Consider the following 54,704-nt stretch of genomic DNA (forward strand, 5'->3'; position numbering starts at 1 on the left):
TCCGGCTTCTCGTAGTCTTGGTGTTGCAGTGCGGGGCGCCGGCGGGGGGGGGCCACCCGGCCCCCGGGCCCCCGCCCGCGGCGTTCCCGGTGGTCGACGGCCCGTCACCTTGTCACCGTCCGGTTCCGAAGCGGTCGTGGGAAGGACAAGACCCGGCGGGCGCGCACCCCGCGCCACTAGCGTCGGCGGGCGTCGGGCCGAGCAGCCCGAGCCCTCCACCCACCCGGGAGACACCGTGCCGAGCATCGGACCACGCACCGCCCGCACCCTCCTCGCCGCCGGCACCCTGGTCGCCGCACTCGCCCTCACCGCCTGCGACCCCGAGGCCGACCCCGGCACCGACGCCGCACCGGCCGCCACCCCCACCGCCGCCGCGACCACCTCCGCACCGAGCAGCCCCGCGCCCGCCGCCACCTCCGCCACCGCCAAGGCCGGCGGCAAGCCCTCGGGCGGCAAGCGCACCGTGATCTCCACCCAGCACGCTGCCGGCCTCACCAAGTCCAGCGGCGACGGCACGATCAGCGACGTCCCCGTCGACCCGGGCGAGATGCGCGACGGCATGAACCTCGTGGTGGAGAACTACGACCGGGCCGGCCAGACCTCCGGCCGGCGGATCCTCTTCGTCGGCGTCGACAACGTCCCCGAGGACACCGGCAAGCGCCGCGAGCACCTCTGGCGCGGCCTGATCGACTACGCCGCCGGCAACGGCTCCACCGGCACCCCGGGCACCGGCACCCCCTACGCCCCCGGCCCGTTCGGCGGCAGCCTGGAGTGCCTGCCGTACGGCGCCGACGCCCTGTGCGGCTGGGCCGACTCCTCGACCGCCGCCGTCGCGCTCTTCCCGCAGTCCTCCCCGGCCTCGGCCGCCAAGCTGTTCGCCTCCATGCGGGCCGACCTGGAGCAGTAGCCGCCCGGCACGGCGCCCGACCGGGAGCGGGAAACGGAGCGGTGGCGGCCGACCCCCCGACCGGGTCGACCGCCACCGCCGCCGTTCACCTCGGACCGGTCAGCACGGACCGAGGTCGCTCCACACCCCCCACTGGCCGGTGGTCGAGGGGTCCTCGCCCTGGGTCCACCACTTGTTGCTGTACGTGCGGCCCTTCCAGGACACCGTGGTGGTGGTCGCGTAGACGGTCGCCGCGTTCCAGCTCGGCACCGTGCAGGTGCCGCCGGTCGGGCTGGCCGAGGTGCTCGGCGAGCTGCTCGCGGAGCCGCTCGGCGAGGCGCTCGACGAGGACGACGGGCTCGCCGAGGACGAACCGGAGGCCGAGGCGCTCGGCGACGAGGTCGCGCCGGTGCTGCCGCGGGTCAGGTCACCGGTCAGGCCGTACGGCGTGCCGCCGACGTTGACCGTCCAGTTCGCCGGGGTCGAGACCGGCAGGTAGTAGACGAAGTCCATGTCGATCGACGCGCCCGGCGCCAGCGACTGCCAGCTCGGCAGCTTCACCGACACGCGGTTGTACACGCCCTTCAGGCCGCCCACGTTGTTCGCCGCCGTGTGGTCCTGCCGGATCACCGTCAGGCCGAAACCCGACTGGTCCTTGGCGTTGCCCGGCGCCGAGTTCGCGTAGTCGAACTGGAACTCGGTGCCGCCCGGCAGGGTCAGCGTCGAGTTGTTCACGATGTGGATCTTCGGGTTGATCGGGTAGTTCGAGTCGCCCAGCGCGAAGTTGGTGAACGACACGTCGATCGGCAGCGTCTGCTGCGGCAGCGCGACCGTGGAACGCGTCGCACCGTACGGCGAGGCCGCCTTGAACCTGTCGTACATCAGCGAGGTCAGCGTCGAGCCCTGCACGTACTCGCCCCTGCCGCCGTTCGCCGTGGCGTCCCACTTGTAGTCGCCCGCGAGCTCCCAGATCATCGCGCCGCCGGCGCCCTGGTTCACCACGTAGTCGGCCTTCGCCGCCACCGACTCCTCGTCCTCGGTGGACAGGAACACCTTCTTGCTGTCGTTCCACAGCCACGGCGCCACCAGCTGGGAGCTGTAGTTGCGGGTGTAGGAACCCTGCAGCGCGGTGTCGGTCAGACCGTACGTGGAGAGGTAGTCCGGGACGATGCCCTTCTCCAGGTTCTTCGCGTGCCACATCGGGTTGGAGCCCGCCGGGGCCTCCTTGCCGTTGTCGTCCAGGTCGTGCCACAGGTCGTCGATGCCGACCGCACCGTCACCGCAGGCCGTCAGGCCCGAGCCCGCCGGACAGGTCGACGTCGACGCCGTGCCCCACAGGCCGTTGGTGCCGCCCGTGACGTTCTTGAACCCGCGGGTGTAGTACGGCAGGCCGATGTTGATCCGGCCGGCCGTCATCGCCCCGCGGAAGTAGTGGTACGCCCAGTCGGTGTTCAGGTAGCCGATGCCGCCGTACTGCGAGGTGCCGTACACGTTCGCCGCCGCCAGCTCGGCGTCCTTGCCGTCGTCGTACAGCGAGGCGTTCGGCCCCACGTACTTGTTCCAGGCACCGTGCAGGTCGTACGACATGATGTTCACGTAGTCCAGGTACTGCGTCACCTGGAACGTCTCCATGCCGCGCAGCAGGTAGCCGGACGACGGCGCCGCCACCGACAGCATGTAGTACCTGCCGTCCGTCGCACCCGCCCGGTCGAGCCTCTCGCGCAGCGTCTTCATCAGCGCCGCGTAACCCTTGACCAGCGAACCGCGCTTCGCGTTCGAGATCGTCGCGTCCAGCGGGTTGCCCGCGTCCTTCATCGACGTCGGGTACTCGTAGTCGATGTCGACGCCGTTGAAGCCGTACTTCTTCACGAAGTCGACCGCCGAGTCCGCGAACGTGTTGATGCCGGCCTGGTTGACCGAACCGTCCGCGTTCACCGTCATCGAGTAGAAGCCGCCCGAGGCGACGCGCTTGCCGTCGTCCCCGAAGTAGCCGCCCGTCTCGGCCCAACCGCCCACCGAGATCAGCGTCTTCACGTTCGGGTACTGCTTCTTGAACTTCGTCAGCAGGTTGAAGTGGCCCTTGTACGGCAGGCTCGGGTCCATCTCCGCACCCGCCACGCCCGGGAAGGTCATCCCGGTCGCCGCATTGGTCGGCGAATCCGCGCCCACCGACAGCTTGTTGTCGCTGCCGACGTGCCCGAAGGCGTAGTTGAGGTGGGTGACCTTGTCCCACGGGACGTTGTTCACCAGGTAGGCCGGCGTGCCGTCCTGCCCGGTCCGCCAGCCCGTGAAGTAGCCGATGATCCGCCGCTGGTGGTCGGCGCCCATCTTCTCGCGGCCCGCGGTGTCGTAGACGTCGCAGTACGGGACGTCCACACCCGGGGTGGTGTACATGCCGTCGGGACGGCAGGACTGGTTGTCGGCGGCCGCCTGCGAGGGCGACGCGCCCAGCGTCGCCAGCAGCAGGCCGGCCAGGCTGGCGGCCGCCGTGGCGGCCGCCGCAGCCCGCCTGCCGGAGGCCCGGCGGGTACCGACGGCAGGGGGACGCTGCGCCGTCAGGGTTCGGTTCAACACTCGGTCCTCCAGGAGAGAGTGTCGGCGTGCCCGGGAGGGGTGTCGGGGCACGCAAGTGGGGGAGGGTCGGACACACCGCGGCCGACGCCCCGTCAACCGCCCGGCCGCCGAACCACAGAGTGCGCCGAAGCTATGTGGTCTGGACCATCCCGGTCAATAGGTCTGTACCAATAGGCCGTTGAACTCCCCCGTGACCCCCGCCCCGCCCGATCGTTCCCACACCGGGGGACGGGTACCGAACACAGGAACCCACACGGGGGCACACATGCGGATCAGATACACCCGCGAACTCCTCGCCACGACCGCGGCGGGGGTCTCGTCGATCGACGAGATGCTGAACGCGCTGGGCAAGGAGCCCGAGACGTACAACCGGCGGTACCTGCGGAGCCGGCTCAACTTCCACGGCGTGGACACCTCCCACTTCCGGGCGAGGGGCGCCGTCTACACGAAGGAGCTGCTGGAGGAGGCGGTCGCCGCATGCCACAGCATCGCCGGAGTTGTCCGCTACCTCGGCCAGCGCTCGTCGGGAGGTACGCAGCAGCACGTCGGACGGCGCATCAAGGCCTTCGGGATCGACACCTCGCATTTCACGGGCCAGGCGCACAACCGGGGCCGACGCTCCGGGCGCCGCCTGCGCCCGGAGCAGGTACTCGTGCAACGGCCTGCGGACGCCAAGCGGCTGCCGGGCGTTCGGATCCGCCAAGCACTGCTCGAAACGGGACTTCCCGATGAGTGCTCGGGCTGCGGCACCGGCCCCGTGTGGCACGGCAAGCCGATGACCCTGGAGGTCGACCACATCAACGGCGACTGGTCCGACAACCGCCCGGACAACGTCCGCCTTCTCTGCCCGAACTGCCATGCCACAACCGACACCTACTGCGGTCGGAACAAGAACCGCCGCAGCGCGCGCACCGACTGAGCGGAACGCCCGCGCCACGAGCACCGAGGCGCTGTCGTCGCTGCCGAGGCAGCCCCTAGACTGTGGCCATGCGGTCGTGGCGTAATGGCAGCCGCGCTGGTTTTAGGTGCCAGTGGAGGAAACTCCGTGAGGGTTCGAATCCCTCCGGCCGCACGTACCTGAGAAACGAAGGCCCGCTCCGGAGGGATCCCCAGGGCGGGCCTTCGGCGTTGCGTCAGCCGAGCAGCTCGCGGACGACCGGTGCGAGGGCGCGGAAGGCCTGGCCGCGGTGGCTGATGGCGTTCTTCTCGGCGGGGGTGAGTTCGGCGCAGGTCCGGCTCTCGCCGAGGGGCTGCAGGATCGGGTCGTAGCCGAAGCCGCCGTCGCCGGCGGGGACGGTGCGCAGCGTGCCGAGGAGGCGGCCCTCGACGACGCGTTCGGTGCCGTCCGGGAGGGCGAGGGCGGCGGCGCAGGCGAAGTGGGCGCCGCGGTGGGGTTCGGCGATGTCGGAGAGCTGGGCGAGCAGCAGGTCGAGGTTGGCGCGGTCGTCGCCGTGCTTGCCGGACCAGCGTGCGGAGAAGATGCCGGGGGCGCCGCCGAGGACGTCGACGCAGAGGCCGGAGTCGTCGGCGACGGCGGGGTGTCCGGTGGCCTCGGCGAGGGCGTGGGCCTTGAGGAGGGCGTTCTCGGCGAAGGTGACGCCGGTTTCGGGCACGTCGGGGATCTCGGGGTAGGCGTCGGCGCCGACGAGTTCGACGTCGAGTCCGGCGTCGCCGAGGATGTCGCGGAGTTCGGCGACCTTGTGGCGGTTGCGGGTGGCGAGGACGAGGCGTCGTGCAGTCATGCGGCCCACCCTAGCGAGGGGCCGGGTGCTCGGGGTGTCAGCCGGTGCAGGCCTTGCTGAGGTTGCTCGCGGCGTCGCCGAGCGGCTTGAGGTCGGGGACCTGCTTGCTGTCGATGGCCTGCTGGGCCTTGTCGACCTGGGTCTGCAGGTCGGTGACGGCCTGGGAGACGTCGGTGTCGCTGGAGTTGCGACTGATCTGGTCGAGGTCCTTCTTGAGGGTCTGGAGGGCCTGTCCGGCGGTGTCGGGGTCGTTGGCGGCGTTGTTGAAGGCGCTGCCGGCCTGGGCGACGTCGTTGGTGATGCGGACGGCGGTGTTGCCGCAGTCGAGGGCCTTCTGGGCGGCGGAGCAGCTGACGGCGCTGAGTGGGAGGAGGAGGACGAGGCCGGCCGCGGCGAGGGCGGCGGAGCGGGTGAGGCTGTCCGGCATCGGGTGTCCTCCGTGGTGTGGTGGGCGCGTGCTGGGTCCGTGGTGTGGGACGGCGGGTGGTGCGCCGCCGGTTCCGCGGTTCCGTCGAGAACGCTACGGGCTGCGGGCGCGCCGTGTACAGGATGCGCGCCCGCGGCCCGGTGCGGGGTCAGTTTTCGAGGTCGCGGAGGGCTTTGTGCTGAATTTCGTCCAGTTCTGCGCAACCGAGGGTGCCGAGGTCGAGGAGCTGGTCGAGGAGGGCGCGGTCGAAGGGGGCGCCTTCAGCGGTGCCCTGGACCTCGACGAAGCGTCCGTCGGCGGTGCAGACGATGTTCATGTCGGTTTCGGCGCGGACGTCCTCCTCGTAGCGGAGGTCGAGCATGGGGGTGCCGTCGACGATGCCGACGCTGACGGCGCTGACGCCGCCGGTGATGGGGTTGCCCTTGGCGCGGAGGAGCTTCTTGTCGCGGGCCCAGGCGACGGCGTCGACGAGGGCGACGTAGGCGCCGGTGATGGCGGCGGTGCGGGTGCCGCCGTCGGCCTGGAGGACGTCGCAGTCGAGGACGATGGTGTTCTCGGCGAGGGCGCGGTGGTCGACGACGGCGCGCAGGGAGCGGCCGATGAGGCGGCTGATCTCGTGGGTGCGGCCGCCGATCTTGCCGCGGACGGATTCGCGGTCGCCGCGGGTGTTGGTGGCGCGGGGGAGCATGGAGTACTCGGCGGTGACCCAGCCTTCGCCGCTGCCCTTGCGCCAGCGGGGGACGCCTTCGGTGACGCTGGCGGTGCAGAGGACTTTGGTGTCGCCGAAGGAGACGAGGACGGAGCCTTCTGCGTGCTTGCTCCAGCCTCGTTCGATGGTGACGGGGCGGAGCTGGTCGGGGGTGCGGCCGTCGATGCGTGACATAGGTACCGAGCGTAGCCGTTGCGGGGTGCGGTGCGGCCCGCCGTCCCGGCGGGGGCGGCGGGCCGTGGCCGGGGTGGTGGCCGGTCAGTCCATCATGTCTTCGATCTCGCCGGCGATGGGGTCGGCGTCGGTGCCGATGACGACCTGGATGGCGGTGCCCATCTTGACGACGCCGTGGGCGCCGGCGGCCTTGAGGGCGGCTTCGTCGACGAGGTCGGGGTTGACGACTTCGGTGCGCAGGCGGGTGATGCAGCCTTCGACCTCTTCGATGTTGTCGATTCCGCCGAGGCCGGCGACGATCTTCTCTGCCTTGCTGGCCATGTGTGTCTCCCTGGGTGTCGGCGGTTCGGCGGTGGTGTCGGGTGCCGTGCCGCTCGGTGCGGTGGTGCGGTGGTGCGTGGTGCGGTGGGTGTGCCGGTGTGGTGACGCGGGTTCAGCTTCCGTGTCGGCCGGCGGCGCGACAAGCATTTCCCGTTTGGGGACGGTTTGCCACGTCAGTCCACTTTTGGCCCATTTTGGCGCGCACGGGTGTGCGGCCGGGCCCGAGGATGGCGATCATCGGGCTGCCGTCCGGCGCCCGTCCACCTCCCCAAGTGGTCTACACCAATAGTAGGCGCAGTGCCGGGGTGGCGGAACGGACCCCCGGGCCGAGCCGTGGACCGCACGCGGAGGACTCCCATGAGTACAGCAGGCGCCGAGCCCGCACCGACACCGTGGTGGCAGTCCTTCTACGGCGGACTGCAGAAGATGGGGCGCAGCCTGCAGCTCCCGGTGGCGGTGCTGCCGGCCGCCGGCATCCTGAACCGGTTGGGCCAGGACGACGTGTTCGGCAAGGACGGCCTCGGCTGGGACAACGTGGCGAAGGTGTTCGCGGCGGCGGGCGGCGCGCTGCTGGACTCCAATCTGGGCCTGCCGCTGCTGTTCTGCATCGGTGTGGCGATCGGCATGGCGAAGAAGGCGGACGGGTCGACGGCCCTGGCGGCGGTGACGGGCTTCCTCGTCTACCACAACGTGCTGCTGGCCTTCCCGGACCGGGACCAGTGCACGGGCACGATCGTGGGCAACCAGTGCATCGACTACTCGGCGCACACGTCGAGTGCGGCGGTGTACCAGAATCCGGGGGTGCTGGGGGGCATCCTGATCGGCCTGATGTCGGCGTGGCTGTGGATGCGGTACCACCGGACGAGGCTGGTGGACTGGCTGGGCTTCTTCAACGGCCGCCGGCTGGTGCCGATGATCACGGCGGTGGCGGGGCTGGCGCTGGCCTGCCTGGGGCTGTGGGTGTGGCCGCCGATCGGGCGGGGGATGAACGACTTCTCGCAGTGGCTGGCCGATCTGGGTTCGGGCGGTGCGGGGATCTTCGGCGTGGCGAACCGGGCGCTGCTGCTGATCGGCATGCACCAGTTGATCAACACCTTCGTCTGGTTCCAGTTCGGCGAGTTCCACAAGCCGGGCACGGACGAGGTGGTGCACGGCGACATCCCGCGGTTCCTGGCGGGCGACCCGACGGCGGGGCAGTTCACCTCGGGCTTCTTCCCGATCATGATGTTCGCGCTGCCCGCGGCGGCGATGGCGATCGCGCACTCGGCGAAGCCGCACCGGCGCAAGGAGATCTACGGCCTGATGACCTCGGTGGCGCTGACCAGCTTCGTCACGGGGGTGACGGAGCCGATCGAGTACTCCTTCGCCTACATCGCGCCGGCGCTGTTCGTGCTGCACGCGCTGCTGACGGGCGCCTCGATGGCGGTGACGTGGGCGCTGGGGGTGCACGACGGCTTCAGTTTCTCGGCGGGCCTGATCGACTACGTGATCAACTGGGGGCTGGCCACGAAACCGTGGCTGATCATGCCGATCGGGCTGGCCTTCGCGGTCGTCTATTACGCGTTGTTCCGGTTCGTCATCGTCCGGTTCAACCTGAGGACGCCGGGGCGGGAGGACGACGACCAGGTCGAGGACGTGACCAAGGCCTGAGGACCATTTGTTGCGCAACTCGCCAAAATGGCGAATGACCGAGCGCAGTCAAGATCGTCGATCCGCAACAAGGTTTCGATTTCATAGCGCTTCCCACCTGCGGCGCTTTCCGGGGTTCCCCCCTCCGTCAGGCGCGTGTTAAAAACTGGTCTACACCACTCGTGGTGTAGACCAGTTCGCGAGTCGGCCCCCGATGCACCCCCACCGACCCGCCCTGCCGTTAGGAACCACCCCATGAGTACGACTGCGCAGGCACCGGCGCCCGCTGCGGCACCGGCCCCCTCCCCGATCAAGAAGATCGGCCAGAGCACGATCCAGGGCCTGCAGAAGATCGGCCGCAGCCTCCAGCTGCCGATCGCCGTGCTGCCGGCCGCGGGCCTGCTGCTCCGTCTCGGCCAGGACGACGTGTTCGGCAAGGACGGTCTCGGTTGGGACAAGGTCGCCGCGGTGTTCAGCACGGCGGGCGACGCCGTGTTCAGCAACCTCCCGCTGCTCTTCGCGGTGGGCATCGCCATCGGCTTCGCCAAGAAGGCCGACGGCTCAACCGCCCTCGCCGCCCTGGTCGGCTTCCTGGTGTACAAGAACGTGCTCACCGCGTTCCCGATCACCGAGGGCCACATCGCCGACGGCAAGTGGGTCGCACCCACCTACCAGAACCCGGGCGTGCTCGGCGGCATCGTGATCGGCCTGCTCAGCGCCGTGCTCTGGCAGAAGTTCCACCGCACCAAGCTGGTGGACTGGCTGGGCTTCTTCAACGGCCGCCGCCTGGTGCCGATCATCATGGCCTTCGTCGGCACCGCCGTCGGCGTGGTCTTCGCGCTGGTCTGGGGCCCGGTCGGCGACGCGATCGGCAGCCTCAACGACTCCCTGATCGGCGCGGGCGCCTTCGGTGCGGGCGCGTTCGGCCTGATCAACCGCGGTCTGCTGCCGGTCGGCATGCACCAGTTCGTCAACTCCTACGCCTGGTTCCAGACCGGCGACTACACCAAGGCCGACGGCACCGTGGTGCACGGCGACCTGACCCGCTACTTCGCGGGCGACCCGACCGCCGGCCAGTTCATGTCGGGCTTCTTCCCGATCATGATGTTCGCGCTGCCCGCCGCCGCCCTGGCGATCGCGCACGCCGCCCGCCCGGAGCGCCGCGCCGCGGTGATGGGCATGATGATGTCGCTGGCGCTGACCTCCTTCGTCACCGGTGTCACCGAGCCGATCGAGTTCGCCTTCCTCTTCATCGCCCCGGTCCTGTTCGCCATCCACGCCGTGCTGACCGCCGTCTCCATGGCCGTCACCTGGGCGCTCGGCGTGCACGCCGGCTTCACCTTCTCGGCCGGCCTGATCGACTACGGCCTCGGCTTCAGCAAGGCCACCCACCCGCTGCTGATCATCCCGATCGGCCTGGTCTTCGCCGGCCTGTACTACGTGCTCTTCCGCTTCGCGATCACCAAGTTCGACCTCAAGACCCCCGGTCGCGAGGACGACACCGAGGTCGAGGACGTCACCAAGGCCTGACGCCCGTCCCCCACCCCCGTACGGACCCCGCCCGGCTGCTCAGGGCGGGGTCCGTCGCCGTCCTCGACCGGTGTGAGGCAGGACACACGGAACGTCCGGCCCCGGCCGCTCCTCCCTCTGCGATGACGGACCGTCGACCGGACGGCGCCGACCGGCCGACCCGGCCGACCGAAGCGAGGGGGACCCGTGGACCGCACCGTGGACCGCACCGAGCAGCGCATCGTGCAGCGCACCGGAACGGCGGTGGCCGCACTGCTGGCCGCCGACGCCGCACTCCACCTGTACTGGGCCACCGGCCTCACCTGGCCCGCCGCCGACAGCCGGGCCCTCTCGCAGGCCGTCCTCAACGCCGACGTCCCGTTCACGCCGCCCGTGGTGCTGCCGCTCGCCGCGCTGCTGCTCGCCGCGGCGGCCGCGGTGCTCGCCCGCGCGCACGGCCTCGGCGGGCCCCGCACCGCCCGGCTCTGCCGACTCGCCACCGCCGCCGTGGCGGCCGGGCTGCTGCTCCGCGGGGCGGCCGGCATCGTGTGGGCCTGCGGCCCCGGCACCGACCCCGGCAGCGCCTTCCGCCTGCTCGACCAAGTGCTCTACACCCCGCTCTGCCTCGGCTTCGGCGCGGCGGCGGCCCGGGCCGCCGGGCTCCGCCCGCGCCGAGCGGTGCGAGACTTCCGCCGTGGCTGATCCCGACGAGCGCTCCCGCGGCGTGGCGCTGGCCCGCGCCGCCCGGCGCGGGGACACCCTCGCGATGAGCGACCTGCTCGACCACCTCACGCCCTACGTCGGGCGGATCTGCGGACGGATCTGCGGGCCCGGGGCCGCGGCCGGCCGCCAGGACGCGGTGCAGGAGACGCTCACCGCGGTCTTCCGGGGCCTGCGCTCGCTGAGGGACGCGAACGCGCTGTACGGCTGGGTCCGGGTGCTGGCCGTCCGCGAGGCGGTGCGGGTGGTCCGCCGGGACGGCCGGGACCTGCCCGCCGAACTCGCCGCACTGCCCTCGCCCGGGGACGCCCAGCTCGCCGCGGACATCCGGGACGTGCTGGGCCGGCTCACCCCCGAGCACCGGGCCGTCCTGCTGCTGCGCGACGTCGAGGGTCTGGACGAGCGGTCCGCCGCCGGGCTGCTCGGCATCCCCGAGGGCACCGTGAAGTCCCGGCTGCACCGCGCCCGGACCGTATTCCGAAGGATGTGGACGGCATGAGGACGGACGACCCGACGGCCCCGCTCGACCCGGTGCGCCGGCTGCACGTGATGGCCGCGGGGATCCGCGGCGCCCGCGTCACCGAGGGCGTGGTCGACGCGCCGTTCGACCGGGTGTGGGCGGTCATGGCCGATCTGGAGGGTGAGTTCGGGCGCTTCCAGCCCGACATGCGGAGCCTGCGCGTGACCCGCCGGGACGGCGACCGGGTGGAGGCCCTGGCACGCAGCCGTTACGGGATGCGGGCCCGGTTCGACGGGGTGCTCCGGCCGGGCTGGTGCTGGCTGCAGAGCCGGTTCGTGATCATCGGGATGGCGGCCGTCACCGACGGCAGCGGCACCACCCGGGTCGCACTGACCGGCGGCGTCCGGGTGCCCGGCCGGGCCGCGCTCGTCCCGCTGGGCACCCGCCGCGAGCCGCGGCTCGCCCTGGCCCGGCTGCGGCAGCGGGTGGAGAGCGCGTAGGCCCTGTCTAGTGCCGCGTCAGGCGACCTTCGCCCCGTCGCGACGCCCGGCACGCACTCTCGCCGCACCGGACGCCGCTCCTTGACGGGCGAAGGTCGCCTGACGCGGCACTAGATCCAGCCGAGGCGGGCGGCGTGGACACCCGCCTGGAAGCGGCTCCGGGCCCCGAGGTCGGTGGTGAGGTCGGAGACCAGGCGGCGCACCGTGCGCTCGGAGATCTCCAGCTTGCGGGCGATCGCCTGGTCGGTGAGACCGGCGGCGAGCAGCCGGAGCACCTCGCGGTGGCGGTCGTCGGGCACCGGGCGGCCGAGCAGGTCCGGCGGCACCCAGGCGGCCGTCCAGAAGTACTCGAAGAGCTCGCGGACCACCGCGAGCACCGCCTCGTCCCGGACGACCAGCGCGGTGTCGGGGGCACCGCCGGGCGCGGGCAGCACCGCCATGGTGCTGTCCACGGCGATCAGCCACAGCGGCAGCGTGTGCGCGACCCGGATGCCGGCGCCCGCGGCGGTCAGCCGCTGCACGTGGTCGAGCACGTCCGGGTGGTGCAGGGCCGCCGCCGGGTAGACGGTGCGCAGCCGGACGCCGTGGGCGAGGGCGATGCGTTCGCGGGCGAGTTTGCCGTCGAGGGCGGGGCGGGAGTGGTCCTGCCCGGGGCGGAGCGAGAGGACTTCGGTGCGGGCGCTGTGCGCGGCGTCCTCCAGGAGGGCGGCGATGCGGTCGGCGCCGTGGACGAGGTGGCGGGTGCCGCCGTCGTCGGTGTCGCTCTGGGCGGGCAGGTAGCGGGTGTGGAGCTGTTCGACGGTGTCGCGGGTGCGCCGGACGGCGGTGAAGAGGTCGGCGAGGTGTCCGTCGGCGTCGGCGAGGAGGTGGCGGACGGCGGTGGCGACGGAGACGGCGGTGAGTCCGCTGCCGGTGGCGGTGGCGGGCCGGAGCAGTCCGAGCTGCCGGAGTTCGCCGAGTGCGGTGTCGAACTCGGTTTCGTTCCAGCCGAGTTCGCTGCGCAGTTCGGGCAGCGGGCGGCTCGGGTCGGTGCGCAGGCGGCGGTAGAGGGCGGTGCTGTGCTCCACGGCGGGGACGATAGCCATCCGGTCGGTGGGCGAACGGTGAATTCCACCATCCGGGACGGCGGCTCCGGTCCCGGCCATGGCCGGTTCCGCCGTCCTCGGCGCGGGTCGTGCGGGGCGGTGCCGGGGCCAGGATGGCGGCATGACGACGGACGGGGCTTCGAGGATCTGGTTCGACGGCGCGCTGGTGCCGTGGCAGGAGGCACAGGTGCACGTGCTGACGCACGGCCTGCACTACGGGACGGGGGTGCTGGAGGGCACCCGGGTGTTCGGGACGGCCGGCGGGCCGGCGGTGTTCCGTCTGGAGGAACACCTGCGGCGGCTGCTGCGCAGTGCGCACATGCTGCGGATGCCGTTGCCGTACGGGGTGGAGGAGTTGGCAGCGGGCACGGTGGAGCTGCTGCGGTCGAACAGTCAGGGCGCCTGCTACGTACGGCACTTCGCGTTCCTGGGGGACGGCTCGATGGGGCTGGACATGCGGGGGGTGCGGACCAGGACGGTGATCGCGTCCTGGGAGTGGCCGGAGCAACGGCCTTCGGGCGGGCTGCGGTTGAAGACGAGCAGTTGGCGGCGGACGGATCCGAACAGCGTGCCGCCGGCGGCGAAGGCGACCGGGCCGTACCTGAATTCGGTGCTGGCGCGGCGGGAGGCGACGGACGCGGGCTACGACGAGGCGCTGCTGCTGGCGGCGGACGGTTCGGTCAGCGAGTGCAGTGCGGAGAACGTGTTCGCGGTGCGGGACGGGGTGCTGCGGACGCCGCCGGTGGCGGCGGGTGCGCTGGAGGGGATCACGCAGGACACGGTGCTGGTGCTGGCCCGGGACCTGGGGATCGAGGTGCGGGTGGAGCGGCTGCTGCGCTCGGACCTGTACGCCGCGGACGAGGTGTTCGTGTGCGGGACGGCGGCGGGGATCGTGCCGGTGGCCTCGCTGGACGACCGCGGGCTGCCGGCGGCGCCGGGCGGGGTGACGAAGCGCCTTGCGGAGCTGTACCGGGCGGCGGTGTCGGGCGAGGAGCCGCGCTACGCGCACTGGCTGACCCGGGTCTAGACCCCCGGGGTGTGTGGGGGCGCCTCCGGCCGAAGGCCGGGGGGAGAGCTGCGCGGTTCCCCGCGACCCCCGTGGCCTGCTCCCCGGTCCGCCTTCAGTGCAGGTCGTAGACGGCGCCGGGGCGGGCGACCTCGACGGGGCCGTCGAAGGCTGCGGCGGCGTCGCGGCGGTTCTGCTCGGCGTCCGTCCACGGCGGGACGTGGGTGAGCACGAGGCGGCCGACGTCGGCGGCCGCGGCGTGTTCGCCGGCCTCGCGTCCGTTGAGGTGGATCGCCTCGTAGGTCTCCTTGCCGTCGGTGTAGGCGGCCTCGCAGAGGAAGAGGTCGACGCCGCGGGCGAGGTCGACGAGCTCGGCACACTCGCCGGTGTCTCCGGAGTAGGCGAGGGAGGCGCCGCCGTGCTCGACGCGGAAGCCGTAGGCCTCGGTGTCGAGGTGGTTGACCCGGGCGCTGGTGATGCGCAGCGGGCCGAGGTCGAAGCTGCGGTTGCCGAGCGGGCGGAAGTCGAAGACCTCCTTCATGCCGGGTTCCTCCGGCATGTCGTAGGCGCGGGCGAGGCGCTCGGCGGTGCCGTGCGGTCCGTGGACGGGGAGGAGTGCGGGGCAGCCCTCGAGCCGGTAGTTGCGGGCGACCCAGTAGGCGCAGAGGTCGATGCAGTGGTCGGCGTGCAGGTGGCTGAGCAGGACGGCGTCGACGTCGTAGAGGCCGGTGTACTTCTGGAGCGCGCCGAGGGCGCCGTTGCCGAGGTCGATGACCAGGCGGTAGCCGTCGGCCTCGACGAGGTAGCTGGAGCAGGGCGACTCGGCGGACGGGAAGCTTCCCGAGCACCCCACCACGGTCAGTTTCATGCCGAGCCCCTCCGCCCCGATGGGTCATGGTCCACGCCGGCGGGGCACTACCTCTCGGTAGCGGTGCCCCTTCGCGTTGTCGAGGGTAAGGGGCGGGCGGCACTTTGCCCCCGTCTCCGTGCCGCGCTGTGGCTGGAATCACCAGAACGGGCCGGGCCCGGTGGCGGGCCGGACGGGGCGGGTGCGAGCGGCGTACGGCGCGGGCGGCGGCGGGTACGCCGGGGGCGCGGCACCCGTGCGGATGCCGCGCCCCTCGTGCGCCTCAGGCCCAGAGCTGGCCCTGCAGCGCGTCGACCGCGGCCTCGGTCGACTCGGCGGTGTAGATGCCGGTGGAGAGGTACTTCCAGCCGCCGTCGGCGACGACGAAGACGACGTCGGCGCGCTCGCCGGCCTTCGCGGCCTTGCGGGCGACGCCGATCGCGGCGTGCAGGATGGCGCCGGTGGAGACGCCGGCGAAGATGCCCTCCTGCTGGAGCAGCTCGCGGGTGCGCTGCACGGCGTCGGCGGAGCCGACGCTGAAGCGGGTGGTGAGGACCTCGGCGTCGTAGAGCTCGGGGACGAAGCCCTCGTCGAGGTTGCGCAGGCCGTAGACGAGGTCGTCGTAGCGGGGCTCGGCGGCGACGATCTGCACGCCGGGGACCTTCTCGCGCAGGTAGCGGCCGACACCCATCAGGGTGCCGGTGGTGCCGAGGCCGGCCACGAAGTGGGTGACGGTGGGCAGGTCGGCGAGGATCTCGGGACCGGTGCCGGTGTAGTGCGCTCCGGCGTTGTCGGGGTTGCCGTACTGGTAGAGCATGACCCAGTCGGGGTGCTCGGCGGCGATCTCCTTGGCGATGCGCACGGCGGTGTTGGAACCGCCGGCGGCCGGCGAGGAGATGATCTCTGCGCCCCACATGCGGAGCAGCTCGCGCCGCTCCTCGCTGGTGTTCTCCGGCATGACGCACACCATGCGGTAGCCCTTGAGCTTGGCGGCCATGGCCAGCGAGATGCCGGTGTTGCCGCTGGTGGGCTCCAGGACGGTGCAGCCGGGGGTGAGCCTGCCGTCGGCCTCGGCCCGCTCGATCATGTGCAGGGCCGGGCGGTCCTTGATCGAGCCGGTGGGGTTGCGGTCCTCCAGCTTGGCCCAGAGGCTCACCAGGCCGTCGGCGTTCCCGGGCACGGCTGCCGACAGGCGCGGCAGCCGTACCAACGGGGTGTTGCCGACGGCCTCGAGGGGGCTGTCGTAGCGCATTACTTCATGCCGCCGGCGACGGCGGGGAGGATGGTGACGCTGTCGCCGTCGGCGAGGGCGGTGCTGATGCCCTCGAGGAAGCGGACGTCCTCGTCGTTCAGGTAGACGTTGACGAAGCGGCGCAGCTCGCCGGCGTCGAGGAGGCGCTCGGCGATGCCGGGGTGGCGGCTGTCGAGGTCCTGGAACAGTTCGCCGAGGTTGGTGCCGGTGCCTTCGACGGCCTTGGCGCCGTCGGTGTACGGGCGGAGGATGGTCGGGATGCGGACCTCGATGGCCATGGCTGCGCTCCTGTGGAGGTGGGTCGGGTGGGCCGCCGCACGCGGCGCGGCAGGGGTGACGGCCCCGGGGCGGCCGGGGCGGGCTGGCGGTGCCGAGTCAGTGGGCGTCGGCGGTGCCGGGACAGATCGCGCTGGCGAGCCGGCACAGGTCGACGTGCAGGCGCGCCACGAGGCGGATGCCTGGGGCCTGATTGGTCACATCGACGGAACGCATGGGCTCATCGTATAGATTCCCGCCCCCGCAGCGGCATCCACGTCTCGCGATCCGGATGGTTTCGTTTCCCATGCCGAGACGGCGGCCCGCCGCGGCCGGCCGACGGGCCGTGTGCGGCTGCGGCCGGTCAGGCGGAGTACTCCTCGACGACCTGCACGTCTTCCTCCGTGATCACGCCGTCCACGATGCGGAACGAGCGGAACTCGTACGGGTCCTCCTCGCCGTTGCCCTCGGCGGTGGAGACGAGCACGTAGTGCGCCTCCGGCTCGGAGGCGTAGCTGACGTCGGTGCGCGAGGGGTAGGCCTCGGTGGCGGTGTGCGAGTGGTAGACGACCACCGGGACCTCGTCGCGGTCGTCCATCTCCCGGTAGAGCTTGAACAGGTCACCGGAGTCGAACTCGTAGAAGGTGGGCGAGCGGGCCGCGTTGAGCATCGGGACGAACCGCTCGGGCCGGCCGCTGCCCTCGGGGCCGGCGACCACGCCGCAGGCCTCGTCCGGGTGGTCGGCGCGGGCGTGGGCCACGATGAGGTCGCGCAGTTCTCGGGTGATGGTCAGCATGCGGCCAGGATAGCGACGGCCGGCCCCGGGTCAGGGTCCGGGACCGGCCATCGTCTCGACTGCCGGACGCCCGCCGGACGGCCGGCGGGCGTCCGGCGGATCAGCGGCCGGTGCCCGCGTCCGACCGGTCGCGGTCGGGGCCGCGGACCGCCTCGGGGCTCCTGCGGGAGAGCACCAGGTAGCCGGCGGTCAGCAGTGCGGCCCAGACCGGGAAGACGTAGAGCGAGATCCGGGCGTCCTCGTCGAAGCCGATGAGCACGACGACCAGGACGAGGAAGGCCAGCGCGAGCCGGCTCGGCCACGCCCCGCCGGGGGCCTTGAAGGTGGGGGCGGGCAGTCGGCCGTCCTGCCAGGCGCGGCGGTAGCGGATCTGGGCGACCAGGATGACGGCCCAGGTCCACAGTCCGCAGACGGTGGCGACGGAGGTGACGTACTCGAACGCCTTGCCGGGGGCGAGGTAGTTGAGCACCACGCCGACGCCCATGAGCAGGCAGGAGACGGTGATCGCGGCGGCCGGGGTGCGGCGGGCGTTGAGCGCGGTGAGGCTGCCGGGGGCCTGGCCTCGCAGGGCGAGGTCGCGCAGCATCCGACCGGTGGAGTACATGCCGGAGTTGCAGGAGGAGAGGGCGGCGGTGAGCACCACGAAGTTGATGACGGAGGCGCCGGCCGGGATGCCGACCTTCTCGAAGGCGGCGACGAACGGGCTGACGCCGGGCGCGAACTCCTGCCACGGGACGAGCGAGAGGATGACGACCAGGGCGCCGATGTAGAACAGCGCGATCCGCCAGGGCAGGGTGTTGATGGCGCGCGGCAGGGTGCGGGCCGGGTCCTCGCTCTCGCCGGCGGTGACGCCGACGAGTTCGACGCCGAGGTAGGCGAACATGACGATCTGAAGGGTCATCACGGTGGCGCCGACGCCCTTGGGGAAGAAGCCGCCGTCGGCCCACAGGTGGGTGACCGACGCGGTGTCACCGGCGTCGGAGAAGCCGAGGGTGAGCACGCCGACGCCGATGAGGATCATGCCGAGGATGGCGGTGACCTTGACCATCGAGAACCAGAACTCGATCTCGCCGAAGAGCTTCACCGAGATCAGGTTGGCGCCGTAGAGCAGCACCAGGAAGGCGAGCGCGCTGGCCCACTGCGGGACGCCGGGCGCCCAGTACCGCACGTACACCGCGGCCGCGGTGGTCTCGGCCATGCCGGTGACCACCCAGAACAGCCAGTACGTCCAGCCGGTGACGAAGCCGGCGAACGGGCCGAGGAACTCCCGGGCGTACTCGGAGAAGCTGCCGGAGACCGGGCGGTAGGTGAGGAGTTCGCCGAGCGCGCGCATGATCACGAAGATCACCAGGCCGGCCACCGCGTAGCTGAGGATCAGGCTGGGACCGGCCTTGGAGATGGCCGTGCCGGCGCCGAGGAAGAGACCGGTGCCGATCGCGCCGCCGATGGCGATCATCTGGATCTGGCGGCTGCCCAGTCCGCGGGCGTAGCCCTCCTCGTCCGGCTCGGTGTCGATCACCTCGTCGTAGCGCTGATCGGCCATGGGCGTACCGTCCTCGGGTCGTGGGGAGGTGAGAAGTCGTACCACGGAACGCCCGGATACCGGTGTTCATCTGAGCGTTAATTGAGCATGTCATGTCCGGACCCGTCCCCATGTGCCCGAAATGCCGCACCCCCGGGTCCACATGGTGGACACGGGGGTGCGGTGCCGCCGAGGTGGCGCCGGGTCAGCCGGCCATCGCCTCCAGCAGCGACTCCTGCATGCCGCCGAGCCAGAGGTACGCCATCACCAGCGGCTTGCGCGGATCGCTGTCGGGCAGCGCGTACAGCCCTTCCTCGTCGTCCTCGGTGACGTCCAGTCGGGAGCCGAGGGTCAGCCGCAGGTCGTTCAGCGCGCCCAGCCAGCGCGGGCAGTCCGCGGCCGGGACGGTCAGCACGCCGCCGTCGCCACCGAGCCCGTCCAGGGCCCGGACGACGCTCAGCGCGTCCTCGCGCTTGCGGGCCCTCAGGTCCAGCTCGGTGTAGCGGCGGAACTCGCCCGCCATCGCCCTGGTCTCGGTGTCGGCGGGCTCGCCGGGCTCGCCGTACGCGTCGGGGAAGAGCCTGGCCAGCGCGGGGTCGGCCGGAGCCTCGGTCGGCCCCTCGGCGAACAGCGCGGCCAGCGGGTCGTCGCCGGTTCCGCCGGGGCCGGGGCCGATCAGCTCCAGCATCTGCACCTCCAGCGACCGGAGGATGGAGGCCTCCACCTCGTCGAGCGCGATCGCCGCGGTGCCCTCGCCGGCACTCTCGAACAAGCCAGCCATGAGTCCTGAATCAGCCCCGTTCGCGTGTCTGTGGGTCTCGGTGTGTGGTGTCGCGGCCGTGCCGCCGACCCTGGCGACCGGCGCGTGCGGTGCCCGGCCGGGCGGGGGCCGCCGTGCGTCAGTCGTGCTGGAGGGTGGCCCAGAGCCCGTAGCCGTGCATCGCCTGCACGTCGCGCTCCATCTCCTCGCGGGTGCCGCTGGAGACGACGGCGCGGCCCTTGGTGTGCACCTCCATCATGAGTTCGCGGGCCTTGTCCTTCGGGTAGCCGAAGTAGGCCTGGAACACGTACTGCACGTAGCTCATCAGATTCACCGGGTCGTTGTGGACGATGGTCACCCACGGTGTGTCCGGTTCCACCGCCGGCAGGCCTTCGACCTCCGGGCGCTCGATCTCGACCGGCGCGACACTCACGACTGGCTCTCTCCTCTGCGGCTGACCGGGGTGGAGGCGCGTCTCCCCCTGCCCTCATGCTTCCATCCGGGGGACTTCCGAGCGAATCCGGGTCAACATCACGCCAGAGAAATCGTCAATCTGACGCTAAGTGGTAGTAGCATCATCGTCATGGACGCCATCACCGCGCACCGTTCCACCGCGCTGCTCACCGACCGCTACGAGCTGACCATGCTGCAGGCCGCACTGCGCAGCGGTGCCGCACACCGCCGCTCGGTCTTCGAGGTGTTCACCCGGCGGCTGCCGAACGGCCGCCGCTACGGCGTGGTCGCCGGCACCGGCCGGGTCCTGGACGCCGTCGAGGCCTTCCGCTTCACCGGCCCCCAGCTGGACTGGCTCGCCGACCAGCGGGTGGTGGACGACGCGACGCTGCGCTTCCTCGCCGACTACCGCTTCTCCGGCGACATCCACGGCTACCCCGAGGGCGAGGTGTACTTCCCCGGCTCGCCGCTGCTGACCGTCGAGGGCAGCTTCGCCGAGGCCGTGATCCTGGAGACGCTGGTGCTCTCCGTCCTCAACCACGACTCGGCGATCGCCGCCGCGGCCTCCCGGATGACCGCCGCCGCCGGCGACCGCCCGGTGATCGAGATGGGCGCGCGCCGCGCCCACGAGGCCGCCGCCGTCTCCGCCGCCCGCGCCGCCTACATCGCGGGCTTCAGCGCCACCTCCGACCTGGAGGCCGGCTTCACCCACGGCATCCCCACCACCGGCACCGCCGCCCACGCCTTCACGCTGCTGCACGACAGCGAGCGCGACGCCTTCACCGCCCAGGTCGAGTCGATGGGCCGCGGCACCACGCTGCTCGTCGACACCTACGACCTGGCCGAGGCCGTCCGCACCGCCGTCGAGGTCGCCGGCCCCGAACTCGGCGCCGTCCGCATCGACTCCGGCGACCTGACCCTGCTCGCCCACCGGGTGCGCCGCCAGCTCGACGACCTCGGCGCGCACAAGACCCGGATCATCGTCACCTCCGATCTGGACGAGTACGCCATCGCCGCGCTGGCCGCCGCGCCGGTCGACGGCTACGGCGTCGGCACCAGCCTGGTCACCGGCAGCGGCCACCCCACCTGCGCGATGGTCTACAAGCTGGTCGCCCGCGAGAGCGCGCCCGGCGGGCCGCTCGTCCCGGTCGCCAAGCGCTCGGCCGGCGGCAAGACCAGCACCGGCGGCCTCAAGTGGGCGGCCCGCCGACCCGACGCGGACGGCGTCGCCGAGGCCGAGGTCGTCGGCACCGGGCCTGTGCCCGCCCACCTGGAGCCGCACCTGCTGCACGTCCCGCTGGTCCGCGGCGGCGAGGTCGTGGGGCGCGAACCGCTGGACGCGGCGCGCGAGCGGCACCGGCGCGCCCTCGCGGCGCTCCCGATGTCGGCCACCCAGCTGTCGAAGGGCGACCCCGTGATCGTCACCGAGCTGACGAGCGGCGCGACCGCCGCCGGGTGAGCCCGCCGGGCCTTCCGCCGCCGCGCGTCACTCCCTACAGTCTTCTCGGCACCACCACGGCCTCCACGCCACCCCCACGTTCCGCCCGTGGTTCCGTCCCGGTCCCACCAGCGGTCCCGCCCAGGCCCCACCCGCACCTCCAACCGCACCTCCACCCGCACCGTCCGAACCGCCCGACCCCCACCGCGGCCCGCCGCGGACCGTCCACACCGAGAGAAGCCAGCCATGCACCGGGCCCTGATCGTCGTCGACGTGCAGAACGACTTCTGCGAAGGCGGCAGTCTGGCCGTCGCCGGCGGCGCCGAAGTGGCCGCCGCCATCACCGACCTGATCGCGGACGCCTCCCCCGGCTACACCCACATCGTCGCCACCCGGGACCACCACGTCGACCCCGGAGCGCACTTCGCCGAGGACCCGGACTACGTCACCTCCTGGCCCGCGCACTGCGTGGCCGGCACCGAGGGCATCGGCTTCCACCCCAACTTCGCACCCTCGGTCACCTCGGGCGCGATCGAGGCGGTCTTCGACAAGGGCGCGTACGCGGCCGCGTACAGCGGCTTCGAGGGCCGCGACGAGAACGGCGGGACGCTGGCCGACTGGCTGCGCGAACGGGAGGTCACCGAGGTCGACGTGGTCGGCATCGCCACCGACCACTGCGTGAAGGCGACCGCGCTCGACGCCGCCCGCGAGGGCTTCACCACCCGGGTGCTGCTCGAACTGACCGCCGGCGTCGCCGCCGGCACCACCGAGGCGGCACTGGCCGAACTCCGCTCCGCGGGAGTCGAGCTGACCGGCAGCCCGGTCCTGCGCTGAAGCCGCGCCCGGCACCGGAACGGCCGAGGCAGTCGGCGGCCGGGATCGGCGGCCGGGCCGGTCGCCGCACGGCCGGTCAGCGGTCGGTGACCACCAGCTCGACCACGTCCGCCCCGCCCGCCCGGAAGGCCTCGCGGAGCTCGCCGCCGACTTCGTCCGGCTCGGCGGCGACCCGCGCACCGGAGACGTACACCACCCGTACCCCCAGGTACTCCATCCGGTGCTGCTCCCCGCGCACCCAGGCGGCCTCGCCCTCGCTGACGCAGCGCAGGTCGGAGTCGACGGCCACCGCCACGCCGACCTCCGGCCAGTACAGGTCCGGCACCGCCACGTAGGTGCCGCCGCGCATCCGCAGTTCGGGGCCGACCAGCGGCACGGGCAGCAGCCACTCGTCCACCAGCTCGCCGATCCGGGCGAGCACCGACTCCCGCTCCATGGCGAGGAGTTCGTCCAGCGCGGCACGCACCCGGGGCTCGGTCAGCAGCCGGGCCTCGCCGAGTTCCGCCACCAGCTCCCGCAGGGCGCAGCCGCCCTCGGTGCGCGTCACCGCCTCGCGGAGCATCGCCCGCAGCAGCGCCGGGCGGACGGCACCGCTCTCGAAGGCCCCGGTGTCCGTCCACTCGCGCACCGCGTCGGCCACGGCGCGCGCCACCGGCGCACAGGCCAGGCCGTGCACCGAGCGGGCCACCAGCTCACGGCCGGTGCGCAGGATCCGGACGGAACCGGCGTCCTTCAGGCGCCGCTGACGGGGCACCAGCACCTCCACGCCGGTGACGGCCGGCAGCCGGGGCACCGAGGCGAAGCCGTACAGCGCCAGCGCCGCCGCGCCGGTGATCACGGCGCCCTCGCGGCCGCCCTCGTCCCGGCCGTCCTGCGCCGCGTAGAGGAGGGCCGCCCACATCCGCTGCTCGGGGGTCGGGTCGCCGTCCTGGAGCAGGTAGACGCGGGGCAGCAGCCGCTGCCACGGCCCACCGCGACGGCAGTGCTCGGTGACCGCCCGGGCGGGCACGCCGCGGGCCCGCAGCTGGCTCGCGGTGACCACGTTCTGCTGACGCCGAGCCAGCTCTTCCAGGGAGAGCGGCTGGGAAGGAATCCGGTAGCTCATGTCGACACCCTCCCCAACGCCGTCACAGTCGCACGCGCGACTTGACGACCTGTTACCCAACCGTCGCGAAAACGGGACGGCTCCGTCCTAAAGTCCCCATACCCTCACCCGTTCGACGTATGGGACGTTCACTCGAATGCCGGATTAGATCGGAATTGGTAGGTGACGATCCGTTTTTCATCGAATCGGCACATCAACGATCATGGAGTGGGGGCACCCCGATGATCAGCGATTACTGACCCAGAGTGACCAAGGCCATACGGTGGAGCACCACCCGCCGACCACCGGCACCCGCCGGATTGCCTACCATCGGCACATGCCACGTGACGAGATCCCCGGCCTGCGCGCCGCCCAACTGCGCCTCGGCCGCCTGCCCGGCTACGTCCGCCGGCCCGACCTCGCCCGCCGCAACAGCGCGGACGGCCACACGTACAAGAAGGGCTGGGAGGTCCGCTTCACCGCCCGCACGGAGGCCGAGATAACGGAGATCCGCGACCTGGTGATCGCCGCCGGGTTCGCCCCGGCCCGGCCGTTCTTCAAGGGCCACCAGCTGATCCAGCCGGTGTACGGCATCGCCGCCGTCCAGGCCTACCTGGCCGCCCGGGAGGCCTTCGAGGAGCTCGCCCGGGCCCGCGCCGCAGACGCGGACGGCACGGACGAGGCGGGCGCCCCCGGTGCCCCCGACGCCCAGGCGGGCCGCACCAGAACGGTGCCGATCCCCGAGCAGCTCTGCCGGGAGGCCGCGGCACCCGTCGCCGCGGCTGCCGCTGCGGCGGCCGCGGCCGGCGCGGCGGCACTGGCGGCCAACAGCGCGGGCACGGCCGCCCCTGCCGGTGCGGCGCCGGCCGGGGCCGCCGTCCGCGAGCTGTCCGGCGTCCCGGCCACGGCCGGCCGACGGGCCGGCGGACGCGGCCGCCGCACCGCGGGCAGCGCCGTCGGTGCCGGCAGCGCGATCGGTGCCGTCGGCGCCGTCAGCGCAGCCGGTCGTACGTCCTGAAGGTGTAACTCGCGTCGTACGAGAGCAGGTTGCCACTCGCCGCCGGAAGGCCGAGCCGGTGGGACAGCAGCCCGGTCAGCGGGCCGCAGCCCTCCGGCGCGGGGACGGCGAAGCCCTCGTCGTACGCGGAGAAGTGGATCAGCGGCGGGTTCCGGGAGACCCACTCCGAGGAACCCGCCCGCTGGAAGTGCAGGCTCACCGGCGCGCTCCGCCCGATCTCGCAGCCGTCCGGCAGCAGCGGGCCGGAGAGCCGGAAGCGCATCTCCATGCTGCCGGTGTAGAAGTCCGAGGCGCCGCCGTACTCCGCCTCCAGCGACAGCCCGAGCACCGGGCTGCGATCCCCGGCCGGGGTGCCGGGCAGGCCGCCTGGCACCGCCACCGGGCCGCCGCCGTGCCAGGCGCCCCAGACCTGCCCCGGCGTGCCGTCCGCGAGCGGGCCCTCGGCGTGCACCATCATGATCGGCCGCAATGCCGGGAGGTCGGCGGCGCCCAGGCGCAGCTTCGGGGTGGCCAGGTGCACCTCGCACCGCCAGCGGGCCGGGTCGACCCCCTGCGGGAGCTCCGGACAGTCGGCGTAGCCGGCCTCCAGCGCGGCCGGTTCGGCCTCCGGGGTCGCAGCGGACGCCGCGGCCGTGGACGCCGTGACGGCGGACGCCGCAGGGCCTGCGGCGGCGGGAGCGTGGGCGGCGGGGGCGGTGTCGGCCGCCTGTGCGGCGGAGGGGGCGGCCAGGGCGAGGCCGGTGGCCGTGAGGACGGTGACGGCGGCGATCCCGGCCCGGCGGGGACGGCGGGGACCGCGGGAGCGGTCGGGGCGGGCGGCGTCCTGAGCGGCGTGGGTTTCCATGGCGGCCAGCCTGCTGCCCGGGGCCCTCCGGCCGACATCGGTGAGAGCCCGGACGGCGCCCGGACAGCACCCTGACGCCGGGTCAGGGACGGCCCCCGACGGCGGCCCGGAGGCCGTCAGCGCAGGGCGGCGCGCACCGCCGCCGACTCCGCGGCCACCGTCCCCTCCTCCGGCCCGGCCGGTTCTGCGGCATCGACGTGCACGGTCGCCGCGACCAGGCGCGGCACGGCCCGTTTCAGCGCCTGCTCGGCGGCCTCGGCGACCAGGTGACCCTCCGCCACGGTGAGCGAGCCGTCGACCGCCACCTCGGCCTCGGCGCGCAGCGCGTGGCCGACCCAGCGCATCCGCAGCGCGCCGACCGCCCGCACCCCGTCCACCCCTCGCAACCCGCGTTCGGCGGCATCCACCAGCGCGGGCTCGACCCCGTCCATCAGCCGGCGCCCGACCTCGTGCACCGAGCTGCACAGCACCGCCAGCATCACCGCGGTGATCACCAGGCCGACCAGCGGATCGGCGACCTGCCAGCCCAGCGCCGAGCCGCCCGCGCCGAGCAGGACGGCCAGCGAGGTGAGCCCGTCGGCGCGCGCGTGGACGCCGTCCGCGACCAGCGCGGCCGAACCGATCCGGCGGCCGGTGCGGATGCGGTAACGTGCCACCCACTCGTTGCCCAGGCAGCCCACCACCGCCGCAGCCGCCACCGCCCAGACGTGGCCCACCTGTTGCGGGTGGAGCAGCCGGTCGACGGCGGTCACGGCGGCCAGCACGGCGGACGCCGCGACGGTGGCCAGCACGGCCACCCCTGCGAGGTCCTCCGCCCGTCCGTAGCCGTACGTGAAGCTGCGGGTGGCGGCGCGGCGGCCGAGCAGGAAGGCGATGGCGAGCGGGACGGCGGTGAGCGCGTCGGCCGCGTCGTGCACGGTGTCGCCGAGCAGCGCGACCGAGTCCGAGAGCACCACCACACCCGCCTGCAGGACGGCGGTGAGGGCGAGGACGAGGAGCGAGATCCACAGGGTCCGCAGCCCGTCGGCGGAGGTCTCCACGGCCTCGTCGACCTTCTCGGAGGCGTGGTGGGTGTGCGGGCGGAGCAGGTGGCCGAGTCGGGCGGGGGCGCCGCGGCCGTGGGTGCGGTGGCAGTGGCGGTGCTCGTGTTCGTCGCGCACGTCGCGCAGGACGTGTTCGTCGCGTTCGTCGTTCGTGTCGTGTTCGTCGTGGCGGTGGCGCTCGTGGCGCTGGTTGGGCTGGGTGGGCTGGTGCGGCTCGTGGGGGTGGACGTGGTGGACCGGACGGTCCCGGAGGCGGGTGCCGTGGGGGACGGCGCCCTGGGGGCGCGCGCCGTCGACATGCGCGTCCGAAAAGCGCGCGGCGGGATCGCCCGGCGCCCGGGTGTGCGGATCCCGGCCGTGCGGACCCCGGGGGTGCGGGTCTCCGCCGGGTGCGGTCCGCGGGGGGCGTGGGTGATCGGATGGATGCGCCGGATCCGTCATGCGCCCCACGGTCGCACATCGACACCGCTGCAGCCATCACCGCCGTACCCTCCGTGACCAGGTGCGATACCCTCGCACCTGCCGGAGGCCCCGGCAGGTCGGCTGATTGACCGTCATATCGCAGCGAGCTCAGGCCGGTTCCCGCTCCCCTCGACGGGGCTTGTCACCCAAAGCAGCCGTGCGAGGGCCTAGAGTGAGCACCGGGCTACCCTTCCGACGCGACCAGATCGAGAGGCTGATGTGACTGATCGTCATGTCCCTGCCACGGTATCGATCAGCCCCGCCGCCGACATCGGTCTGGCAGCCATGCCCCTGGAGTTCACGGCGTTCTGCGAACTGCACCGCCCCCGCTACCTGAGTTACGCCAAGGTCTGGTTCCACGAGCCGACCGCGGCCGGCCGGGTGGTCGACCAGGCGTTCTGCACGCTCGCCCAGGTGTGGCCCGAGGTCCTGGGCAGCTCCAACCCCACCGCCATCGCCTGGCAGATCCTGCGGAGCACGGTCGCGGAGTGCGAACGCCCGAACAGCGAGCCGCTCGCCGAGCACCGCCCGGCGCCGGCCGACGAGGACCTCGCGATCCTGCACTACGTGGTGGGCCTGGCCGCACCCGAGATCGCCGACGTGGTGGGTGCGGAGACCGCCAGCGTCGCCGGGCAGCTCCGCCACGCCCTGCGCCGCATGCCCCAGGAGTGGTGACCCGGGTCACGGGAAACCGGTGATCCGAATCACCGCACGCCCTACTGCCGGGCGCTACCCCGCGGGCGAATGATGATCTCCAGTCGACCGGACGGAGAACCCACGTGTCCATCGAGCACACCGTCGCCGTGTTCGAGCAGCAGGCCGTCGCCTGCGCCGAACTCGGCTCCCCGCTCTACGCCGCCCTGTTGCACGCCGCTGCGGCCGACATCCGCGAGGGCGGGCCCTGTGCGGCGGCCGTCGCCGGCCACGAGGACGACGCCGGGCCGCAGGCCGTGGCACTACGGCTGCTGGGCGGCGTGCACGCCCTGGTCCTCACCGGCCGGGCCCCGGAGCTCGCCGCCCACTACCCGAGCGCCGGCGGCAGCGTCGACCCCGCGCGGCCCGACACCGCCTGGCCCGCATTCCGGCAGGCCGTCGCCGACAACCTGCCGTGGGTACGGGACTGGCTGACCCGGCCGCCGCAGACCAACGAGGTCGGCCGCTCGAACCTGCTGATCGCCGGTCTGCTGCACACCCTGGGCGAGCGCCGCCTGCCGATCCGGCTGCTCGAACTGGGGTCGAGCGCCGGTCTCAACCAGTTGGCCGACCGCTTCCACTGCTCCTCCCCCGGCTACTCCTGCGGGCCCGCCGATTCGCCGGTCCAGCTGCCGGACGCCTGGCGCGGCACACCGCCCTCCTGGCTGCCCGCCCGGGCCGAGCCGCTGGCCTTCGCCGAACGCCGCGGCTGCGACCTCACTCCGATCGACCCGCGCTCGGCGGAAGGCTCGCTGGCCCTCCGCGCCTACCTGTGGCCCGACCAGCCGGCCCGCACGGCCCGGCTGGAGGGTGCGCTCCGGCTGGCGGCGGAGGTGCCCACCCGGGTCGAGGCCGTGGGCGCCGCCGACTTCCTGGCCGGTGCCGAGGTGGCCGAGGGCATGCTCACCGTGGTCTGGCACTCCGTCATGCGCCAGTACGTCCCCGCGGAGGAATGGGCGCGGGTGGAGGACGAGTTGGCGCGGCTGGCCACCTCCTCCTCGCCCACGGCGCCGTTCGTCCACGTCGCCTTCGAGCCACGGCGGATCGGCGACCGGCACCGGTTCGTGCTCGCCGTCCGGAGCGGCACCGGCCCGGAGGAACTGCTCGCCGAGGCCGCCCCGCACGGGCTGCCCGCCTGGCCCGCCGAACCCGGCTGGACAGCAGCCTGAGGCAGTGGCCCGGCGGCCGGGGCTGCAGCCCGGACGGGAAGTCGTGCGCCGGCCTCAGGAGGCGGTGGGCAGGCCCGTGGGACCCGGTCCTGCCACAGGCGGCGGCAGGACCGACCCGGCGGCCGGAGCGGGTCCGGCACGGGTCAGAGGCGGACGCCGGTGACGTCGTACAGGTGGTGCACCGGGTCGTGGATCAGGTAGTGCGAGAAGCTGTCCACGGTGAACCGCGCACCGTCGCTCCGCAGACCGGTGCGCTGCCACTGCTCGCCCGACACCCCGGCGAAGGACCGCGCCAACTGCTCGGCCGCGGCGGCCAGGTCCGCGCTCACGGTGGCCGGGTCCTGCTCGGCGTAGCGCTCGGCGACCGCCGTCGCGTCCTGGTCCCAGTTGGCGAAGGCCGGGGCCTCCTCGGTGAGCATCAGCACGAGCCGCCGGTCGAAGAGCCGGAAGACGTCCCGGACGTGGCAGGCGTACTCCAGCGTGGACCAGACGTCGGGCTGCGGACGGCGCCGCAGCTGGGCCGGGTCGTCCGCGAGCAGCCGCTGCCACTCGGCGGCGTTGGCGCGCACCATGCCCGGCACGTCCTCGCGGACGACGGCCGGGGTGTCCAGGCCGCAGTCGTCGCAGGAGCGCTCGAGGACCCAGGTCCAGTCCTTGGTGTCAGGAGTGATCATGCGTCCAGGATGCCGTCGGCCGCTCCCGCGCCACCAGTGGCGGGAACGCCAGCCACCGCCAAGATGCTGCCATCGGCCCCGCCGCAGGTCACCGGGGGCGGCGCGGAGCGCGAGGGCACACTCCTCGGGCAGCGGTGCACGGCAGCGCGCGGCGGCGGCCGGATACCGCGGGCCGGCCTCGCACCGGCCGTTCCGGCGGCGGGCCGGCGAGCCCACCACCGTGAGCAGGCCCGCCGTGAGCGGATCGGTGCCCGGGCGCGGCCGCTGCCGGGCTCGGGCAGCGGGCCGGACGGGCCGGTGACCGCAGGTCGGACCGGGCGATGGGAACGGCGAATGCCGGGGATGCGGGGCATCAGGAGGTCTTCGTTCATGGCCCCAATGGCAGCACGATCCGGACGGCCCCGGCGTGATCCGCCCCCAGCCTGTGGATAACTCTGCTGTTCCGGAGATCCTTCATACCTTCGAGTGATCCCGCTGGTCCGCCCCCGGCCCGTACCGCCGGACGGCCCGGGGGCGGCGGGCAGCGGACGGCCGAGGCCCGAAAATGCGTTGCACGGGGCCGAGGGCGTCCGCCGAGAATGACGAGGTGAACGTCGCTGCACCCGATACCTGGTCCATCGCTCCCGCACCGGTCGACGATCCCGACGCCCGCACGGTGCTGCACGCCTACCTGGACGAGCTGATCAGCCGCTACTACGGCAGGCCCGCCGAGGAGGCGGAGATCGCCCACGAGGCCGGCGACGGCGCCGACCTGCTCGGCGACCGCGGAGTCTTCCTGGTCGCCAGGGCCGGTGGGGCACCGGTGGCCTGCGCGGGCGTCCGCTGGCTCGCGGCGGACACCGGGGAGCTGACACGCGTGTTCGTCACCCGGTCCGCCCGCCGCGGCGGCGCCGGACGGCGTCTGGTCACCGCCGCCGAGGACGTCGCACGGGCCCGCGGGGTGACGCGGATGCTGCTCAACACCCGCCGCGACCTGACCGAGGCGATCGCGCTGTACACCCGCCTCGGCTACCACCCGACCGACCCCTACGGCGACGACCCGTACGCCGAGCTCTGGTTCTCGAAGGAGCTGGTATGACCGAGCACGGCACGACCACGACCACGACGCAGGCCGCACACGACGCACCGGCCACGCCCGCCGGCATGACCATCCGTGCGGCCACCCCGGCCGACTGGCCCGCGATCTGGCCGTTCCTCCGCGACATCGTCGCGGCGGGCGACACCTACACCTGGCCCCGGGACATCTCCGAGGCCGACGCCCGCGACATGTGGCTCAAGCAGCCACCGGGCCGGACGGTGGTCGCCGTGGACGCCGACGGCACCGTCCTCGGCACCGCGGAGACCCATCCGAACCAGGGCGGCCCCGGCTCGCACATCGCCAACGCGGGCTTCATGGTCGACCCGCGCCGCGCCCGGCGCGGGGTGGGCCGCGCCCTCGGCGAGCACGTCATCGCCCAGGCCCGCACCGACGGCTACCGGGCGATCCAGTACAACGCCGTCGTCGCCACCAACCACCGGGCCGTGGCGCTGTGGAAGTCCCTGGGCTTCGAGACCGTCGGTACCGTCCCCGAAGGCTTCCTGCACGCCGAACTCGGCTACGTCGACCTGCTGGTGATGTACCGCAGGCTCTGAGCCGAGGCCGAGGCCGAAACGGGAACCCGGCACGAGCCGGAGACGGACGGCCTGCCGGCTGCGTCAGCCCGCCGCCAACGCTGCCCGGAGCCGGAGCGCCAGCCGGTCCATCTCCTCCGGACCGACCGCGGCGGCGGCGTCCTTGCCGAGCAGGCCGAACACCCGCGGCCCGCGCAGTTCCTCCGGCTGGTCGGGGCTGCGCGGCACGACGTGGAAGTGCACGTGGGCGAAGCCCTCCGCCTCGGCGAACTGCGCGACGTACGTCTTCGCGCAGCCCGTCACCTCGGCGAGCGCCCTGGAGAGCCGGACCTGCCAGAGACCGAGGCCGGCGGCCTCCGCGTCGGTCAGCTCGGCCACCGCCGTGACGTGCCGCCGGGGCAGCAGGACGAGCCACCCCGGCAGCGCGGAACCGAAGGCGTGGGCGACCCGCCAGTGCTCGTCCCCTGCGATCGACTCGCGCGGAGGCAGGCCTTCCGGGTCTCCCGTGCGAACACATGTGTAACAATCCACGGCCGCGAGCCTAGTGCGGCGACAGCCGTCCGTAATCAACGATTGTGGAAACCCGGGCTGTTCAGCCGGTGGTGGTGTCGTCGTCCTGGACCGCACAGATCGCGTCGATCGCGGCCTGCCCGAGACCGGGGAACACCGACGACAGCATCGCCTCGCAGACCGCAGCCTCCTCGGGCGTCTTGGGCCCGTCCGCGAACGCGGGCGCCGGGGCGGCGAAGACTGTGGCGGCAGCGGCGAGCGCGAGAACGGCGCAGAGCTTCTTGAACATCGGACGGCCCTTCGGGTACTGGGGACAAGTAGTCCACCAGTACCCGAAGGGCCGTCGTGACCTGCGAACCTTCCGCCGTTCGTAGGCGTGTCAGCGGTAGGGGCTGCCGCCTGCCGGAGGCTGCTGCGGCGGGTACTGCTGGTAGGGCTGCGAGGAGCCGAACTGCTGCGGCTGGCCGTTGCCCTGGCCCGCGTACGAGGACTGCTGGGGCTGCCCCTGACCGGCGTACGGCGCCTGCTGCTGCGGGGGGAACTGCTGAGCACCCGGACCGTACGGCGGCGGGGTCGGCGGCACGAAGCCACCACCGCCGCCACCGTTGCCGCCACCACCGCTGCCGTTGCCGCGCGACCGCCGGACCAGCACGATCACGCCGCCGAGCACCACCAGCGCCAGGACGCCGACGATGGCCAGCACGTACACCGGGATGCCGCCGTCCTCCTTCGCGGCGGAGGAGTCACCGGGCACCGAGCTGTTGCCCGGGGCCGGCTTGGACGCCGCGGAGGACGGCTTGCCCGACGGGTCCGCCTGCGACTCCACCCGGGTGAGCAGCGGGTTCTCCTTCGGCCCGTTGTCGACCGCGGGGTTCGGCGCGAGCGCACCCTTGGCGGAGGCGATGCCGTAGCCGTACTTGCTGTTCGGGACGGGCGACTTGTCCGGAGGAGCGACAGCCGACTTGATCATCCGGTTGATGACCTGGCCCGCCGAGAGGTTCGGGTACTTCGAGCGGACGAGCGCGGCGATGGCGGAGACGTAGGCGGCCGCGCCGGAGGTGCCGTTGCCCTTGCCGTAACTGGAAGCCGACTTGGCGGTCGCACTGTAGATGTCCACGCCGGGTGCGGCCAGGGTCACCTCGGGACCGCTGTTCGACTTGGACCAGATGTTGCCCTGCGAGTCGATGGCCGTGACGGCTACCACCCCGGGGAAGGCCGCGGGGTAGATCACGGGGCGGTCGGAGCCGAAGTTTCCAGCAGACCCGACCAGCACGACGTCCTTGTCAACGGCGTACTTGACGGCATCCCGAACTGCCTTGTCCTCCGCAGTACCGCCGACGATCGACATATTGATGACCTTGGCGCCGTGATCCGCTGCGTAACGAATGGACGCCGCGATGTCGCCGGAGCCGGCGCTGCCGCTGTCGATGTCGAACGTGCCAATGCGCACCGGAAGGATCTTGGCTTTGGGCGCCAGACCCATGATTCCGGCGTCACTGCCGTGGCCGTGACCGGCGATGAGACTCGCCATGCCGGTTCCGTGACCGACCTTGTCGGTCTTGTAGTCCACGCCGTTCTCATTGGAGAAGTCAGCGCCCGGCAGCACCTGTCCGATGAGATCCTGGTGGTCGGCGACCCCCGAGTCGATGACCGCCACAGTAACGTTCTCGCCCTGGCTGATGGGCCAGACATCCCTCGTTACGTGGTAGTTGCCCAGCGCCCACTGGCCGTCGCGAACGGTGTCCGCACTCGCCGGGGCGGCGCTGATCCCCCACACGAGGGCGCCCGCAGCAAGCACGGCCATACCCCGCATCGGTCGGTTGGTCGTCAAGCCGTCGTCACCTCATCCGTCCGGTGGGCGTCTCGTCGCCGGAACAGCGACGAGACGCCCGATCAGCTGTGGGTGCACCTGGGGGTGCTGGGGATCATTCCACCACGTCGGGGTTGGCCCGCTCCCCCGACGCCCAGGTCTCCTCGTCCTCGACGAGGTAGTCGGGACGCCGCTTGCCGTCCTTCTTGTCCTTCTTCTTGCCGGCCTGCGAGCCGGGCATCCCGTGGCCCTGGCCACCCGCTCCGGCAGCGCCCTGTCCCGGGCGGTTGCGCCCGAGGCCCGATCCACCCTCGGTGAAGGAGCCGCGTCCGGCTCCGCCCTTCCCGGGCTCGCCGACCACGCCGCCGCCGCGCCGCGAGAGGCTTCCGCCCGCGCCGCCACCGGCCGACCGACCACCGGCGCCCGAACCGAGGCCGTTGCCGCCGCCCATGCCGCCCGAACCGAAGGCGTTACCGCCGCGGCCAAGGCTGCCCCCGGTCCCACCGGATCCACCACGGCCGAGACCCGTGCCGCCTGTGCCACCAGTGCCGCCGCGACCGCCACCGCCACCAAGACTGGTGTCGAAGACGCCGCCGCCCCCATGCTGGCCCCCGCCACCGCCGCCCGGGCCGGTGTGACCGGGACCGGTAGCGGGGCCGCTAGTGGTGGGCGGCCGATTGGTCACCGTGGCACCGTCGATTCCGGTGCCCGGTCCAACAGGCGTCGGCGTCTTGGGCTTGGGGGTGGGGTTCGCGGTACCACCGCTGATGCCACTGTCGGTGATGCGGGCCGTGGAGGTCTTCGGCGACTGCGGCGAGGCCGTCGAGGAGGACCGGCGGGTCGTGGAGGAGCCCGAACCGGTGCCCGAACCGGAGCTGGAGCCGCCGGTGAGACCGAGGCCTCCACCGACCAACAGCCCGCTGATCGCACCAGCAGCGGATGAGTCTGGCGCAGGAAGGTCCTCAATGTCCTCCTGGCCGCGCGGCGGCGGCTTCAGGTTGGCCGTCGCCACCCGGTACTTCGCCGCCAGCGTCTCCATGACGGCGACCGCCTGGGCCTTCTTCTCGTCGGTGACGGCGGTCCTGGTGTCCTCGTCGTCAACGCCGACGGTCGACTTGGCGGTGTCGCTGATCGCGTCGCCGGCCTTGTCCCAGAAGCTCGGCTCCTCGGGCATGTCCCGCTTGGCGGTGTCGATCGCCTCGGACATCATCTGCATGGTCTGCGCCGCGTCATTGGCATAGGCTGCGGCGTTATTGACGGCATTCGCGAGCCTGGTCATCTTCGTGTAGAAGGCATCGCTGGTCGCGCCCTCCCACGAGGACGTGGCGTCCGCCGAGGCGGTGTTCAGCGCCGTACGGATCTGCTTGAGCGTGTCGGCGGCCTTGCGCCAGGGGTCGCTGGCCGCCATGACGCCGCCGGAGTCCATCGACTGGACCATGCCGCGCATGTCACCGTGGCTGTAGCCGTTGAAGTTCGTGTATCCGCTCATGCTCGGACGCCTTCCGTCCCCGTCCCGAAATCGGCCTCAAGCTGACTGTCCCTGTTCAGGACATCGTTCACTACCACGACGGTTGCGGGTCTCCGCTACCTGCCGGTGAACTGCCCGCGGGACCCTTCGGACCCACCGCTGGACCGGCGGCGCTGTTCGACCGGTAGGCCGCGGTGACGGGCGTGGCGGTGCTGCCCACGGACCAGCCGTCGGAGTTGACCTTGAGGGAGTGGGAGGTCTCGTGCTCCTGCTCCTCGTAGTTCCGCGCCGTCAGCTCGGCCTTGTGCTGGGCTTCCTCGATCGCCTGCTGGAGGGCGTCCAGGACGTCGCGCAGGCTGTCCCGCATGTCCTGATACTTGGCATGCAGCGCCTCGGCCTCGGAGAAGGTGCCGAACGCGCTGCGGCTGACCCCGCTCTGGCTGTGCACTCGGGAGCCGCCCGCGGCGGACTCGAACTCGCCCAACAGTCCCCGTACCTGCGACGCGAAGGCGCGCAGGTTGTCCACTTCCACGCGGTAGCCGGAACCGCTCCCCGTGCTCACGTCTTTCGTGCCTCCCCCGTACTTCCTGGCGTCATGACCCGGGTCTTGACCCTTATGTCTAACACATGCCACGTCGGGCCAAAACCAACCCCTCACGGACCGAGCCGGGCCTCCCGGCTGACCTGCGGCTGGGCCGGGTGCGTGAACTGTCGGCCCGTCAGGCGACGGCGGCCGCCAGCGCGCGGCGGCAGAGCGAGTCGGCGCGCCGGGTGGTCTCGGGGAGGCGGAAGGAAGGGGTGAGGGCGAGCGTGGTCTCCACCGCTTCGGCCAGGCCGATGCGGTGGCCGACGGAGACGAAGACCGGCTTGACGCCCTGCCGGGTGCGGACGGCCCGGCCGACCTCTTCGCCGGCGTCCATCAGCGTCGACCAGGCGCCGCGTTCGGGGCCGGGCGTCTGGTGGGTGAACGTGAACGGGGTCTTGGCGACGCCGATGGTCCGCAGTCCGGTGTGGACGCCGAGGTGGCTGGCCAGGCCGAGGCGGCGGGGGTGGGCGAGTCCGTACCCGTCGCAGACCACGAGGTCGGGCTCGTGCCGCAGGGCGGCGAGCGCCTCCAGTACGGCCGGGAGTTCACGGAACGCCAGCAGGCCGGGGAGGTAGGGGAAGGCGACCGGGCCGACGGCGGTGGACTCGTCGACGACCTCCAGCGTGCCGTAGTCGAGCAGGACGGCTGCCGCGGCGACCACGTCCCGCTCGTCGTCGTAGGCCACGTCCACGCCCGCCACCAGCGAACCCGCCGCGGGCGCGGGTCCGGTGGCGGACACCAGCGGCCTCAGACGCTTCTGGACGGCGAGTGCCTCGGCCTCCTCGGCCGGCCAGTCGGCGGGAACGCTCACAATCTCCCCCAAGTGTCATGACGGTGTTCCGACGATCACCGTACCGACCGCGGCCGGGCAGGGGCGCAGCGCCGTGGCATCGGGGGCGGCCGGCCGTGAACCCGTGCGCCCCTCATGCCCGGCATATGCGGGATTACGCTGGACGTAGAGGTCCGCCGTGCTGGGTAGACCTCCGAAGGGCCCTCTCCGGGGCCCACCGACCAGGCACTGCCCCGACACTGACCTGATCCCCGGCCTGCTCCCCGACCTGGCCCCCGACCGGCTCCCCCGCCGACTCCGCATGAAGGACTGACCGCCATGCCGCGTCCGACGCTCCCTCAGATCTGCACCGGCACCTTCACCGTCGTCGTATCGGCCGTCGCCCTGTTGGCGGTCTCCGGGTCCACGGGCGTGTTCGAGGTCGCGGTGCTGGTGGCCTTCGCCGTGGCGCTGGGGACGCTCGCGACGGCGCTGTTGATGACGCTCTCCGCGCAGCGGCGCACCGACCGCGGCGTGCCGGCCGGCGCGGAGCCGGCCCGGGAGGCATCGACGGTGCCCGGGCCCCGGCCGGAGTACGCGGGCCGGTCCTGACCGTCCGCCGTACCGCACCTGTCTCCGCACCGCACCTGCCTCCGCGGGCCGCGGCCGGTCCTGACCCCGGCGGTGGCCCGCGGATCGTTCCACCGGCCCTGCCCGGCCGCCCCGGCCCGGTGGGGGCGGGCGTCAGACCGCGGTGGAGACCACCACCGTCTTCGCAGCCTTGTCGTGGATGCACTGCCGGTACGGCTTGTCGAAGACGCCGAACAGGCCGTCGATCGGCCACCAGAGTCCGCCGCAGCAGATCAGCGCGGGGACGATGAACACCGCGGCCCGGGTCCAGGCGGCCGCCGGGCCGGGCACGCTCCCGTCGGCGAGCATGGCGACCCGGACCTTCATCAGCTTCTTGCCGAGCGTCTGGCCGTCCCGGCCGAGCATCAGGCCGCCGTAGACCAGCCAGAGCAGGTAGCCGAGCCAGGTCGCACCGACCCAGCCGTCCTGCTTGCCGAAGCTGGCGAACGGGACCACCAGCGCCACGGCGACCGCCTCGACCAGGACGAAGTCCACCAGGGTGGCGACGATCCGGTTGGGCCAGGTGCCGAGCGGCGGCATTCCGGGCACCGGGCCGGCACCGGGCGCCGTACCGGGGGTCGGCGGCGGTGCCGCCCCGTGGCCGGGGCCCGTCCCGAAACCGGGCGGCGGGGCACCGTAGGTCCCGGTGAACTCGCCGGGGGTGTCGTACGGGCTGCCCGTCGGCGGCGGAGGCGGCGGCGCGCCGTACGGGTCGGACGGCGCACCCGACGGCGTGCCCTCCTGCGGGGGCTGCTTGTCGAAGGAGGGCTTGCCGCCCCCTTCCGGCTCCTGGCCTGAGGGGTCATTGGTGCTCATGCACCGAGTAGAACATCGGACATGCCACGGAATCGGCACATCCGGTACGTTTTGACGGGGTTGCCGAACGGCTCACGACCGCCCGGAGAGGCGCCGGCAGCGTGCCGACGGCGCGCCCGGCGGTGACGTCCGATCAGCCCTTCACCACGCGGGTGGCGGCCGCCCGGTCCTGCCATCCGCGGCGGGCCCGCCGGTCGAACAGCGGCCAGAGCAGGCCGACCGGCATCAGCACGGACAGCTGCCTGACGGCCCACCGCACCAGCGATCGGCCGAACGAGGGCGGTGTGCGCCGCCCGCTGCCGCCCCCTCGGGCGTCGACCACCCGGATCCGGACGAGCCGCTTGCCGAAGGTCTGGCCGGTCCGGGCCGTCGGCAGCACCTCGTACAGCACGCCGAACACCACCAGGACGCCGATCAGGACGCCCGCCTTGCCCAGGACGACGCCGTCGACCAGCCAGACCCGCACCTCGTGGCCCGCCAGCGCGGAGGCCGCCCGCGCCTGGTCGAGCTTCTCCCGGACGTGCGCGACGGCCTCCGTACCGAGCGGCACCCCGGCTGCGGCCGCCACCACCAGGACCAGCAGGGAGTCGACGATCCGCGCGGCCAGCCGGCGGCCGAGCCCGGCGGACTGCAGCGCGGCCGGCTTCGGCGCCGGCTTCGATGCCTGCTTCGTCGCCTGCTTCGGGGCCGCCTTGCGTGCCGCCGCGGCCGGGCGCTGCTCGGCGGGGCGCTGCTCGGCAGCACGCCGGCCGGACGCGGCCTGCCCGGAGGGGGTCGGTGCGGAGGGACGGCTCACCGGCGCGGGCCGCTCGGCCACCCGCGGGGCCGCCCCGGCGCCGGGCTCCGGGGAACGGGGCGCCGCACGCTGCGGAGCCGCCGACCGGGCGGCCTCCGGCCGGAGCGCCGTGGCGGGCGCCTCCCTCGGCACCCGCTCCTCGCGCCGAGCCGGTCCGGAGAACGTACGCGCAGGCTCGACCCACGGGACCTCCGACAACGGCTCCACCGCAGGCACCGCCTCGGCCACGGCAGGCTCCGCGGGAGCAGGCTCGGTCACGGCAGGCACGTCGGGTTCTGCCTCGACCGTCGCCCCGGGTGTCGGCGGCGCCTCCGGCTCCTCCTCCGCCACCACCGTCTCGGGCGCCGCAGAGTGCACTGCGGAGTGCACCGCGGAGTTCTCCGTGGGCTGCGGCTCGGCCGCCTCGGCCTCAGGGGCGGCGATCGCGCCGGGCGCCGCCTGCAGGGCCTGAGGGGCCCGGACGGGGGCCGGCGCCGGGAAGGACGGGGGCGCGGCCGCGTGCTCGACCTCGGCGAACTCGACCTCCGCGCCGGTCGGCAGCACACCCCAGGACACCCAGCGCGGGGCCGCACCGGTCTCCAGCAGGCCGCGCTGCGCCCTCGGATCGGCCTGCCACCCGGACCCGCCGGACCGCGCCGCGGGGACCCGCTCCTCCGTCTCCTGCGCGGCGGACGGCTGCGCCGCCGGGGTCAGGGTCTCGGGCAGGGCCTCGGGCGGGGCCGAGCGGGCGGACGGGGCGACGACCGCGGCCGGCGGGGGCACCAGGGTCGGCGGAACGTGGCGCAGGGCAGGCTGCTCGGCCCGCACCGGTTCGACGTCCGCGCGCGGGCGCAGCTCGACCTCGGCGTGGGCGGCCATCACGAACGAGGCCCCGGCGGACGTCTCGTCGAAGTACACCGGCCCGGTCTGCGTGTCCGAGTCGGAGAGCGGCGGGGACGGCCGGTCCGGCAGCGACGGCATCGCCGGTGCCGGCACCCCGGCCGGCGCGGGCTCACCCGGTGCTGGCTCGACCCCTGCATGCTCGACGGACAGGGACACGGACACGGACACGGACGCGGGCCCTGACCCGGACTCGGCGGACCCGGACCCCGACCCGGCGTCCGGAGGCCCGGCCGGTGACGGCACGGCCGGTGCAGCGCCCCCGGAAGCGCCCGGGGCGGCCGAGGGGACGGAGACCGGCGGAGCGGAGGCCGGTACGGCGACGGGCGGAGCGGCGGTCGGCGGGACGAGCGGCGGGGTCTGCCGGCTGACGATGCGGGGCGGCTCCAGCACCTCGCCCTCGGCGGGCGCGGGGCGGGTGGTGCCGGGGACCCACCCGGTACCACCCCAGTAACGGACGAAACCCGGGATGGACGGGTCCGGGTAGTAGCCCGGCATGGGGCCGACGGCGGTGTCCGCAGCGCCGCCGTTGGGTCGGTCCGTCATCCGGTTCTTCTTTCGTGGCAGCGTCGATGGCGCTTGGAGCGCAGCCGGACAGTCGCCAGGCAGTCACAAAGGGTAGTACTTCCGCCCCGCCCTTCCCGTGGGTTCTCCGGAAAAACACTCCTTCCCGAACCCGTGTAAGAGCGTGCGGGCGGGCCGCTCTCCTCTCCCGAGGGGCCGAACGGCGGCCCGGTCGAGCGGAGAGGATCCGGCCATGGAGCAGACCCCGAGCGTGGTGGAACTGGAGCTGGACATCGAGCTGGTGCTGTCGCCGGAGCGCAGCGTTCCGGTGCCGGCCCGGCTGTCGTACGGCAGCCACGACCCGTTGGCGGTGCACGTGACCTTCCACCTGGACACGGGCAACCCGGTGACCTGGGTGTTCGCGCGGGAGCTGCTGGTGGAGGGGACGTTCCGGCCGTGCGGGCAGGGCGACGTCCGGATCTGGCCGAAGCGGTCGGGGCGGCGCGGGGTGCTGTGCCTGGCGCTGAGCTCCCCGGCGGGGGACGCGCTGCTGGAGGCACCGCTGGCACCGGTGGCCGGGTGGCTGGAGCGGGCGCACCGGCTGGTTCCGCCGGGCGGTGAGCTGGCGGCCCTGGACATGGACCACTGCCTGGCCGAGCTGCTGGCGTGAACGGCGGGCGCGAGCGGCCCCACGCCCGGGTGTACGGTCACCCGGCCGCCGGGCTTCACGCCCGGGTGAACGGGCCCTGCCGCGTGCCGGGCCCTGCGGCATACCTGTCCCTGCGGCGTGCCGGGCCCTGCGGCGTGCCGGTGGGGCGCCGCCGGCCGCTCGCCGGGGACGGCCACCGATCGGACGGGACGAGCGGGACGGTCCGGACGGCCACGGCACGCCGCGGGGGCATGCCGACGCCGCACGTCCGTCCGGGGGCCCTGGAGCCGGTCTTCGGAGGCGTGGGCGGCCAGGTTGCCCCCACGCGCCCCCAGGCGGCCCCTGTGAGGCACCCGTACACCTGTTCCGTACACCTGTGAAGTCGCGCCCTAGGCGCGGACGCGCCCCTCGGAGCGGCGGCCGTCGGCCCAGGAGCCGGGGCGCTGTTCGGGCAGCCGCAGCAGCGGCTCCCCGGCGGCGCGGCGGCGCGCCGCGACCCGGGCGGCGGCGGCGGCCAGGAAGCCGACGCCGACCAGCGGGTAGACCGCGGCGGGGATCTGGGCGAGCGGCGCGAGGTGCTGGTCGAGGTCGCCCTTGTGCGGGACGACCCACATGGCGAAGGAGAGGAAGGCGAGCAGCGTCGCGCCGAAGATCGGCCGCCACCGGAACCGCCGGACGGCGACCGGCCGGGAGCGCTCGTGGGCGGCCTCGGCGGCGAGCAGGACGAGCACCGGGACGCACCAGACCCAGTGGTGGGTCCAGCTGATCGGCGAGATGAGGACGGCGGTGACCGCGGCGCAGCAGATGCCCCAGGCCTCGCCGCGGGGCAGCCAGCGGGCGCTGCGGTGGGCCCAGGCGGCGGTGGCGAGTCCGGCGACGGCGACGGTGGCACCGGCGAGGGTGGCCAGGGTGCCGGGGTCGGCGGTGTGCAGCAGCCGGGCGACGGCGCCGCGGACGGACTGGTTGTCGACGATCTCGGTCTTGCCGACGCGGCTGGAGTCGTAGAGGTACTTCGTCCAGAAGCCCCAGGTGGCGTCGGGGAGCAGCAGGGCGCCGAGGGCGAAGGTGCCGAGGAAGGTGAGGCCGGCGGTGAGGGAGGCCCGGACGCGGCCGGTGATCATCAGGTAGACGGCGAAGAGGCCGGGGGTGAGCTTGATGCCGGCGGCGATGCCGATGGCGACGCCCTTGGGGAGACGGTGCAGCGGTCCGCCGGCGGCCGTGCCGCGGCTGTCGGGGCGGTTGAGGTCCCAGAGGATCAGGCAGGCCAGGACGAGGTTGATCTGGCCGTAGCGCAGGGTGGTGAAGACCGGTTCGAGCCAGACGCCGAGGCCGGTGACCAGCAGGATGCCGATCGGGCGCACCTCCCGGCGGGGCCAGCCGACGAGCTTGAAGGAGAGGTGGGCGAGGACGCCGAGCAGGACGACGTTGCCCGCGGTGATCGCGACCCGGAGGACGCCGATGCCGAACCAGGTGGTCGGCACGAAGAGCATCGCGGCGAACGGCGGATAGGTGGCGGGCAGGTTCCACTCGGTGACCCGCAGCGCGTAGAGGTCGTGGCCGTCGGCGACGGCGGCGCCCTCCGCCCGGTAGACGATCATGTCGACCATCGAGGTGCCGACGAAGTGCCGGACGGTGGCGTAGGCGAGCAGCGAGACCACGGCGAGGGCGGCGGCCGCGGTGAGCGGGCCGCGCGGGGCCGCACGGAGGTCCTGCAGCGGGGCCCGGAGCGGGTTCCGGAGCTGTCGGCGTCCGGTGTCCGGGGTGGGCCGGGACCGCTGTTCGGGCTGCCGGCCGGCTGTCCGGTCGGCTTCGCGCACCGCTGTCACATTCCGCTCCGTCCGCCGGTGAACCAGCTGCGACACTACCCGACGCGTCCCGCGGACCCCCAGGCCACGACGGCGGACGGCCGCCGCTCCACGGGTCGGAGCAGCGGCCGGAGGGGCGGCGGGACGGAGACGGGGCGGCGCCCTCCGGCCCCGTGCTCCGGAGGGTGCCGCCGTGTTCCGCGGCCTGCGGGCGGACGGACGGGCGCCGCGCGCGGTCGCGGGGTCGGTCAGCCGGTGTAGGCGCCGAAGGCGCGGGTGAAGGCGAGCGGCTGCTGGTCGATGCTGCTGCAGGTGGCGTCGGCGAAGGCCTTGGCGCCGCCGGGGCAGGCCTTGTCGCGGGTGCCGGACCACATGGCCAGCCAGGCGAGGTGCTTGGTCTTGGCGAACTCGGCGAGCTGGGCGGCGTCGGCGACGGTGAAGACCTCGGTGGCGACGTCGTTGACGCCGATCATCGGGGTGACGGCGGTCTTGGCCCAGGCGGCGCTGTCGGAGAGGCCGAGGACGCCCTTGATCTGGGCCTGGGTGGCGGTGGCGGCGTCGATGGCGAACTTGCCCATGCGGCCCTGCGGGTTGGGGGCGGCGCCGTCGCCGTAGTCCATCGCCATGATGTTGACCGCGCCGACCTGCACGCCGTTGTCCTTGGCGTTGGCGACCAGGTTGATGCCGTCCTGGGTCAGGCCGCTGGGCAGGGCCGGCAGGGTGAAGGAGACGTCCAGGGCCTTGCCCTTGCCGGCGGCGGTGCGCTGGAGCTGGGCGATCGCCTGGGCGCGCCGGGTGTTGGCGGCGGTGTTGGCGAGGGCGCCGCCCTCGACGTCGAAGTCGACCTTGGTGAGGCCGTAGGCGTCGACGGCCTTCTGGTAGGCGGCGGCGAGCTCGCCGGCGGAGGAGCAGGCGGTGGCGAGCTCGCTGCCGTTGGCGCCGCCGAAGGAGACCCGGACGTCGCCGCCGGCCGCGCGGAGCGCGCCGATCTGGGCGGCCACCGCGTCGGTGTTGAGGTCGCTGACGCCGCCCCACTTCGGGGTGCAGCCGCCGCCGGAGACGACGAAGGCGAGGGTGTAGTGCTTCACGCCGGTGGTCTTGGCGGTGCCGACCAGGTCGAACGCCGGGTAGAGCGAGGTGTCGACGTAGGGGGCGAAGCGGCCGCCGCCGGGGGTGCCGGTGCTGGTGGGGGTCGGCGAGGCGGTGGTCTTCGTCGCGGTGGGGGTCGGGGTGGCGGTCGGCCTGGTGGTGCTGCCGGTGGGGCTGGGGGTCGGCTTCGGGGTGGCGGTGGTGGGCCGGCCGGAGGGGGTGGGGGCGGGGCCGGTGCTGCAGGACACGTCGTTGATCAGGCAGTGGCCGGGCTCGGCCTGGGCGCCGCCGGAGCCCTGGACGACGAAGCCGACGTCGACGGTGCGGCCGGGCTCGATCCGCTTGTTCCAGGACTCGGGCTTCACGGTGACGTGCTGGCCGGAGGCGGTGTAGCTGGCGTTCCACAGCGAGGAGATCTTGGCGCCGGCCGGCAGGTCGAAGCTGAGCGTCCAGCCGTCGATCGCGGCGGAGGTGGAGTTGCTGACCACGTACTGGCCGGTGTAGCCGCTGTCCCAGGTGCTGGTGCGGCTGTACACGGCGCCGAGCGAGGCGGCGCTGGCGGACGAGGCGAGGGCGGCCACGCCGCCCGCGACGAGCACGGTGGCGATCGCGGAGGCCCCGAGGACGGCGCCCTTGCGGCTGCGACGGCGGTGGCCCTGGCGTCGGACGGGCTGGCTCGGCATGTCGGGTACCTCCGCTGAGAGGGGTCGGGCCGGGTCCTGACCGACCCGGGCGCCGCTGACGCTACCGGCCCGTAAACCCCGTGAAACCGCTGCTCAGGAAGGGGTGAGCCTCTCTTAGGGAGCTCTTAAGGCCAGGGCCCCGGAGCTCGTGGGGCGCGGTCGGGCCCCACGGCCGACCGGCCGGGTCGCGGCACCCGGGCGCACCCGCGGTCCGCTACTCGACCCCGGCGGTGCGGCGGCGGCCGGGCCGCACCCGCCGCCGCCGGCCTGCCCGCGGGGTGTCGCCGGACGGGCGGGTCTGCAGGCGCAGCCGGATCTCGGCGCCCCCGAGGCCGGCGGACCGGCCGAGGGCGAGGTCGCCGCCGGTGGCCTCGGTGAGCTTGCGGACGATGTCCAGGCCGAGGCCGGTGGAGCCCTCGCCGCCGTGGCCGGAGCCTCGTTCGATGGCGGCCTCGGGGTCGGTGAAGCCCGGTCCGGCGTCGCCGACCAGCACGATGACGGAGCTCTCGGTGGCGAGCACGTCGACGGAGAAGGCGGTGCCCATGCTGGTGTGCCGGAAGACGTTGCCGAGCAGGGCGTCGACGGCGGCGGCGAGGTCGCCGCGCTGCACGGGGACGTGGACGGGTGCGTCGGCGCCGGCGAGCTGCCAGGGCCGGCCCTCGTCCTCGGCGAGCGCGGACCAGAAGCCGACCCGTTCGCGGATCACCTCGGCGGCGTCGCAGCCGAGTTGGACGGCGGGGGTCTCGTCGCGGCCGCGCCGGGCGGAGCGGATGATCTGGTCGACCTCGCGTTCCAGCTGGGCGACCGCGTGCCGGGTGGCGTCGGCGGCGTCGCCGTTGCCGAGCGAGGCGGCGTTGAGCCGCAGCACGGTGAGCGGGGTGCGCAGCCGGTGCGAGAGGTCGGCGGCCAGTTCGCGTTCGGCGGCGAGCAGGTGGACGACCCGGTCGGCCATCGCGTTGAAGGCGTGGCCGGCCTCGCGGAGTTCCTCGGGAGCGCCCTTGGCGCGGGCGTCGTCGACGGGCACCCGGACGGCGAGGTTGCCGGCGCCGAGCGAGCGGGCGGCGCCGGCGAGGCGGCGGGCGGAGCCGACGATCCGGGCGCCGAGCCGGTCGGCGACCAGGACGGCGATCGTGACCAGGACGAGGGCGACGAGCGAGAGCACCAGCCAGGCGGTGCCGACGCCGCGGCTGAGGTCGGCCTCGGCGACGTACACCTCGACGACGGCGATCCGGCCGCCCTCGACGGCGACCGGCTGGAGCAGGGCGAAGCCGCCGGCGACCCGGACGGTGAAGGCCCGTCCGCTGCCGTCGCCGCGGTCGCCGCCTGCGGTCGCGAGGTCGGCGGCGGCGGCCCGGCCCTCGCCGACGAGGCCGCCGGAGGGCAGGTGGACGGCGATCCGGTCGTGCGCGCCGGCGTCGGTGGAGGCGACGGCGCGGGCGATCGGGTCCTGGTCGGTGGTGATGGCGAGGGCCGGGCCGAGGGCCGCGGCCTGGCGTTCGGCGGCGGTGAAGGCGCGGTCGCTGGCGGTCTGCTGGACCATCAGCCCGAGCGGGATGAGGAAGGCCAGCGCGACCATCGTGGTGCCGGCGACGGCGGCCTTGACGAGGGCCCAGCGCAGCGAGCGGGTGAAGCGGGGTCTCGTGGCGGGTGAGGTGTCCGCGGCCGTGGCGTCCCCGCCGGTCGGCCCGGTGCCGGGGGGCGTCATGTCAGGCGGCCCACCGGGTCGGCGACCGTGTCGCTCGGGGCCTCCAGCCGCACGCCGACGCCGCGGACGGTGTGCAGGTAGCGGGGCCGGGAGGCGGTCTCGCCGAGTTTGCGACGCAGCCAGGACAGGTGCACGTCGATGGTCTGGTCGCCGCCGTAGGTCTGGCGCCAGACCTCGGCGAGTATCTCCTTGCGCGGCACGACGACGCCGGGCCGGGCGGCGAGGAAGGCCAGCAGGTCGAACTCGCGGCGGGTCAGGTCGAGCGACCGGCCGTCGAGCGCGGCCTCGCGGCGCTGCACGTCGATGGCGAGTCCGCCGACCCGGAGGACCTGCGGGGCGGGGGCGCTGCCGCCGCCGAGGCGGCGCAGGACGGCCGCCATCCGGGCCGTCAGGTGCTCGGGCGAGAACGGCTTGACGAGGTAGTCGTCGGCGCCGGCGTTGAGCAGGCGGACGATCTCGGCCTCGTCGTCGCGGGCGGTGGAGATGATGACGGGCACGTTGGTGAGGCCGCGGATCATCTTGAGCGCTTCGCTGCCGTCGAGGTCGGGCAGGCCGAGGTCGAGGATCACCAGGTCGCAGCCGACCTGGGCGACCTCCCGCAGTGCCTCCAACGCGGTGCCCACGCTGCGCACCGCGTGGCCGGTCTCGGCGAGGTGTCGGATCAGCGCGGAGCGTACGAAGGGGTCGTCCTCGACCACGAGCACTGTTGCCATGGCCCTGCACGGTACGGCATGGGCCCCCCATTGGTCTGTACCTCGGGCGTTATGCGTTGATTGCCCGTGCTCCGGCGCGGACGTTTCACAGGGTTGCCGCAACCTTTCACAGGATTGCCGGGCCCGGGGCGCTGCCGCCGCGCGGGATGCGGCAGGATGTGCGGACGATGCGGAGCGGACTGGTACAGATCGGCGCCTGGGCGGTGGCCACCGGAGCGGCGGTGGCGCTGTCCTGGTACGGCGTGCACACGGTGCTGACCGAGGCGGGTTTCGAGCGGCCGCAGGCGGTGCCGCTGCCGTCCTCGACGACGCAGGCGGCGGCGAGCCTGCCGCCGGCGGCCTCGGCGACGGACCCGGGCGAGGAGCCGGGGTCGACCGCGCCGGCCGACCCCTCGCCCTCCGCGTCCTCGGCACCGCCCTCGCCGTCGGCGGCGCCGACGCTGCCGAGTCCGATCCGGTCGGCCTCGCCGACGGTGAAGCCGCCGTCGCCGTCCTCGGTGCGCAGCTACCTGGTGCCGGGCGGCCGGGTGGCGCTGGACGTCCACCCGGACCGGGCGGACCTGGTCTCGGCGACGCCGGACGCCGGCTGGCAGGTCCAGGTGTGGAACGGCGACCACTGGATGCGGATCGACTTCTCCAAGGACGACAAGGCCAACTCGGTGTTCGTCACCTGGAACGGCCACCCGCCGGACGTCCAGACCGTCGTCCGCTGACCTCCCGTCGCTCCGGCCGTCCGGCGCCTGCTCAGGCGGCGGAGCCGGTGCCGGGGCGGGCGACGTATCCGGGGAGGTAGGGGCCGGTGTAGCCGGTCCGGTCGACCAGGGTGTGGCGGACGAGGCCGCCGTCGCCGACGGCGGCGAGCACGACGGTGCCGTGGCGGTCGCTCAGTTCGTGGGGTTCGGTGACGGCCGCGGCGCCGCGGTCCACGGCGTAGTCGAAGGCCCAGTGCACGTCCGGCACCCGCAGCACGACCTCCAGCACGCCCTCGCCGTGCTCGGCGAGGTGGCGGGCGAGCCGGCCGCCGGTGCCGGCGGGCGAGCTGACCACCCAGCGGGCGCCGCCGGCCTCCAGGACGTACGCGCGCAGCTGCGGGTTGCCGGTCTCCGGTCCGGTGTAGGCGGTGCAGTGCAGGCCGAGGGCGGTGCGGTAGTGGTGGGCGGCCCGGCGGGCGTCGCGGACGGCGAGGACGAGGGCGTCGGTGGCGGCGAGCGGGCCCGCCCCGGTGGGTGGCGCCCCCGGCGAGGGGCAGGGGCGGACGGCGTAGCGGGTGTTGGCGATGTGCGCGGTCATGGCAGGGCCTCCCCGGGTCGCCCCGGGGACGGTTCGGGGGCGGAGTGGCCGCCCGCCGGGGTGTGCAGGAGGGTGGCGCGGCTCCTCGGGGCGCGCAACTGTTCCGTTTCCTCCTGGGCAAGGCGCCCCCGGGGGCCGGAGAATGGCCGCACCCACTGGACAGATTGCCCACCGGGACGACCGACCGTCGGACCGGCCGGCGGACGGAGCGGTTGTGCACTCACCCAACGACGCGATCGACGCACTCGACGGAAAGCTGATCAGGCTGCTGAGCGAGGAGCCGCGGATCGGTGTGCTGGAGTGCTCCCGGCGGCTGCAGGTGGCGCGCGGCACGGTGCAGGCCCGGCTGGACCGGCTGCAGGCGCGCGGGGTGATCGGGGGTTTCGGTCCGCAGGTGGATCCGGCGGCGCTCGGCTACCCGGTGACGGCCTTCGCGACGCTGGAGATCTCGCAGGGCCAGGGCAGTGACGTGCGGGCCCATCTGGCGGCGGTGCCGGAGGTGTTGGAGCTGCACACGATCACCGGGCAGGGCGACATGCTGGTGCGGATCGTCGCGCGGTCGAACGCGGACCTGCAGCGGGTGATCGACCGGGTGGTGGGTTTCGACGGGATCGTCCGGGCGTCCACCGCGATCGCCCTGGAGAACCCGGTGCCGTACCGGATCCTGCCGTTGGTGGAGCAGGCCGCCCGGGAGTGACCGGGGCGGCCCGGGCCGCCCGCGGGCGGCCCCGACGCGGGGTCAGCAGCTGGGCACGGAGCCGCCGCCGTCGAGGGCGTCGAGTGCGGCGACGGCGGAGGCGAGGGTCGCCACCGGGATCAGCCGCAGGCCCTGCGGGGTGTCGACCTTGGCGTCGGCGCACTCCGAGGCGGGGAGGAGGAAGACGGTGGCGCCGTCCCGGGCGGCGGCCCGGGTCTTCAGGGCGACGCCGCCGACCGCGCCGATCACGCCCTGGTCGTCGATGGTGCCGGTGCCGGCCACCACTCGGCCTCCGGTGAGGTCGCCGCCGCGGCCGTTCCCGGCGATCTTGTCGATGATGCCGAGGCTGAGCATCTGGCCGGCGCTGGGGCCGCCGATGTCGCCGAGGTCGATCTTCACGGTGACCTGGGACGGCGGGAGGTGGAGGTAGGAGAGGGCGGCGGCGGTGGCGCTGTCCTGGGACTCGGCCATCTGCTGGGCGGTCTCCTGCTCGGCCTTGCCGGGGTTGCTCTGCGGGTAGACGGCCTCGGTCGGCAGCACCGCCTCGTCCTCGCGGATCCAGGCCCGCAGGGCGTCGCGGAAGCTGATCTTCTCGCCGGCGTTGGTGGCGGAGATGGTGGTGGCGAGCAGCTCGCCGCCGGTGGTCCGCACCGGGGTGCCGGTGACGGTGATGACCGGCACCCCGTTGTAGCTGCCGAGGGTGTTCGCGGTGACGCCCGGCTGGGTGAGCGTGAACGGCAGCGGCACGAACGCCGTGACCCCGAACAGCGCGAGCACCAGGACGGTGCACAGCGCCAGGGCGCGGGTCTTGGGGGCGGTCAGGGCCGTGGGCGGCTTCGCAGGAGACACATCCCGCATCGAACCACACCGGCGGTGCCGCCGGGCCTGCGGTACGGGGTCAGCGCAGCGCGTCGGCGACCTCGGTGGCGGCCTCGACGACGCGCGGGCCGACCCGCTCGGGCACCAGGCCGTTGAGCATCACGACGCCGACGCTGCCCTCGATGCCGCTGAGGCCGATCAGGGCGGCCGCGGCGCCGCTCGCGCCGGACTGCTCCTCCGCGCGGGTGATCACGAAGCCCTGGTCGGGGCGGCGCTGGCTGGGGAAGCCGCGGGCCTCCAGGATGGCGCGGCCGGCGGCGCTCTCGTCGAGCGGGTGGCGCAGGCCCGTCCGGTAGGCGACGTGGAAGTCGGTCCAGCTGGGTTCGACGACGGCGACGGCGAGCGCCTCGTTGCCGTCCACCAGGGTGAGGTGGGCGGTGGCGCCGAGGTCCTCGGCGAGGCTGCGCAGGGCCGGCAGTGCGGCCTCGCGGAGCAGCGGGTGGACGCGGTGGGCGAGACGGAGCACCCCGAGGCCGACTCTGGCCCGGCCGCCGATGTCGCGGCGGACGAGGCCGTGCTGTTCCAGGGTGGCCAGCAGCCGGTAGACGACGGTGCGGTTGACGGCGAGCCGGGCGGCGAGCTCGGTCACGGTCAGGCCCCGCTCGGAGTCGGCGAGGAGCTTGAGGACCCGGACCCCGCGGTCCAGGGTCTGGGAGGTTTCGGCAGTCACGACGCGCAAGTCCTTTCCGCGGCGGGCACCGGCGCCGGCGTGGGGCTCGGGCCGGGACGGAGGTGTCACGCGCAGGTGGGTGTCCGCGCTGGAGCAGCTGGCTCGGCGCCATCGACGAGGGCACGGCTCCGCGGTGCTCTTCTCGGGGTGGGGGTGGTCCGTCGAGCGAGCGTGGGGAGAAGGTAGTGAACTCTTCGCGCGCTGCGGAAGTAGTTGTCCAAAATTCGGTCATCATCGACGCAAAGTCGAGACGCAAATACGGACATTAAGCCCACATTCCAGGCCCTGAATGGCTCAGGTGTTCGATATCTGACCGGACTCCGGACACGGCGGCCCTCGGGCCGGGGCGCTCAGAGCAGGTTCCGGCCGACCGTCCAGAGCGCCGCCGCGGCCAGCAGTGCGGCGACGGCGCGGGAGCCGAGGCGCAGCCGCCAGGTCCGGCCGGCCAGGCCGTGCCGCAGCCGGACGAGGTACCAGGCGGCGACGAAGGGCAGTGCGAGCAGCAGGGCGGCGTTGTCGTGCCAGGCCGCGGGCAGGTCGCCGTGCAGCAGGTCCCAGGCCGCCCGGGTGCCGCCGCAGCCGGGGCACTGCAGGCCGGTGAGGCGGTGGAAGGGGCAGAAGGGCAGCGCCTGCCCGGGCAGGTGGGGGTCGCGGGTGTACAGGTACCCGGCGCCGGCGAGGCCGGCCGCGAGCAGGCCGAGGGGACCGGCCGCCGGGTGCCGCAGGAGCGCGGCACGGCGGGCACCCCCGCCCGCACTGCTCGCGGGACGGGGGTGCTGTCGGGCCGGGGTGGGATGCACGGTCAGGAGCGCAGGAGGCGGCCCTGGGCGTCGGTGCGGGTGTCGCTGACCAGGAAGAGGATGCCGTCGATCAGGGCCCAGACGCCGAGACCGCCGCAGGTGAGCAGCTGGGCGACACCCATGCCGACGTGGCCGGTGTAGAAGCGGCCGATGCCGAAGCCGCCGAGGAAGATCTGCAGGAGGCCTGCGACGACCTTCGACTTGTCGGACAGCTCGGGGTTCTGGGCGGTGTACGCCACGGGGTGACTCCTCGTTCGGTGCGCGGCCGGCCCGCCGTGCGGGACGGCCGGGTCTCGGCATGTGGGACGGGGCGCCGGTCCGTCACCTCGGGGGGTCCGTACCGGAGCCGGGCACGCGGAAGATTAACGGATCGTATGACCGCGTGTCTCCACACTTTCTTTGCCAAGTCGGGAGACTCCGCCCGGGCCCCCGTCGCCCCGAACGGGCGTCAGCCCTTCGCCCACTCCCGGATCTTCGCGATCCGCGCCTTCAGCTGGTTCGCCGTGGCCTGCGCGGTCAGCGGTCCGCCGCACTGCCGGCGCAGCTCGTTGTGGACGGTGCCGTGCGGCTGGTTGGTGCGGTGGTGCCAGGCCGCGACCAGCGCGTTCAGCTCCTTGCGCAGCTCGCGCAGCTCCTGATGGGTCACCACCGGCCGCTGCTCGGCGGGCAGTTCGATCAGGTCGGCCTCCTCGGCCGGCTTGGCCTTGGAGCGCTGGATCTGCCGGTGCTGGCGCTTCTGCAGCAGCATCTGCACCTGGTCCGGCTCCAGCAGGCCCGGGATGCCGAGGTAGTCCTCCTCCTCCTCGCTGCCCGGGTGCGCCTGCATGCCGAACTCCATGGCGTTGTACAGCACCCGGTCGAAGACCGCGTCGCTGCCGAGCGCCTCGTAGGAGAACTCCTCGCCGCCGGCGTCCGGCCCGTCGTTGGCCTTCTCGGCCTCGGCGAGCAGCCGGTCCTCCTCGTCGAAGAGTCCCTCGCCCTCCTTCTTCGGCCGGTCGAGGACGTGGTCGCGCTGCAGCTCCATCTCGTTGGCGAAGCCGAGCAGCATCGGGATGGTCGGCAGGAAGACGGAGGCCGTCTCGCCGCGCTTGCGGGCCCGCACGAAGCGGCCGACGGCCTGCGCGAAGAACAGCGGGGTGGAGATCGAGGTGGCGTACACGCCGACGCACAGCCGGGGCACGTCGACGCCCTCGGACACCATGCGGACGGCCACCATCCAGCGCGAGGTGCCGGCCGAGTAGTCGGAGATCCGCTTGGAGGCCTCCGCCTCGTCGGAGAGGACGAGGGTGACCTTCTCTCCGCTGATCTCGCGCAGCATCTTGGCGTAGGCCCGGGCCACGTTCTGGTCGGTGGCGATGACCAGGCCGCCGGCGTCCGGGATCGCCTTGCGGACCTCGGTGAGCCGCCGGTCTGCGGCCTGCAGCACGCTGGGGATCCACTCGCCCTGCGGGGAGAGCGCGGTGCGCCAGGCCTGGGCGATCAGGTCCTTGGTCATCGGCTCGCCGAGCCGGGCCTCCAGCTCGTCGCCGGCCTTGGTGCGCCAGCGCATGTTGCCGCTGTACGAGAGGAAGATCACCGGGCGGACGACGTGGTCGGCCAGCGCGTGCCCGTAGCCGTAGGTGTAGTCCGCGACGGACTTGCGCAGGCCGTCGGTGTCCGCCTCGTACGCCACGAACGGGATCGGGTTGGTGTCCGAGCGGAACGGCGTACCGGTGAGCGCGAGCCGCCGGGTGGCGGGCTCGAAGGCCTCGAAGCAGGCCTCGCCCCAGGACTTCGAGTCACCGGCGTGGTGGATCTCGTCCATGATGACGAGGGTCTTTCGGGCCTCCGTGCGGTTGCGGTGCAGCATCGGGTTGACCCCGACGCCCGCGTAGGTCACGACGATGCCCTGGTAGTCCTTGGAGAGCGGGCCCGAGGAGTACGCCGGGTCCAGCCGGATGCCTATCCGGGCCGCGGCCTCCGCCCACTGCTTCTTCAGGTGCTCGGTCGGCGCGACGACCGTCACCTGCTGCACCAGGTGGTTGTGCAGCAGGTAGGAGGCGAGGGTCAGGGCGAAGGTGGTCTTTCCCGCGCCCGGGGTGGCGACCGCGAGGAAGTCGCGCGGCTGCTTCTCGATGTACGTGTCGAGCGCACCCTGCTGCCAGGCCCGGAGCTTGCCGGCCGTGCCCCAGGGGGCACGGCCGGGGAAGGCCGGCGACAGGTGGTGCGAGGCGTTCGACGTACCGGCCGGACGGACGGGCGTGTGCGGCGAGGCAACGTCGGAGAACAGCGGCGACATCGGGGAGGCGGCGGCGGTACTCACGGGCTCCGGAGGGGATCGTCGCAGGTCAGGGCGGTCTTCGCGGCCCCAGCCCGCTGTCGGGCGGTCGTCGGACAACCAGCCCAGCCTACCGGGCCGCGCCGGTCCGCCCGCTCAGGCTCGACCCTCGTGCAGCGCCCGCAGCCGCTCGGCGATCACCCCGACGTCGGTGGTTTCGCCGGCCGCCACGGCCACCACCAGCTCGTACGCCGCACCCTGGTCGACCTCGGCCATGTCGGTGCCCGCGAGGTCCAGCAGGACGACCGCGCCCATCCACGCGGTCCGCTTGTTGCCGTCCACCAGGGGGTGGTTCGAGGCCACCGCGTGCAGCAGTGCGGCGGCCTTCTCGAAGACGCCCGGGTAGACCTCCACCCCGAACATCCCGGCGGACGGCCGGTGCGCGGCGGAGTCCAGCAGGCCGGGCTCGCGGAGCTCGGCCGGACGGCCCCGGCAGGCGAAGGCGGCGAGCTCCAGCAGCTCGGCGGTCTCCAGGCGGTTCACTCCCCCAGCCTCCTCAGCAGCTCGGCGTGGCACTCGGCGTACTTGGCGCCCAGGCGCCGGATCTCGGCCCGCCGCAGGTCGGCTTCGCGGCGGTCCTCCTGCGGCCCCGGGGCGTGCTGCGGACGGCCGCCGCCCTCGGGCGGCCGGCCGGTGGTCTGCTCGGTCATGCGCCGGGACGCTACCGGCGGCGAAGCCCGGACCGGTACCGGATTTCGACGCCGGACCCCGGCCCGCCGGGCGGTCCGCCCCCTCGCGTGACCGGGCTCACAGCCCCCGCCCGGAAGGACGGCCTGCCGTCCCGCTCTCCCCTCCCGACGGGCCGCACCCCGGCCGTCACAGAATCCACACACGTCACACGTTCCGCCCGCGAACCTCGGGGCAGGACGACACCGGGAGGAACCGCCATGACAGCTGCGCCCATCGTCGTCGAACAGGTCGTCCAGGCCCGCCTCTACGTCACCACCCACCGCACCGCCGTGCTCCGGGTGGCCCTGCGCTACCGGTCCGACGACCCGCTGGCCGTCCGGATGGCCTTCCCCGCCGAGTTCTCCCTGGACGGCACGCCGCTGCCCGAGGCCCCTCCGGAGGTCGAGTGGGTCTTCGCCCGGTGGCTGCTGGCCGCCGGCCTGGACGCCCCGAGCGGCATCGGCGACGTGCACCTGCGGCCTGCCGCGTCCGGGCGCACCATGCTGGAGCTGCGCTCCGCCGAGGGCGTGGCCCTGCTCCAGTTCGACGGCGCCCAGCTGCGGCACTTCCTCGCGGAGACCCTCCTCGCCGTCCCGGAGGGCGACGAGGCCCTGCTGCTCGACGCCGACCGGGCACTCGCCGAACTCCTCGGCTGACGGCGGGCCCGGGCACCTCAGGCGGACAGCTTGCGCATCAGCCGCACCCCCTGCCCCGGGGTCATGTGCGGCAGGTACGCCTTGCCGATCGCCCGGGTGATCGCGGGCAGCGCCGCCGGGTCCGGGTAGACCATGTACATGGGCCGGTACTCCGGCTGGAACTTCGCCTTGAAGGCGAGCAGCGAACGGAAGCCGTACACCGGCTCCAGCACCTTGCCCATCCAGTCGAGCATCCGCTGCAGGGCGGTCGGCGGCTCGCCGCCGCGGTCGGCGCGGGCCAGCGGCGCCCCGGAGAGGCTGAGGAACTGCGCGCCCTCCTCCTTGAAGCCGAGCGCGGCCGAGGCGATCAGGAACTCCATCACCCCGCTGAAGCCCTCCGAGCGGCGGCGCATGAAGTCCAGCGTCCAGCCGACCGGCTGCCCGGCGGCGTAGACCGGCATCCAGCTGGTCAGCCCGTGCACGGTGCGGTCGCCGTCCACCGCGACGAGCATCCGCACCGCCGGGTCGTCGAGCTCGGCCAGCCCGCCCAGGGTGAAGCCCATCTCCGGCAGGCCCTTGTCGGAGACCCACTCCTCGGAGATCGAGCGGATCTGGTCGCGGATGCCGATCGGCGCCTCCCGGTGGGTCCACCACTCGGCGGTGATGCCCTGCTTGCCCGCCTTGTTCAGCGAGGTCCGGATGGACTGCCACTTCTTGCCGGTGAAGGCCAGGTCGGGCAGCGGCACCACGGTGTCCTCGGCGACCTGCAGCGAGCGCCAGCCGAGCTGCTCGGCGGCCTGCTGCGCGTCCGCGGAGACGCTGTAGAAGCACGGCGTCC

General features: G+C 73.4%; 60 protein-coding genes, 1 tRNA gene and 1 pseudogene (1 of these 62 running past the window's edge). 22 read left to right on the plus strand and 40 right to left on the minus strand.

The window, feature by feature from the left end:
- The first annotated feature begins 235 nt into the window (after positions 1-235).
- Complete coding sequence (locus tag AB0442_RS14725; RefSeq protein WP_366163014.1) at positions 236-907, plus strand: hypothetical protein; 672 nt, start codon at positions 236-238, stop codon at positions 905-907.
- Positions 908-1,006: 99 nt separating this feature from the next.
- Here AB0442_RS14725 and AB0442_RS14730 read toward each other — a convergent pair whose 3' ends face one another.
- On the minus strand, positions 1,007-3,361 hold the full coding sequence (locus AB0442_RS14730; RefSeq protein ID WP_366163126.1) for a chitinase C-terminal domain-containing protein: 2,355 nt from the start codon (positions 3,359-3,361) through the stop codon (positions 1,007-1,009).
- A gap of 364 nt (positions 3,362-3,725) precedes the next feature.
- On the opposite strand from AB0442_RS14730, the gene AB0442_RS14735 reads away from it, so the two are divergent.
- Both AB0442_RS14735 and AB0442_RS14740 read left to right on the plus strand, forming a co-directional pair.
- Positions 3,726-4,379, plus strand: coding sequence for an HNH endonuclease signature motif containing protein (locus AB0442_RS14735; protein WP_366163016.1), 654 nt, complete (start codon positions 3,726-3,728; stop codon positions 4,377-4,379).
- A 70-nt stretch (positions 4,380-4,449) separates the two neighbouring features.
- Positions 4,450-4,532: transfer RNA gene (locus AB0442_RS14740), tRNA-Leu, on the plus strand.
- 61 nt (positions 4,533-4,593) lie between these two features.
- Here AB0442_RS14740 and rdgB read toward each other — a convergent pair.
- The 4 genes from rdgB to AB0442_RS14760 form a co-directional block, all read right to left on the minus strand.
- Positions 4,594-5,202 carry an RdgB/HAM1 family non-canonical purine NTP pyrophosphatase gene (gene rdgB / locus AB0442_RS14745; RefSeq protein WP_030275746.1) on the minus strand — a complete coding sequence of 203 codons (609 nt, stop codon included), beginning with the start codon at positions 5,200-5,202 and terminating at the stop codon, positions 4,594-4,596.
- Between the two features lie 37 nt (positions 5,203-5,239).
- Positions 5,240-5,629 carry a hypothetical protein gene (locus AB0442_RS14750; protein ID WP_366163017.1) on the minus strand — a complete coding sequence of 130 codons (390 nt, stop codon included), beginning with the start codon at positions 5,627-5,629 and terminating at the stop codon, positions 5,240-5,242.
- Between the two features lie 148 nt (positions 5,630-5,777).
- Entirely contained in the window at positions 5,778-6,512 is a 735-nt protein-coding gene (rph, locus tag AB0442_RS14755) for a ribonuclease PH (protein WP_366163019.1), read from the minus strand.
- 84 nt (positions 6,513-6,596) lie between these two features.
- Complete coding sequence (locus AB0442_RS14760) at positions 6,597-6,833, minus strand: glucose PTS transporter subunit EIIB (protein ID WP_030275743.1); 237 nt, start codon at positions 6,831-6,833, stop codon at positions 6,597-6,599.
- Positions 6,834-7,190: 357 nt separating this feature from the next.
- On the opposite strand from AB0442_RS14760, the gene AB0442_RS14765 reads away from it, so the two are divergent.
- From AB0442_RS14765 to AB0442_RS14785, 5 genes are all read left to right on the plus strand, one after another.
- On the plus strand, positions 7,191-8,483 hold the full coding sequence (locus tag AB0442_RS14765; RefSeq protein WP_366163021.1) for a PTS transporter subunit EIIC: 1,293 nt from the start codon (positions 7,191-7,193) through the stop codon (positions 8,481-8,483).
- A gap of 234 nt (positions 8,484-8,717) precedes the next feature.
- Complete coding sequence (locus AB0442_RS14770) at positions 8,718-9,992, plus strand: PTS transporter subunit EIIC (RefSeq protein WP_366163023.1); 1,275 nt, start codon at positions 8,718-8,720, stop codon at positions 9,990-9,992.
- A 186-nt stretch (positions 9,993-10,178) separates the two neighbouring features.
- Positions 10,179-10,673, plus strand: coding sequence for a DUF3995 domain-containing protein (locus tag AB0442_RS14775; protein ID WP_366163024.1), 495 nt, complete (start codon positions 10,179-10,181; stop codon positions 10,671-10,673).
- Positions 10,666-11,190, plus strand: coding sequence for a sigma-70 family RNA polymerase sigma factor (locus AB0442_RS14780; RefSeq protein WP_363542606.1), 525 nt, complete (start codon positions 10,666-10,668; stop codon positions 11,188-11,190). The genes AB0442_RS14775 and AB0442_RS14780 overlap by 8 nt, the downstream gene beginning before the upstream one ends.
- Positions 11,187-11,651, plus strand: coding sequence for a hypothetical protein (locus AB0442_RS14785; RefSeq protein WP_366163025.1), 465 nt, complete (start codon positions 11,187-11,189; stop codon positions 11,649-11,651). Before AB0442_RS14780 ends, AB0442_RS14785 begins: the two co-directional genes overlap by 4 nt.
- Before the next feature lie 110 nt (positions 11,652-11,761).
- Here AB0442_RS14785 and AB0442_RS14790 read toward each other — a convergent pair whose 3' ends face one another.
- Complete coding sequence (locus tag AB0442_RS14790) at positions 11,762-12,718, minus strand: helix-turn-helix transcriptional regulator (protein ID WP_366163027.1); 957 nt, start codon at positions 12,716-12,718, stop codon at positions 11,762-11,764.
- Positions 12,719-12,857: 139 nt separating this feature from the next.
- Between AB0442_RS14790 and AB0442_RS14795 the strand changes: the two genes are divergently transcribed.
- Positions 12,858-13,763 (plus strand): branched-chain amino acid transaminase, encoded by a 906-nt coding sequence (locus AB0442_RS14795; RefSeq protein ID WP_366163029.1) that lies wholly within the window; start codon positions 12,858-12,860, stop codon positions 13,761-13,763.
- A 94-nt stretch (positions 13,764-13,857) separates the two neighbouring features.
- Here the strand turns inward: AB0442_RS14795 and AB0442_RS14800 are convergent, their stop codons facing one another.
- From AB0442_RS14800 to clpS, 8 genes are all read right to left on the minus strand, one after another.
- Positions 13,858-14,610: an MBL fold metallo-hydrolase gene (locus AB0442_RS14800; protein WP_344626803.1), complete on the minus strand. Its 753-nt coding sequence runs from the start codon at positions 14,608-14,610 to the stop codon at positions 13,858-13,860.
- 262 nt (positions 14,611-14,872) lie between these two features.
- On the minus strand, positions 14,873-15,841 hold the full coding sequence (locus AB0442_RS14805; RefSeq protein WP_344626804.1) for a cysteine synthase: 969 nt from the start codon (positions 15,839-15,841) through the stop codon (positions 14,873-14,875).
- Positions 15,841-16,119, minus strand: coding sequence for a MoaD/ThiS family protein (locus tag AB0442_RS14810; protein WP_344626805.1), 279 nt, complete (start codon positions 16,117-16,119; stop codon positions 15,841-15,843). The genes AB0442_RS14805 and AB0442_RS14810 overlap by 1 nt, the downstream gene beginning before the upstream one ends.
- Before the next feature lie 97 nt (positions 16,120-16,216).
- Positions 16,217-16,333, minus strand: coding sequence for a putative leader peptide (locus AB0442_RS14815; protein WP_344626806.1), 117 nt, complete (start codon positions 16,331-16,333; stop codon positions 16,217-16,219).
- Positions 16,334-16,460: 127 nt separating this feature from the next.
- Positions 16,461-16,892 (minus strand): M67 family metallopeptidase, encoded by a 432-nt coding sequence (locus AB0442_RS14820; RefSeq protein WP_366163031.1) that lies wholly within the window; start codon positions 16,890-16,892, stop codon positions 16,461-16,463.
- Positions 16,893-16,992: 100 nt separating this feature from the next.
- Positions 16,993-18,435, minus strand: coding sequence for an amino acid permease (locus tag AB0442_RS14825; RefSeq protein ID WP_366163033.1), 1,443 nt, complete (start codon positions 18,433-18,435; stop codon positions 16,993-16,995).
- 184 nt (positions 18,436-18,619) lie between these two features.
- Positions 18,620-19,195, minus strand: coding sequence for a DUF2017 domain-containing protein (locus AB0442_RS14830; protein WP_363542599.1), 576 nt, complete (start codon positions 19,193-19,195; stop codon positions 18,620-18,622).
- Positions 19,196-19,313: 118 nt separating this feature from the next.
- Positions 19,314-19,607 (minus strand): ATP-dependent Clp protease adapter ClpS, encoded by a 294-nt coding sequence (clpS, locus tag AB0442_RS14835; protein ID WP_363542598.1) that lies wholly within the window; start codon positions 19,605-19,607, stop codon positions 19,314-19,316.
- A gap of 150 nt (positions 19,608-19,757) precedes the next feature.
- On the opposite strand from clpS, the gene AB0442_RS14840 reads away from it, so the two are divergent.
- Together AB0442_RS14840 and AB0442_RS14845 are read left to right on the plus strand one after the other, a co-directional pair.
- Positions 19,758-21,086 carry a nicotinate phosphoribosyltransferase gene (locus AB0442_RS14840; RefSeq protein ID WP_366163035.1) on the plus strand — a complete coding sequence of 443 codons (1,329 nt, stop codon included), beginning with the start codon at positions 19,758-19,760 and terminating at the stop codon, positions 21,084-21,086.
- Between the two features lie 225 nt (positions 21,087-21,311).
- Entirely contained in the window at positions 21,312-21,899 is a 588-nt protein-coding gene (locus tag AB0442_RS14845; protein ID WP_363542596.1) for an isochorismatase family protein, read from the plus strand.
- Positions 21,900-21,975: 76 nt separating this feature from the next.
- On the opposite strand, the gene AB0442_RS14850 is transcribed toward AB0442_RS14845, so the two are convergent.
- Positions 21,976-23,004, minus strand: coding sequence for a type IV toxin-antitoxin system AbiEi family antitoxin domain-containing protein (locus AB0442_RS14850; protein WP_366163037.1), 1,029 nt, complete (start codon positions 23,002-23,004; stop codon positions 21,976-21,978).
- Between the two features lie 316 nt (positions 23,005-23,320).
- On the opposite strand from AB0442_RS14850, the gene AB0442_RS14855 reads away from it, so the two are divergent.
- Complete coding sequence (locus AB0442_RS14855) at positions 23,321-24,001, plus strand: hypothetical protein (RefSeq protein WP_366163039.1); 681 nt, start codon at positions 23,321-23,323, stop codon at positions 23,999-24,001.
- Here the strand turns inward: AB0442_RS14855 and AB0442_RS14860 are convergent.
- The gene (locus AB0442_RS14860; RefSeq protein ID WP_366163041.1) at positions 23,976-24,845 is read right to left on the minus strand and encodes a hypothetical protein; all 870 of its coding nucleotides are present in this window, start codon (positions 24,843-24,845) and stop codon (positions 23,976-23,978) included. The two genes, AB0442_RS14855 and AB0442_RS14860, sit on opposite strands and share 26 nt — an antisense overlap.
- A 116-nt stretch (positions 24,846-24,961) precedes the next feature.
- Positions 24,962-26,005 (minus strand): cation diffusion facilitator family transporter, encoded by a 1,044-nt coding sequence (locus tag AB0442_RS14865; protein WP_366163043.1) that lies wholly within the window; start codon positions 26,003-26,005, stop codon positions 24,962-24,964.
- Here AB0442_RS14865 and AB0442_RS14870 point away from each other — a divergent pair.
- The 3 genes from AB0442_RS14870 (at position 25,979) to AB0442_RS14880 (ending at position 28,212) form a co-directional block, all read left to right on the plus strand.
- Complete coding sequence (locus AB0442_RS14870) at positions 25,979-26,386, plus strand: hypothetical protein (RefSeq protein WP_366163044.1); 408 nt, start codon at positions 25,979-25,981, stop codon at positions 26,384-26,386. The two genes, AB0442_RS14865 and AB0442_RS14870, sit on opposite strands and share 27 nt — an antisense overlap.
- 249 nt (positions 26,387-26,635) lie before the next feature.
- Entirely contained in the window at positions 26,636-27,025 is a 390-nt protein-coding gene (locus tag AB0442_RS14875) for a hypothetical protein (protein ID WP_363542590.1), read from the plus strand.
- 104 nt (positions 27,026-27,129) lie between these two features.
- Entirely contained in the window at positions 27,130-28,212 is a 1,083-nt protein-coding gene (locus AB0442_RS14880) for a DUF2332 domain-containing protein (RefSeq protein WP_366163046.1), read from the plus strand.
- 143 nt (positions 28,213-28,355) lie between these two features.
- Here the strand turns inward: AB0442_RS14880 and AB0442_RS14885 are convergent, their stop codons facing one another.
- Positions 28,356-28,886 (minus strand): DinB family protein, encoded by a 531-nt coding sequence (locus AB0442_RS14885; RefSeq protein ID WP_366163047.1) that lies wholly within the window; start codon positions 28,884-28,886, stop codon positions 28,356-28,358.
- 586 nt (positions 28,887-29,472) lie between these two features.
- Here AB0442_RS14885 and AB0442_RS14890 point away from each other — a divergent pair.
- Both AB0442_RS14890 and AB0442_RS14895 read left to right on the plus strand, forming a co-directional pair.
- On the plus strand, positions 29,473-29,964 hold the full coding sequence (locus tag AB0442_RS14890; RefSeq protein WP_366163049.1) for a GNAT family N-acetyltransferase: 492 nt from the start codon (positions 29,473-29,475) through the stop codon (positions 29,962-29,964).
- Between the two features lie 65 nt (positions 29,965-30,029).
- Positions 30,030-30,518 (plus strand): GNAT family N-acetyltransferase, encoded by a 489-nt coding sequence (locus AB0442_RS14895; protein ID WP_366163128.1) that lies wholly within the window; start codon positions 30,030-30,032, stop codon positions 30,516-30,518.
- Between the two features lie 63 nt (positions 30,519-30,581).
- Here AB0442_RS14895 and AB0442_RS14900 read toward each other — a convergent pair whose 3' ends face one another.
- From AB0442_RS14900 to AB0442_RS14925, 6 genes are all read right to left on the minus strand, one after another.
- Positions 30,582-30,875, minus strand: a complete 294-nt coding sequence (locus tag AB0442_RS14900) for a hypothetical protein (protein ID WP_366163050.1) — start codon at positions 30,873-30,875, stop codon at positions 30,582-30,584.
- 214 nt (positions 30,876-31,089) lie between these two features.
- Positions 31,090-31,296, minus strand: coding sequence for a hypothetical protein (locus AB0442_RS14905; protein WP_344623450.1), 207 nt, complete (start codon positions 31,294-31,296; stop codon positions 31,090-31,092).
- A gap of 90 nt (positions 31,297-31,386) precedes the next feature.
- Positions 31,387-32,838 (minus strand): S8 family serine peptidase, encoded by a 1,452-nt coding sequence (locus AB0442_RS14910; RefSeq protein ID WP_366163052.1) that lies wholly within the window; start codon positions 32,836-32,838, stop codon positions 31,387-31,389.
- A gap of 94 nt (positions 32,839-32,932) precedes the next feature.
- Positions 32,933-34,306 carry a hypothetical protein gene (locus AB0442_RS14915; RefSeq protein WP_366163054.1) on the minus strand — a complete coding sequence of 458 codons (1,374 nt, stop codon included), beginning with the start codon at positions 34,304-34,306 and terminating at the stop codon, positions 32,933-32,935.
- A 70-nt stretch (positions 34,307-34,376) separates the two neighbouring features.
- Positions 34,377-34,847, minus strand: a complete 471-nt coding sequence (locus tag AB0442_RS14920; RefSeq protein ID WP_366163055.1) for a hypothetical protein — start codon at positions 34,845-34,847, stop codon at positions 34,377-34,379.
- Positions 34,848-35,004: 157 nt separating this feature from the next.
- On the minus strand, positions 35,005-35,682 hold the full coding sequence (locus AB0442_RS14925; RefSeq protein WP_366163056.1) for an endonuclease V: 678 nt from the start codon (positions 35,680-35,682) through the stop codon (positions 35,005-35,007).
- 297 nt (positions 35,683-35,979) lie between these two features.
- Between AB0442_RS14925 and AB0442_RS14930 the strand changes: the two genes are divergently transcribed.
- Positions 35,980-36,252, plus strand: coding sequence for a hypothetical protein (locus AB0442_RS14930; RefSeq protein WP_363542581.1), 273 nt, complete (start codon positions 35,980-35,982; stop codon positions 36,250-36,252).
- A 132-nt stretch (positions 36,253-36,384) separates the two neighbouring features.
- Here AB0442_RS14930 and AB0442_RS14935 read toward each other — a convergent pair whose 3' ends face one another.
- From AB0442_RS14935 to AB0442_RS14945, 3 genes and pseudogenes are all read right to left on the minus strand, one after another.
- Positions 36,385-37,086 carry an RDD family protein gene (locus tag AB0442_RS14935; RefSeq protein ID WP_366163058.1) on the minus strand — a complete coding sequence of 234 codons (702 nt, stop codon included), beginning with the start codon at positions 37,084-37,086 and terminating at the stop codon, positions 36,385-36,387.
- A 133-nt stretch (positions 37,087-37,219) separates the two neighbouring features.
- Complete coding sequence (locus AB0442_RS14940) at positions 37,220-38,842, minus strand: RDD family protein (protein WP_366163130.1); 1,623 nt, start codon at positions 38,840-38,842, stop codon at positions 37,220-37,222.
- A gap of 333 nt (positions 38,843-39,175) precedes the next feature.
- A pseudogene (locus AB0442_RS14945) lies at positions 39,176-39,307 on the minus strand (DUF2510 domain-containing protein); the annotation flags it as partial.
- Positions 39,308-39,518: 211 nt separating this feature from the next.
- On the opposite strand from AB0442_RS14945, the gene AB0442_RS14950 reads away from it, so the two are divergent.
- Positions 39,519-39,935, plus strand: a complete 417-nt coding sequence (locus tag AB0442_RS14950) for an SsgA family sporulation/cell division regulator (protein WP_363542578.1) — start codon at positions 39,519-39,521, stop codon at positions 39,933-39,935.
- Positions 39,936-40,303: 368 nt separating this feature from the next.
- On the opposite strand, the gene AB0442_RS14955 is transcribed toward AB0442_RS14950, so the two are convergent.
- The 4 genes from AB0442_RS14955 to AB0442_RS14970 all read right to left on the minus strand — a co-directional run bounded on the left by AB0442_RS14955 (position 40,304) and on the right by AB0442_RS14970 (position 45,909).
- Positions 40,304-41,740, minus strand: coding sequence for a glycosyltransferase 87 family protein (locus AB0442_RS14955; protein ID WP_366163060.1), 1,437 nt, complete (start codon positions 41,738-41,740; stop codon positions 40,304-40,306).
- A gap of 227 nt (positions 41,741-41,967) precedes the next feature.
- The gene (locus AB0442_RS14960) at positions 41,968-43,491 is read right to left on the minus strand and encodes a cellulose binding domain-containing protein (RefSeq protein WP_366163061.1); all 1,524 of its coding nucleotides are present in this window, start codon (positions 43,489-43,491) and stop codon (positions 41,968-41,970) included.
- A gap of 214 nt (positions 43,492-43,705) precedes the next feature.
- On the minus strand, positions 43,706-45,109 hold the full coding sequence (locus AB0442_RS14965; RefSeq protein ID WP_366163131.1) for a HAMP domain-containing sensor histidine kinase: 1,404 nt from the start codon (positions 45,107-45,109) through the stop codon (positions 43,706-43,708).
- 83 nt (positions 45,110-45,192) lie between these two features.
- A complete protein-coding gene (locus tag AB0442_RS14970) occupies positions 45,193-45,909 on the minus strand; it encodes a response regulator transcription factor (protein ID WP_366163062.1) in 717 nt (238 codons plus the stop codon).
- Positions 45,910-46,076: 167 nt separating this feature from the next.
- Between AB0442_RS14970 and AB0442_RS14975 the strand changes: the two genes are divergently transcribed.
- Positions 46,077-46,622 carry a hypothetical protein gene (locus tag AB0442_RS14975; protein WP_366163063.1) on the plus strand — a complete coding sequence of 182 codons (546 nt, stop codon included), beginning with the start codon at positions 46,077-46,079 and terminating at the stop codon, positions 46,620-46,622.
- A 31-nt stretch (positions 46,623-46,653) separates the two neighbouring features.
- Here the strand turns inward: AB0442_RS14975 and AB0442_RS14980 are convergent, their stop codons facing one another.
- Positions 46,654-47,199: a VOC family protein gene (locus AB0442_RS14980; protein ID WP_366163064.1), complete on the minus strand. Its 546-nt coding sequence runs from the start codon at positions 47,197-47,199 to the stop codon at positions 46,654-46,656.
- 214 nt (positions 47,200-47,413) lie between these two features.
- Here AB0442_RS14980 and AB0442_RS14985 point away from each other — a divergent pair, with 214 nt between their 5' ends.
- Complete coding sequence (locus tag AB0442_RS14985) at positions 47,414-47,896, plus strand: Lrp/AsnC family transcriptional regulator (protein WP_263105176.1); 483 nt, start codon at positions 47,414-47,416, stop codon at positions 47,894-47,896.
- A 42-nt stretch (positions 47,897-47,938) separates the two neighbouring features.
- Here the strand turns inward: AB0442_RS14985 and AB0442_RS14990 are convergent, their stop codons facing one another.
- The 7 genes from AB0442_RS14990 to AB0442_RS15020 form a co-directional block, all read right to left on the minus strand.
- The gene (locus AB0442_RS14990; protein ID WP_366163066.1) at positions 47,939-48,745 is read right to left on the minus strand and encodes a hypothetical protein; all 807 of its coding nucleotides are present in this window, start codon (positions 48,743-48,745) and stop codon (positions 47,939-47,941) included.
- Positions 48,746-48,794: 49 nt separating this feature from the next.
- A complete protein-coding gene (locus AB0442_RS14995) occupies positions 48,795-49,445 on the minus strand; it encodes a helix-turn-helix domain-containing protein (RefSeq protein WP_344623436.1) in 651 nt (216 codons plus the stop codon).
- Between the two features lie 350 nt (positions 49,446-49,795).
- Positions 49,796-50,170, minus strand: coding sequence for a DUF2752 domain-containing protein (locus AB0442_RS15000; RefSeq protein ID WP_366163133.1), 375 nt, complete (start codon positions 50,168-50,170; stop codon positions 49,796-49,798).
- Positions 50,171-50,247: 77 nt separating this feature from the next.
- Positions 50,248-50,484 carry a TM2 domain-containing protein gene (locus tag AB0442_RS15005; protein WP_363542573.1) on the minus strand — a complete coding sequence of 79 codons (237 nt, stop codon included), beginning with the start codon at positions 50,482-50,484 and terminating at the stop codon, positions 50,248-50,250.
- Positions 50,485-50,693: 209 nt separating this feature from the next.
- Positions 50,694-52,523 (minus strand): DEAD/DEAH box helicase, encoded by a 1,830-nt coding sequence (locus tag AB0442_RS15010; RefSeq protein ID WP_366163135.1) that lies wholly within the window; start codon positions 52,521-52,523, stop codon positions 50,694-50,696.
- 135 nt (positions 52,524-52,658) lie between these two features.
- A complete protein-coding gene (locus AB0442_RS15015; protein ID WP_366163067.1) occupies positions 52,659-53,045 on the minus strand; it encodes a type II toxin-antitoxin system death-on-curing family toxin in 387 nt (128 codons plus the stop codon).
- Positions 53,042-53,212, minus strand: coding sequence for a CopG family transcriptional regulator (locus tag AB0442_RS15020; protein WP_366163068.1), 171 nt, complete (start codon positions 53,210-53,212; stop codon positions 53,042-53,044). Before AB0442_RS15020 ends, AB0442_RS15015 begins: the two co-directional genes overlap by 4 nt.
- A gap of 237 nt (positions 53,213-53,449) precedes the next feature.
- Between AB0442_RS15020 and AB0442_RS15025 the strand changes: the two genes are divergently transcribed.
- Positions 53,450-53,887, plus strand: a complete 438-nt coding sequence (locus AB0442_RS15025; protein ID WP_363542570.1) for an SsgA family sporulation/cell division regulator — start codon at positions 53,450-53,452, stop codon at positions 53,885-53,887.
- 17 nt (positions 53,888-53,904) lie between these two features.
- Here AB0442_RS15025 and AB0442_RS15030 read toward each other — a convergent pair whose 3' ends face one another.
- Positions 53,905-54,704, minus strand: the final stretch of a protein-coding gene (locus tag AB0442_RS15030; protein ID WP_366163070.1) for a DUF2156 domain-containing protein. 1,729 nt of this gene lie beyond the right edge of the window; 800 of the gene's 2,529 nt are visible here — the last part of the coding sequence; its start codon lies off the right edge, out of view; it ends in the stop codon at positions 53,905-53,907.

This window comes from Kitasatospora sp. NPDC085895 (assembly GCF_040702125.1).
Lineage (GTDB): Bacteria > Actinomycetota > Actinomycetes > Streptomycetales > Streptomycetaceae > Kitasatospora > Kitasatospora arboriphila.

Bases quoted from the DNA above. Each gene is read 5' to 3' on its own strand.
- AB0442_RS14895 (WP_366163128.1), top strand. From the start codon at position 30,030: ATGACCATCCGTGCGGCCACCCCGGCCGACTGGCCCGCGATCTGGCCG.
- AB0442_RS14750 (WP_366163017.1), bottom strand. From the start codon at position 5,629: ATGCCGGACAGCCTCACCCGCTCCGCCGCCCTCGCCGCGGCCGGCCTC.
- AB0442_RS14815 (WP_344626806.1), bottom strand. From the start codon at position 16,333: ATGCGTTCCGTCGATGTGACCAATCAGGCCCCAGGCATCCGCCTCGTG.
- AB0442_RS14810 (WP_344626805.1), bottom strand. From the start codon at position 16,119: ATGGCCATCGAGGTCCGCATCCCGACCATCCTCCGCCCGTACACCGAC.
- AB0442_RS15025 (WP_363542570.1), top strand. From the start codon at position 53,450: ATGACAGCTGCGCCCATCGTCGTCGAACAGGTCGTCCAGGCCCGCCTC.
- AB0442_RS14855 (WP_366163039.1), top strand. From the start codon at position 23,321: ATGCCACGTGACGAGATCCCCGGCCTGCGCGCCGCCCAACTGCGCCTC.
- rdgB (WP_030275746.1), bottom strand. From the start codon at position 5,202: ATGACTGCACGACGCCTCGTCCTCGCCACCCGCAACCGCCACAAGGTC.
- AB0442_RS14845 (WP_363542596.1), top strand. From the start codon at position 21,312: ATGCACCGGGCCCTGATCGTCGTCGACGTGCAGAACGACTTCTGCGAA.
- AB0442_RS14840 (WP_366163035.1), top strand. From the start codon at position 19,758: ATGGACGCCATCACCGCGCACCGTTCCACCGCGCTGCTCACCGACCGC.
- AB0442_RS14930 (WP_363542581.1), top strand. From the start codon at position 35,980: ATGCCGCGTCCGACGCTCCCTCAGATCTGCACCGGCACCTTCACCGTC.
- AB0442_RS14970 (WP_366163062.1), bottom strand. From the start codon at position 45,909: ATGGCAACAGTGCTCGTGGTCGAGGACGACCCCTTCGTACGCTCCGCG.
- AB0442_RS15010 (WP_366163135.1), bottom strand. From the start codon at position 52,523: ATGTCGCCGCTGTTCTCCGACGTTGCCTCGCCGCACACGCCCGTCCGT.
- AB0442_RS14935 (WP_366163058.1), bottom strand. From the start codon at position 37,086: ATGAGCACCAATGACCCCTCAGGCCAGGAGCCGGAAGGGGGCGGCAAG.
- AB0442_RS14905 (WP_344623450.1), bottom strand. From the start codon at position 31,296: ATGTTCAAGAAGCTCTGCGCCGTTCTCGCGCTCGCCGCTGCCGCCACA.
- AB0442_RS14875 (WP_363542590.1), top strand. From the start codon at position 26,636: ATGCCCCTGGAGTTCACGGCGTTCTGCGAACTGCACCGCCCCCGCTAC.
- AB0442_RS14950 (WP_363542578.1), top strand. From the start codon at position 39,519: ATGGAGCAGACCCCGAGCGTGGTGGAACTGGAGCTGGACATCGAGCTG.
- AB0442_RS14825 (WP_366163033.1), bottom strand. From the start codon at position 18,435: ATGGCCGATCAGCGCTACGACGAGGTGATCGACACCGAGCCGGACGAG.
- AB0442_RS14820 (WP_366163031.1), bottom strand. From the start codon at position 16,892: ATGCTGACCATCACCCGAGAACTGCGCGACCTCATCGTGGCCCACGCC.
- AB0442_RS14760 (WP_030275743.1), bottom strand. From the start codon at position 6,833: ATGGCCAGCAAGGCAGAGAAGATCGTCGCCGGCCTCGGCGGAATCGAC.
- AB0442_RS14860 (WP_366163041.1), bottom strand. From the start codon at position 24,845: ATGGAAACCCACGCCGCTCAGGACGCCGCCCGCCCCGACCGCTCCCGC.
- AB0442_RS14850 (WP_366163037.1), bottom strand. From the start codon at position 23,004: ATGAGCTACCGGATTCCTTCCCAGCCGCTCTCCCTGGAAGAGCTGGCT.
- AB0442_RS15020 (WP_366163068.1), bottom strand. From the start codon at position 53,212: ATGACCGAGCAGACCACCGGCCGGCCGCCCGAGGGCGGCGGCCGTCCG.
- rph (WP_366163019.1), bottom strand. From the start codon at position 6,512: ATGTCACGCATCGACGGCCGCACCCCCGACCAGCTCCGCCCCGTCACC.
- AB0442_RS14960 (WP_366163061.1), bottom strand. From the start codon at position 43,491: ATGCCGAGCCAGCCCGTCCGACGCCAGGGCCACCGCCGTCGCAGCCGC.
- AB0442_RS14735 (WP_366163016.1), top strand. From the start codon at position 3,726: ATGCGGATCAGATACACCCGCGAACTCCTCGCCACGACCGCGGCGGGG.
- AB0442_RS14785 (WP_366163025.1), top strand. From the start codon at position 11,187: ATGAGGACGGACGACCCGACGGCCCCGCTCGACCCGGTGCGCCGGCTG.
- AB0442_RS14805 (WP_344626804.1), bottom strand. From the start codon at position 15,841: ATGCGCTACGACAGCCCCCTCGAGGCCGTCGGCAACACCCCGTTGGTA.
- AB0442_RS14915 (WP_366163054.1), bottom strand. From the start codon at position 34,306: ATGAGCGGATACACGAACTTCAACGGCTACAGCCACGGTGACATGCGC.
- AB0442_RS14940 (WP_366163130.1), bottom strand. From the start codon at position 38,842: ATGCCGTCGCTGCCGGACCGGCCGTCCCCGCCGCTCTCCGACTCGGAC.
- AB0442_RS14800 (WP_344626803.1), bottom strand. From the start codon at position 14,610: ATGAAACTGACCGTGGTGGGGTGCTCGGGAAGCTTCCCGTCCGCCGAG.
- AB0442_RS14830 (WP_363542599.1), bottom strand. From the start codon at position 19,195: ATGGCTGGCTTGTTCGAGAGTGCCGGCGAGGGCACCGCGGCGATCGCG.
- AB0442_RS14885 (WP_366163047.1), bottom strand. From the start codon at position 28,886: ATGATCACTCCTGACACCAAGGACTGGACCTGGGTCCTCGAGCGCTCC.
- AB0442_RS14795 (WP_366163029.1), top strand. From the start codon at position 12,858: ATGACGACGGACGGGGCTTCGAGGATCTGGTTCGACGGCGCGCTGGTG.
- AB0442_RS14765 (WP_366163021.1), top strand. From the start codon at position 7,191: ATGAGTACAGCAGGCGCCGAGCCCGCACCGACACCGTGGTGGCAGTCC.
- AB0442_RS14770 (WP_366163023.1), top strand. From the start codon at position 8,718: ATGAGTACGACTGCGCAGGCACCGGCGCCCGCTGCGGCACCGGCCCCC.
- AB0442_RS14980 (WP_366163064.1), bottom strand. From the start codon at position 47,199: ATGACCGCGCACATCGCCAACACCCGCTACGCCGTCCGCCCCTGCCCC.
- AB0442_RS14975 (WP_366163063.1), top strand. From the start codon at position 46,077: ATGCGGAGCGGACTGGTACAGATCGGCGCCTGGGCGGTGGCCACCGGA.